Here is a 57,671-nt window from a genome sequence, read left to right as displayed (position 1 = left end):
TGTATGCCTTTTTAGGAGAAAAATTGGCTTGTAACGGTATTCCCGATCATCAATATGCAGACTGGATTCGTACTTATAGCAGCGCAGATTTTCAACCACTAACACAACAATTAGAAAATTTAGTTGACAATTATGCCGCTACCAACTCTGTTGTGCATTCAACTTATCGTTATGCGATGTTTTGTGAACGCGACTTTTTTCAGGCTGCGTGGATGTTCTGTTAAACAAATTCATATCTAGCTAGCAAACTTTTTAACCTTTCCTAACTGTCGAACTCGCGTTGTTTTAAGATATCAAGCTGAGTAAAAATGCTGAGTTAATACCAGTTAAATTAATGATTGCGACCCATGCTTGGGTAAAGACGCGATGAATCGCGTCTCTACAGATGGTCTATTTGTCGCATTCTTTTTTCAAATTGGTATAAATTCTTAACCCTATACTATACACAAAAAGAAGACGCAAATTTATCCTTTGCGTCTTCTTTTAAGATTTTAAAAATTAGAAACTGAATGTGGTTCTCAATGCACCAATAACAACATCATCATTAGTGTCGTTGTGATCTGGAGATGTTAACCAGATGACTCCAGGAGTAATGGTGATATTGTCACTCAGCTTATACTGGTAGAATGCCTCAAGATGATAGGATGTATCAGGATCGCTATCCAAACCTGCGATGTCAGAGCTTGTAACTTTTGGCTCCATACCAGCGATGATACCTGCCAAGTTACCTTTTTTACCGAGGTCAGGGAAGCCCAAGGTGACAGCATAGTTCCAAATATCAACGTCTCCACGGGTTCCTCTCAAGCTTTGGCTGTTAGTGTATCCAGCCCAACCACCCAAGACGATATTATCAGTGATGCCAATGGATGCTTGGACGCCGTAAGAATTACTGGAAAATCCGACTTGATCTTCTGGTAAACCCTGGATAGCTGCTATATCCTGGAAAGTGGCGGCATTGCTACCTGTGAGTAGTGGTTGATTGTAGGAATTGATGTAAGTTAAACCGATAGAAATGCGATCGCTTGGTTTAACTGTCAGCTGTGCCAACGCACCATAAGAACCATTGAACAAACCATTATTGGGTGTAGGGTTATTAGCTGTACCACTCAAATACCCTAGACTTAATGCCAATTTTTCGCTGAACTCGTATGTTACTCCCAACCCCGCACCATTTATTTGGTTATAAATTGGGTTACGCGTACCAAAGGTAGATAAAGCACCAAAAGCGCCATCACCATCAAAGAGATTGACAGTGCTGGTAAGGTCGTCTGCTGCACCTGCATTAGCAATAGCGACAACCTCTGTTTTTTCGCCCAAGGGAAATCTGTAAAACAGTGCATCTATTGCAGCATCAGTAGTACCATCCTCGCCAGTAAAAAATAAGTTTCCCTCTGGCGTACCAATATCAGGGCTGAGAATATTATTAGCTTGGATTCTGGTAAACAGCGTATCTTTCCCTGTGAAGCTGGTTACTAATTCTATGCGTGCCCGTACCCCTAAAGTTGTATTCTCGTCTGTGATTTCTGCACCATTGACTGTATTTCCTGACAATACATCGCTAACAACTGCAACAACTTGTCCTTGCAATTTAGTTGTGGTTGAGAACTGATTCGCCTCCAATTCAGCAGTGCGCGCTTCTACTGCATCCACACGACCTCGGAGTGTCGCCAGTTCTGCGGAAAAATCTTCTTGCAGCTTTTGTAATGTGGCTAAATCTTGTTTACTAACTAAATCGCCAGTGGCTGTAGCAATAAGTTCGTTAACGCGATCGAGACAAGCATTCAAACCAGCAGCAAATTCATATCGCGTTAATGCGCGATTACCGCGATAAGTGCTATTTGGGTATCCTGCAATACAGCCATACCGCTCAACCAAGGATTGCAATGCTTGAAATGCCCAGTCGGTGGGTTGTACATCAGAAAATTGGGACACGGAGGTAACTTGTCCCATTTTCTGATCTTTTGTGTCTGGATTAGCTAAAACTTGCGGTTGATTGATTTCAGACTTACTCGATGTTTCACCTGCAAATGTAGCAGTATTAACAAATAGCATGACACCGCAGACTGCTGGACTAACTAGCAGATATTTCCAGAATTTTTGCATTTTTCTCCTCACACTGATCTCCAATTCACACCCAAACCACGTTTTTTTAACGGGTATTTTATGAAAATATTTGTCAGCAATCTTATCAGAAGTAAGCAACCTTTTTAACAAAAAAAGTCAATAACTCCTAATTATTTAGGGAAAACTAAATTGCAGAGGGCTGTACCGTCTGAAAAAGTTTTGTTGTTACTCATTACACAGAAAACCCAGAATGATATTATGTACTTAAAATGAGAATGAGAATTATTATAGTATAAAATTTAGAATACTTCCCATTGTCAATAGCGACGATCGCAGAGGTAGAGCAAGCATCCGTTTGGAGGAGAAATATCATGATTGGGAATTGCAGAGAAGTTAGAACAGGTAGGCAAAGAAGCGGCATCTTGTCCATAATTGCTCTGCTAATGTTGTCGATGGCTACTGGGTGTAGCCAATCGAATTCAAATCAGGGAACAACTTCCGAACAGTCGCCGCAAGCACAAGAAGCTGCTTCTATCCCACAGGCGCAGTCGGGAAAAACTAAAGTAGTAGCGACATTTTTGCCGATATATTTGTTTACTAAGGCAGTAGCTGGGGATGTGGCAGATGTAGAAATTCTAGTGCCACCTGGTACGGAGGTACATGAATACCAAGCGACACCAGGAAATGTCAAAGCGATCGCTACTGCTAAGGTGTTAGTAAAAAATGGTTTAGGCTTAGAGGAATTTCTGGAAGGTACCGTCAAAAATGCCCAAAATCCCAAATTAACTGAAATTGATGCAAGTATTGGTATTAAACCCTTAAATGAAATTTCACCTGTTGTCAAAACGACGCCAGATGAAAAAGACCACGAACATAGTCAGGGTAATCCGCACGTTTGGTTAGATCCAGTTTTGGCAAAACAACAGGTAACAAATATTCGAGATGGATTAATTGCAGCCGATCCGGCGAACAAAGCTACTTACGAAGCAAATGCTACAGATTATATTAAAGAATTAGAAAGTTTAAACAGTGAATTTCAGCAGACTTTGCAGAAAAATCCCACTTGCACCTTTATTACCTTTCATGATGCATTTCCATATTTAGCTAAACGCTATAACCTCAAGCAAGTTGCTGTGGTGCAAATTCCCGAAGATCAACTTTCACCAACAGATGTCCAAAATGCCGTCAACGCTGTGAAAAAATACAAAGTTAAAGCTTTATTTAGCGAACCAGGAGTAGATAATAAACTGCTGAACAGCCTCTCTAAAGACTTGAAATTAAATTTGCGTACTCTGGATTCTCTAGAAACTGGCGAAACAGATCCGCAGCATTATTTCAAGGCAATGAAAGCTAATTTGCAAACTCTGGAAACATCGTGTAAATAGATTTGTCATTTGTCAGTTGTCCTTTGTCATTTCCAAATGACTAATGACCAATACTTCTCTACAAGAGGTTGCACTTCTCTACGAGACGCTGCGCGAACGACTACGCTCTGTTACCACGCCAACTACTACGCTCAGAACAAGTGACCAATGACCAATGACCAATGACCAATGACCAATAACTAATGACCAATGACTAATGACATTCCTATTTTGAAAGTAGAAGGATTAACTGTTTATCAAGGCAGCTATCTAGCTGTTCGAGATGTTTCCTTTGAATTGTTACCAGGAACAGATACAGCCATTGTTGGCCCCAATGGTGCTGGTAAAAGTACCCTGGTAAAAGCGGTTTTAGATTTGATACCTCGAAGTGCTGGGACGATTGAAATCTTGGGTCGTCCAATTTCCAGATTGGGGCATTTACGCCACACGTTGGGCTATATGCCGCAAAACTTCATTTTTGACCGCAGTTTTCCCATTTCTGTCAGCGAATTAGTCGGACTGGGATGGACTAAGGAAGGGAAAAGAAAGAATTTATTTTTCTCCAAGCTGTGGAAACAAGACCGAGAAAAATCGGCAGCGGTAACGGAAGCTTTACGGCGAACTGATGCTTATCATTTACAGCATCAAGCTATTGGTACTCTTAGTGGCGGTCAACTGAAGCGGGTTTTATTGGCTTATTGTTTGGTAATGCCTCGGAAACTCTTGGTACTAGATGAAGCTTTTGCTGGTGTTGATGTACAAGGTGCAGCAGACTTTTACGCTTTGCTAAATGAATTAAAGCGAGAAGAAGGTTGGACAGTATTACAAGTTTCTCACGATATTGATATGGTAAATCGGCATTGCGATCGCGTGCTTTGCCTGAACCAGAGCATTGTTTGTACTGGTAAGCCAGAAATTGCCCTTTCACCGCAAAACCTGTTAGCAACCTACGGCCCAGGTTTCAGTCGCTACCAGCACCAACATTAATTTCCATAAATATGAATTTCTTCAATGATTGTCAGATAACTTGGCTTGCGATCGCTAGTAGTAATGACTTACTAGAGTTGTTACAACTTGCCTCGATACAACGTGCGATCGTCGGTGCTGCCTTGATGGGAATACTTGGCGGGATGTTGGGTAGTTTTGTCACCTTGCGCCAGTTGTCATTTTTCAGCCACGCGGTTGGTCATGCAGCACTAGTAGGTGTGGCGTTAGGTGTGCTGCTACAAATAAATCCTACTTGGATGCTATTACCTTTTACCTTAGTTTTTGGGGTTATTGTCCTCTACTTCATCGACAAAACCGACTTAGCTAGCGATAGCGTACTTAGCATAGTGTTATCTGGGGCATTAGCGATCGGTTTAATTCTCACGAGCCTAATTAAAGGATATCGTGGCAACTTGATGGCTGTACTGTTCGGGGATATTCTAGCGATCGACACTACAGATTTAATTTTGACACTACTAGTCCTTGTGGGAGGTAGCATATTTTTACTATCAACTCTGCGACAGCAAATTTTATTGACCCTTAACCCGGATGTCGCCCAAGTTCAAGGCGTTCCCGTTCAATTGTACCGCTACGCTTTTGTGGTCTTACTTTCACTCGCCGTTGCTGTGGCGATTAAAGCTGTCGGTGTTTTACTGGTGAACGCCTTTTTGGTCATTCCCGCCTCCACCGCCAAACTGATGAGTCACCACTTTAGCCGCTTTCTAGTCATGTCGACGATCGTTGGTTCCATCAGCAGCATTGCTGGCATCATGGTTTCAGGTATTTTCAACCTTGCTTCTGGGCCAAGTATTGTTCTTGTCCAGTTTCTCTTATTTGTAGCCGTTTTCATCTGGTTTAAGTTGAGTTTGAAAGCTGCATAACTATTTTTCTCCAAAGACTTGCTATATTCTTTTATCTTTGCTACATTGATTAATCGTGGCTCACAAAAGCCCCAGCCGGGATAGCTCAGTTGGTAGAGCAGAGGACTGAAAATCCTCGTGTCACCGGTTCAAGTCCGGTTCCTGGCATACTTTACAGCGAAAAACACCTCTGACATAAGACATAAGCTGGCATAAGTGAAAAGTTCATTAATGCTTATGCTGGCTAGACAGCTTATGTATTAGCGCAAAACCTTTTGAACAATGAGAGAACGAGTATATCCAGACGGAAGGAAGCTTCTAATGGGAAAAAGTGCAGCACTTGACTTAGGTGATGGAAACAATACTGCTTATGACATATTTTATACAGACGTGACTGGTGAGTGTGAACGTGTGGCAAGAGTGAGAGATGAACAAACAGCACATCAATTATTTGACCAATACGCAAAAGAACTAGAGTCATAAATAAAGCTTACGCCCTGCCACAAAAAGTTATTCTTACTGGTTAACCTGTCAGAAAAACTTTGTCTGCTTGCGCGATAATCTGGACTCCCATTTGTCTGATTTAGTAGCTTTTTACTAGCACCTCTCGCTAGTTTGTGAGGGCATTTCCTAAGCTTGTTTTTGATGCGGTCGTAATCAATCATGCTGTTAGACTTCAAGGTTTTAGATTTGAACTGTGTGTAGTCCTCAAACAGTCGCAGCAAGTCAACTGTATTCACTGATAGTCTTACCGCGATAATCTCCCTTGGTTCTTTAGCATCCTGGATAGCAGCTTCCTTTGTTCTACCTTGTAATCCGCTCGGCTTGTACTTTGTCAATGTGGAGTCAAAATATCCAGTTGTGCAATCTTGGTAAATTCGATTAGCAATTTCTTGATTTGCCAAGTAGTTGAAATCTTGTTAGCTTTTATGCTTAAAATTGCACAAGAGGTTTATTTAGCATCTACTGACAGCTAAAGTTAACCCTTTGCAGGACTCACCTAAGCAATGCTGACTGAAATTTTACCTTTCCGTTTTGAGTTAGACACGATCGCGATCGCTGGAGCGAGTTTGTGGTCATTGGCGCTATATCTAGGTTTTTCCAGAGTCAATGAATGGGTAATTGAGCAGCTCAATCGCTGGTTTAACTTTGCCGAGCGATCGCTTTATACCAGCCAGTCGGAATTTGAAAAGACTCGTAAAGCCAGAGAATCCCAAAATGCTTTCTACGCCTCACTGTTTAGCATTGTGCCTTTTTTGGTCGTCGGCGCTTTATGTAACTGGGGTCTGGAAATTAGTTTAGGTGAGAGTTGGGGAATTAGTACAGGTATATTAGCCTGTATGGGTGCTGGCATTTTTGAACTTGGGCGCAGGGATGGAGAATCTTCAGATTAAGCCAGAGTGAAAATGAGGGGGATGTTGCTTTGATTACTCCCTCATCTTTCCCTACTTCCCAATTTCCTCATCAACAATCTGTGCTATCTTCTGGGCTGCACCGCTTTCACCGCGAATATTACGGAGTTTGGCACGCATATCATCCAATTTTTCTGGATTCGTCAAAAAGTCTAAAACCATTTCCCCAACTTCTTGCGGTTGAAGTTTACCCATAATTTCTGGGACTATCTCTTCTTGTGCCCAAATATTTGGCCATGCTAATAAACCTTTGTGTTTCACAAATCTCAGAAATGACCAATTAATCACCTTAGCGCATAGTGTACCTAACCCTGGCAGATTTGCTAACAATCCAGGTAAACCATCCCAAGAACGCATGGCATCAAGTTGCTGCGTTGGTAGTAAAACAATCATTGGCACTCCTAAAGCACCAAGTTCGGCAGTGTTTGCCCCCACGGTAGTCAAGCAGATACAGCACTGGGATAATAAGTGATATGCAGGGTTTTCTTGCCACAGTTCCACAGTTAAGCCCGTTGCTGTTTTGAGCAACGCTTTACCTTTAGCATCCTCTGGGATAATTAATGAAGCACCGCCAAAGCCAAAGATTTCAGCAATAGAGTTCTTTTGGGGATCGGCAAAACTAGCTAAAGTTTGTAAATCCAAAGTTGGCGCTACAGGAATCACAAATCTGATTTGCGGTCTTTTTGCATGAACGTATTCGGCAATAGCTAAACATAATGGTACTCCTTGGGCTAATTTTGCTGCTTTTGAACCAGGGAGTAAACCAATCAATTCAGTTTTAAGTGATGGAGTGATAGGCAAAGGAGAATTTGAATCTAGGCTTTCCTCTGCTGCTTCTAGCATCAAATCGCCGACAACAGTGAATTTGTGAGCATATTTCTGGGGGACACGGGCTGCAACTTCGGGTTTCATGATTCCAAAGCGATCTATCCAGTTATGCCACCTGGCTTCCCATTCGGCGTAAACAACTGTGCGATATCCGAGCTTTTTGCCTATAATCACTGGAAAAATTTGATCGCCGCCCAAAAAAACGACTACACCGCGACTTCTCCAATCCCAATTTTCAAATGTTTTGCCCCAAAGCAAAAATTGCCAAAAATGTTCTGCTCCCTGAACTCTATCTACTTCTGGGAAAGAAAGAGCGATCGCTGCTTCTTTACCACTGGCATTTGAGCAAGGCGATAATATCACAGAAATCCTCACTAAAGAACGGTCATCCCCTAATTCTTGCCGCAACGCCTTTACTACTGGACGTACCCAGGTTGTTACTTCACCTGGGCCATTTGAAAGGATCAGAATATCTACTTGAGTCATTAGTCAAAAGGCAAGTATTACCTAATTCGTTCTTATGCTATAGGTATATACTGTAGCTTGTTAATGAGATTTGATAACCTCTTTCACATTGAATTTGCGTAGAGTTAGCAGTCATTTAATCGCTACCACTGTCAGCTAGATCGCGACTCTTGGCTTTCTCCTGTTACAAAATAATCTAAATTTTTTATTTTAAATACCTGTTTGACTGAATAAAGTTGACTATTTTTAGATACTGAAATATCAGTAATATTATCTAATTTATCAAGAAAAATATAGCGGCAAAGTTGATTATATTTTATAGAAAATATATTTTTTGAACTTACCCGATGGTAAGTCTATACATACTTCACAATACAGGTCTTTAAAGGATGGTTAGCAAAGTTTAGGGTATTGACAATCGCAGCTATGGGTAACAATCATAGCTGCGATTATTAATAATTTTTTGGGCAATCTAAATATAGCCCTTTTTTTTGCTTATCAAACCCATTGTTTAGAGGGTGAACCCTGTGATAAAAGGCAACTCCAGCCCATCTGACACCAAAATGTATTCCTCACGGAATTTACCGATTCGATTTATTCTTGGCGGCACTACTCTTATTGTGAGTATTTCTGCTTATTTTAGCTATCAAGCTGCTCGGAAAATAACGCTACAAGACTTGAGAGGAAAAGCTTTTTTAGAGGTACAGAGAGGGGTTGATGAAATTGAGGAGTGGTTACATGTTCGCAAAGTCGAGGTGCAAACCCTTGCTCATACTTCAACTGTACGCTCCTTAGACTGGTCTTTAGCAAAACCTTATTTAAAGTCAGAAGTTGAGCGGATCGATGAATTTTTCTTTTTCCAAATAGTTACCCCAGATGGTTCGTATTTTAATACTAAGGTTGGTCGATCAAATAAGAATATTAAGGATCGAGACTACTTTCAAAAAGCACTAGCCGGAAAAAGCAACATTTCCGATCCCTTTATCAGCCGTTCCACGGGTATTCCTTTAATTGCGATCGCCACTCCAATCTGGTCTGATTCTCCTACCAATCGTTCACCGATTGGGGTTTTCCACGGCAATGTTAAAGTCGATCGCATTGCTAAGGTGGTCAACTCTTTGCGCTACGGCAAGAACAGCTATGCATTCGCCCTCAATTCCCAAGGAGAAGCGATCGTCCATCCCAACTCAACCTTAATGTCAACGGTAGAAAAGCCAGCACCCAGCCTGCTGAAAATTCCAGATCGTAATTTAAATGCGATCGCGCAGCAGATGGTAAACAAACAACAGGGAATTCAATTGATGGAAATTGACGGCACTAAAAAGTATGTTGCTTATGTGCCGTTGCGAGAAACTAATTGGTCTGTGGCTTTGGTAATTCCGCGCCAAAATATTGAATCTCGGCTACAATTTCTCGATCTGATCGCCCTAATTGTGGGCGGATTGACAGTGACGATGATCGCTGTCTTGTGGCAGGTGCAAGCATTTGAACAAGCTCAACTGAAAAAGTCTAAAGCAGCTGCTGATACTGCAAACCGGGCTAAGAGCGAATTTTTAGCCAACATGAGCCATGAACTGCGAACGCCCTTGAATGGTATTTTGGGTTGCGCTCAAATTTTGCTGCGTTCTCAAGGTTTGTCAGAGCCAGAGCAATATCATGTAAACATCATTGAACAGTGTGGCTCTCATCTACTGACTTTAATTAATGACATTTTGGATCTTTCCAAAATTGAAGCGCGAAAACTGGAACTGCATCCTCAAGATGTTCATTTTCCGTCTTTTTTACAAGGAATTGGGGAAATTTGCCAGATTCGGGCAGAGCAAAAAGGTATTTTATTTGTCTATGAACTCGCCAGCAACTTACCCACAGGGGTTCATGTCGATGTCAAAAGGTTACGTCAGATTCTCTTGAATCTGCTGGGAAATGCCATTAAATTTACCGATGAGGGTAAGGTTAGCTTCAAGGTTGAAGTAATCGAGCGACTTCCTGCTGATGGACAGACAGAGAAATATCGCATTCACTTTAGTGTAAAAGACACAGGAATTGGCATAACTCCAACCCAACTGGGCAACATTTTTTTGCCATTTGAACAAGTAGGTGAAAAAAAGCATCAGATAGAAGGGACAGGGCTGGGTTTAGCTATTACTCGGCAGTTAGTGCAGATGATGGGTAGCGATATCCAGGTTAAAAGTGAGATTGGTCAGGGTAGTAATTTCTGGTTTGAAATTGCGATCGCCCAAGCCAGCGAATGGGTACAGTCTGCTATGGCTGCATCCAAAGGACAAATCATTGGCTTTGAAGGTAGTCCCCGCACCATACTGATGGTGGACGATCGCTGGGAGAATCGCACAGTAATTACAAACTTATTGCAACCATTGGGTTTCAAAGTGGTTGAAGCCATCAATGGTAAAGATGGTTTAGAAAAAGCGATCGCTCTGAAACCAGACTTGGTGATTACAGATTTGCTGATGCCAGAAATGGATGGGTTTGAATTGATTAAACACCTGCGTCATACCCCAGATATTCAAGATGTCAAGATTATCGTCTCTTCTGCTAGTGTCTTTGAAGCCGACCAACATCGAAGTATGCAAGCGGGAGGTGACACTTTTTTAAGCAAACCTATACAGGCAGATGAATTATTGCATCAATTAGAGTGCCATTTAGGTTTGACATGGATTTACCAGCAGTCTGAGGAACAAAAAATCAATTCTTCGCCTATAACACTTGATAGTTCACCAGATAAATTGACTCCTCCCTCTCCCGATATATTGCAAGAACTGATGAATTTAGCCAGTAAAGGTAACTTCAATGACATTCTCAAATGGGCAGATAAACTAGAGGAAACAGACACAAAAATCGCTCCCTTTGCTAACCAATTGCGGCAGTTAGCGAGGCAGTTTGACGAAGATTTAATCCTTAATTTTTTGACCGAAAAATCAAAGGATTGATTTTCTTAAATTTATTTATAGGGATTGTAGTGCGTTAATTTTAAATTTGAGTGTTCTCCTTTAACGTCTTGCAAAAAAGTAAGTGAATCAATATAGGATAGAAATATTATGACAGCAACCATAGGCGATCAAAAAAATTTCCTAAATAGCGATCCTAGCAGAGGAATTATTTTAGTCGTTGATGATAACCCTGCCAACTTACAAGTTTTATCGAGCTTTTTGGATCAGTCTAGCTTTGAAGTTTGGGCAGCTCGTAGTGGTGAAAAAGCCATTCAGAGATTAGAAAATGATGATTTACCTGATTTAATATTGCTTGATATCATGATGCCGGGTATCGATGGGTTTGAAACTTGTAAATACTTAAAAAGTGAAAGCAATCCTCGTGTCCGGGATATTCCGATCATTTTTATGACTGCTCTCTCAGATACTGCTGACAAGGTTAAAGGATTGAGACTGGGAGCCGTAGATTATATTACTAAACCTTTTCAGTATGAAGAGGTTTTGGTGCGAGTAGAGCATCAACTTAAGCTTAAAAATTTGACGAAAACCTTGATGGACAAAAACGCCGAATTACAACAGGTTCAAACCCAACTGATTCAAGCAGAAAAGGTCGCAACATTGGGTCAAATGACAGCAGGAATTGCCCATGAAGTAAATAATCCCATCAATTTTATCGCTGGCAACTTGAATTTTATTGAAGAGTATTTTCAAGAGGTTGTTAATTTACTTGAACTATATCAAAAGTATCTGCCCGATCCCCCAACTGAAGTTCAAAATGCTATTAAAACAAAAGATATTAATTATTTATTAAATGATTTATCTAAAATTATTCAATCTATGCAAGTAGGTACAGATCGCGTTACAGAAATTGTGTCATCGTTGAATAAGTTCTCTCGACACGGAGAAGCAGGTAAAAAACTGGCTAACCTGCATGAAGGTTTAGAAACTACGCTACTCATTCTTGGACATCGACTCAAAGCAAATGCTCATCGTCCAGCAATTAAATTAATCAAAGAATATGGGGAATTGCCACTTTTTGAGTGCTATCCAGGCGAACTAAATCAGGTTTTTATGAATTTGATTGCTAATGCAATAGATGCAATTGAAGAAATCCAAAAAAATCAGGATTTTGATGAAAACTTTAGACATATTGGTATGATTTGGATTAAAACTGAAGCAATTGGAGAGCGAGTTATTCTCAGAATTGCAGACAATGGCTCAGGAATCAGCGAAGCAAACCGGACAAAGATATTTGATGCTTTCTACACTACAAAAGTCATCGGTAAAGGAACAGGACTAGGTTTATCTATTGCTTACCAAATTGTAGTTAATAATCATCGCGGTAAGCTAAGTTGCCATTCAACACAAGGTGAGGGTACAGAGTTTGTGATTGAATTACCTATCCGATAAATTAGAATCCTAAATCCTAATTGCGATCGCATTTTCTGAACTCTATCGACTTCTGAGTAAAAAGAGCGATCGCGGCCTCTTTGACACAGCATTTGAACAAGGCGATCGCTCTTGTTGATTCCATTCCCAACAAAACACCTATAAACCAATACGCTTGGGTTAAGGGCTACTGGCAAAAATTTTGGGTTTTCAAGACGCGATAAATCGCCGTCTCTACAAGTGTTTTGCTCTTATCTGAACTATATTGACCTATAAACGCTATAGGATCAATACTTATAGATTAATATTTAATCATATTTATAATGTGTTATTGTGACTTCTGGCTGTCAAAAGTCAAACGCGACTTTAACTTAACTACAGTTGAAAGTGGACGGTTTTTACCAGAAACACAGTCCATAGAACCTAGTTTTTACCTCAAAGAAGCATTAAGCGAAGGACTACCACTAGCAACAGCAACTGGTTCAGAAAAAGCTCGTTCAGAGTTAATTATTAGTCCAATACTCGTAGAAGTTAGGAAAATTCTTGAACGCAAAGTCAGCTTTTTTTCGGGTGAAGATTTTACCGTTGCATCGGAGCTAGGCTTAAGTGGAGTATGTGATTTTTTAATTAGCCGCTCACCCGAACAAATATTTATTGAAGCCCCTGCGATCGTGATTATTGAAGCGAAAAAAGGTGATTTAAAACCTGGTTTAGGGCAATGTGCAGCAGAAATGATTGCCGCTCAAAAATTTAATGAAATCAATAATATACCGATTAAAACAATTTATGGCAGCGTCAGCAGCGGTACGGCTTGGCGATTTTTGAAATTAGAAGGGCAGACATTGAGTATTGATTTGAATGATTATACTGTTCCGCCAGTGGAAATACTTTTGGGAATGTTGGTTTGGATGGTGCGGGAAGGTTAAATATTTTGATCTTTGTGTCCTAGTGTCTGTGCTTAAAACAGGATCGCTTCAAAGATACGAAAAGCTGTACGCTAACCCTCTCAAACCTCTCTAAAGAAGCTCTATCTCAAAAAGAGCTAGAAAGTAAGTAAGCTCTACATACACTGTAAATAATACTTAATCAACTCGCACAAGCGGATTTGGTTTTGTAAATAAAATTATATATTTAAATAACTATGTAACGATTAAAAGTTGTTACGAAATATTTACATTAATGTGAGCTACTACTTTTAGATAAAGTCAACAATTACGAAGAAATATTTCGTTTTTTATATCGATTTGTGTCATATAGGCGATAAAATGCCTACTGGGCAAGCGTTTTCTGATAAAAAACAGATATTGCCTAAAAGATCGCAAGTTACCTGTGGCTGATGATGCCGCTAGGAACTTTCAGAGAGAACACGCATCAAAGGAGCCGAAGAAGCATGTTCACACACGTCAAGTCCACCATTAGACACATTGCGCCTGATAACTTACGCGGACGTAGTTTAATCAAGGTGGTCTATGTCGTGCTTGAGTCCCAGTACCAGAGTGCTTTGTCGCAAGCAGTTCGCACGATTAACGCGAACAATCCCAACTTGGCGATTGAAATCAGCGGGTACTTGATTGAGGAACTCCGCGACCCAGAGAATTACGAGGAGTTTAAACGAGAAATTGAGAGTGCGAATATCTTCATCGCTTCCCTCATTTTCATCGAAGACTTAGCACAGAAAGTAGTAGCAGCAGTAGAACCACACCGCGATCGCTTGGATGTTTCCGTTGTCTTTCCCTCGATGCCAGAGGTAATGCGCCTGAGTAAAATGGGCAGCTTTTCTTTGGCACAGTTGGGTCAGTCAAAAAGTGCGATCGCCCAATTCATGCGGAAACGCAAAGAAAAATCCGGTGCGGGATTCCAAGATGGAATGCTGAAGCTTTTGCGAACCCTCCCGCAAGTGCTGAAGTTTTTACCGATGGACAAGGCACAGGATGCCCGAAATTTCATGCTCAGTTTTCAGTATTGGCTAGGTGGTTCTCCAGAAAACCTGGAAAACTTCTTGCTGATGCTAGCTGATAAATATGTATTTAAAGGTTTAGATAAACAAGATTTTGCACCTTCTACATACGAACAGCCGGTGGTTTATCCCGATTTAGGGATTTGGCATCCTTTGGCTCCTAGTATGTTTGAAGATGTCAGAGAGTACCTCAATTGGTATACAGCTCGTAAGGATATTTCTAGCGATCTAAAAGATCCCCTAGCTCCTTGTGTCGGGTTAGTATTGCAACGCACCCACCTAGTTACAGGGGATGATGCCCATTATGTAGCAATGGTGCAGGAGTTGGAAGCATTAGGCGCACGGGTACTACCTGTTTTTGCTGGTGGTTTGGATTTCTCCAAGCCTGTGGATGCCTACTTCTACGAACCGACTACTAACATACAGTTAGTAGATGCAGTGATATCGCTGACTGGTTTTGCTTTAGTTGGTGGCCCAGCCAGACAAGACCATCCCAAAGCAATTGAGTCACTCAAACGCTTAAATCGTCCTTATATGGTGGCGTTACCCTTAGTATTCCAAACCACAGAAGAGTGGATGGATAGCGATTTAGGGTTACATCCAATTCAAGTAGCTTTGCAAATTGCAATTCCTGAATTGGATGGAGCAATTGAGCCGATTATCTTATCAGGTAGAGATGGAACTACAGGCAAAGCGATCGCACTGCGCGATCGGGTTGAAGCTGTAGCCGAACGCGCCTTAAAATGGGCAAACCTCCGCCGCAAGCCGAAGCTGGATAAAAAAGTCGCCATCACCGTTTTCAGTTTCCCGCCAGATAAAGGCAACGTCGGAACCGCCGCTTACTTGGATGTATTCGGTTCTATTTATGAGGTAATGAAAGCCCTCAAAAATAACGGCTACGACTTACCAGAATTGCCAGAATCCGCCGAAGCATTGATGCAAGAAGTCATCCATGACGCTCAAGCGCAGTACAACAGCCCAGAACTGAACGTTGCTTACAAAATGTCGGTTCCTGAGTATGAAGCGCTGACTCCCTACTCTCACCGCCTAGAGGAAAACTGGGGCCCACCTCCGGGACATCTTAACAGCGACGGGCAAAACTTGCTGATTTATGGTAAGCAATTCGGTAACGTTTTCATCGGTGTGCAACCCACATTTGGTTACGAAGGCGACCCGATGCGCCTGTTATTCTCCCGTTCAGCTAGTCCTCACCACGGTTTTGCTGCTTACTACACTTATCTAGAGCAAGTTTGGAAAGCTGATGCTGTACTGCACTTTGGTACACACGGTTCCTTGGAATTCATGCCAGGTAAACAGATGGGGATGTCTGGTGATTGTTATCCAGATAACTTGATTGGCTCAATTCCCAACCTGTATTACTACGCAGCGAATAATCCGAGTGAAGCGACAATTGCCAAACGTCGGAGTTATGCCGAAACAATTTCTTACTTGACACCGCCGGCAGAAAATGCTGGGTTGTATAAAGGTTTGAAGGAACTGAGCGAATTAATTGCTTCTTACCAAACCTTAAAAGATAGTGGACGCGGTGTTTCCATTGTCAACAGCATCATGGATAAATGCCGGATCGTGAATCTGGATAAGGATATTCACCTGCCAGAAACCGATGCCAGAGACATGAGTGCCGAAGAGCGGGATAATATTGTTGGCAACGTCTACCGCAAGTTGATGGAAATTGAGTCTCGGTTGTTGCCTTGTGGATTACACGTCATTGGTAAACCGCCAAGTGCAGAAGAAGCGATCGCAACTCTCGTCAACATTGCTAGTCTAGATCGTCAAGAAGAAGGACTTCAAGGCTTACCGGGAATTATCGCCAATAGCATTGGGCGTAGCATTGATGATATTTACCAAAATAATGACAGAGGCATTTTAGAAGATGTCCAGTTATTGCAAGATATCACCTTAGCAACCCGTGCAGCAGTTACCGCCCTTGTCCAAGAGCAAATCGACGCAGAAGGACGAGTTTCTCTAGTTTCCCGCTTGAATTTCTTCAACATGGGCAAAAAGGAACCTTGGGTAGAAGCATTGCATAAAGCAGGTTATCCCAAAGTTGACACCGCCGCCCTAAAACCCCTACTTGAGTATTTGGAATTCTGTCTGCAACAAGTTTGTGCCGACAACGAACTCGGAGCATTACTCAGAGGCTTGGAAGGTGAGTACATCTTACCTGGTCCAGGTGGCGATCCCATCCGCAACCCGGATGTATTGCCCACAGGTAAGAATATCCATGCTTTAGATCCGCAATCCATCCCAACAACAGCAGCAGTACAATCAGCTAAAATCGTCGTAGACAGGCTTTTGGTACGTAACAAGGCTGAAAATGAAGGAAAATGGCCAGAAACTATCGCCTGCGTCCTTTGGGGAACCGATAACATCAAAACTTACGGTGAATCCCTAGCGCAAATTATGTGGATGGTGGGCGTGCGTCCAGTTCCCGATGCCTTGGGACGGGTGAACAAGTTGGAATTGATATCTCTAGAAGAGTTGGGACGACCCAGAATTGATGTGGTAATCAACTGTTCTGGTGTATTCCGCGACTTGTTCATCAACCAAATGAACCTGCTAGACCAAGGCGTGAAGATGGCAGCTGAGGCAGATGAACCCTTAGAAATGAACTTTGTTCGCAAACACGCTTTGCAACAAGCTGAGGAAATGGGAATTAATCTGCGTCAAGCAGCGACGCGCGTTTTCTCCAACGCTTCTGGTTCCTATTCGTCAAATATCAACTTGGCGGTAGAAAACAGCACTTGGGATAGCGAAGCCGAGTTACAGGAAATGTATCTCAACCGGAAATCCTTCTCCTTCAATTCCGATAACCCCGGAATCATGGACGAATCCCGGCAGATTTTTGAAAGTACATTGAAAACTGCTGATGCAACTTTCCAAAATTTGGATTCTTCCGAGATTAGCTTAACGGACGTTTCCCACTACTTTGATTCCGATCCCACTAAGCTGGTGGCAAGTCTGCGGGGTGATGGTAAAAAACCAGCATCTTATATTGCAGATACAACCACAGCTAACGCCCAAGTTCGGACATTATCAGAAACCGTGCGTTTGGATGCGCGTACCAAATTATTAAATCCCAAGTGGTACGAAGGGATGCTGTCTCACGGTTACGAAGGTGTGCGCGAACTCTCCAAGCGGTTGGTGAATACAACAGGTTGGAGTGCGACAGCCGGCGCTGTGGATAACTGGATTTATGAGGATACTAACGAAACCTTCATCAAAGATGAAGAAATGCAGAAACGGTTGCTAAACCTTAATCCCCATTCTTTCCGCAAGATTGTATCAACTTTGTTGGAAGTGAATGGACGCGGTTATTGGGAGACTAGCGAGGATAATTTAGATCGTCTGCGCGAGTTGTACCAAGAAGTTGAAGACCGGATTGAAGGGATTGAATAATCCCTAATCATAAATGTAGGGACGTTTTATGAACGTCTCTACATAAAAAACGGTTTTGATAAATTGTATGGAATCCGGCTAAATGAAAATCAAATATATAATTATAGATAGGTATGTCTGCTAAAGATGTCTTTCATGAAGTTGTCAAAACAGCTTTACAGAAAGATGGTTGGCAAATTACTCACGATCCACTCACAATTAGCGTGGGAGGAGTTAACCTTTCGATTGATTTAGCCGCCCAAAAGCTGATTGCAGCAGAACGTGAAGGACAAAAAATTGCAGTCGAAGTCAAAAGTTTTTTAGAGAGGTCGTCTGCTATTTCAGAATTTCATACAGCATTAGGACAGTTTATTAATTATAGAGGTGCATTACGACGGCGGCAACCAGAGCGTGTTTTGTATTTAGCAGTACCTTTAACAACTTACAAAACATTTTTTCAACTTGATTTTCCTAAAGAGATGATTGCAGAAAATCAAGTGAAAATGCTTATTTATGATGTAGAGCAAGAGGTGATTTTCCAATGGATAAATTAACTCAATATCGCCAGCTTGTACAACAGATATTAAATGATTATAGTGAGCAAAAACCAGCCTACGGAAATATAGAAGTTGAAACAATTTTTGATACAGAACGTGACCATTATCAAATAGTTCATGTAGGTTGGGAAGGTCAAGACTGGGTACATAGTTGTATTATTCATATTGATATTAAAAGTGGGAAAATTTGGCTTCAGTGGAATGGTACAGAAGATGATATTGCAGCTAATTTGGTAGCTGTGGGAGTTCCCAAGGAAGATATTGTGTTAGGTTTTCAGTCTCCTTTTATGAGACAGTTTACAGAATATGCAGTGAGTTAGGAGATGCTTTGAAAATCTCCAAGTACTACTTAATGAATGTTAACCTCAACTCCTGTGTTAATATGATCTTAATTGGCTAGACAATGCTAAATAAGGTTGACTAAATTATTAAGTAAGAAGTATTAATTATGGATAATTGGCAAGATATTACTGATGATAGATTAGTAAGACCAATACATCCTGGTGAAGTAATTGCAGATATTTTAGATGATTTAGATATTAATACCGCAAATTTTGCAGAAAATTTAGGAGTATCTAATCAAACAATTGAGGAAGTTATTAATGGTCAAAGAGCAATTACAGTAGATATAGCAATACGTCTTGGTAAAGCTTTAGGAAATGGGGCAAGACTTTGGCTTAATCTTCAGCAAAAAGTTTTTGGGATGCTTTGCAAAGCCATAAAGAAGAATATGAGCAAGTAAGGATATTGGTTTAGAATAAATTCTGAAGAATCTTAGATCGCCTATACGATTTGTACCAACAGATTAAAGACCGAATTGAAGGAATAGAATAGTCTTTATAGGGCAGGCAAAATGCCTATCTTAACATTTCAATCTAATTGTATAAATATAAATGCTCAAACAAACTATTGAAAAATTATTATACGAATATCCAATAGTAAACCAAGAACAATTCAAAAATCATAATTTTCCAAGATATTTAAAGAATGATGTTCCAAAGTTGTTAGATAATTCTCTAAATCTTCCTGAAATATATAGTATACAAGCTTCAGCAGGAAATGGCTCATGGGCAAATATCCCTTGGATAGCTGTTTTTAATAAGCTGGTCACAGAAAGTGTGAGATTTGGATTTTTCCTTGTCTATTTGTTTCAGGCAGATTGTTCTGGTGTTTATCTATCTTTGAATCAAGGTACAGCATCTTTGAAAAAAAATTATGGACTTGGAGGTGCAAAAGATATATTACGAGAAAGAGCAAAAACTTTTAGGAAAATTATATCGACCGATATAAGTATTAAATATTCTGAAAATATTGATCTTAAACTTGAAGCAATTCCTAAAGAAACTACTGCTCGAAGATTAGGTCAGGCATACCATGCCGGTAATATATTAGCTGTTTATTATCCAAAAACAAGTTTGCCAGACTCAGATAAACTGGTCAATGATTTATTATTTTTTATCAAAATTTATGAAGAATTGATCGAACAGCAACCTTTAGATACTCAGGATAATGAATTACATTCTGAAGAAGTTTGGTTTGAAGATTTAACAAAGTATAAAATCCATAAAAGAGTAGAAAGAAATCAAGCTTTGTGTAATAAAGCTAAAGAAATACATGGATATATATGCAAAGCTTGCGGTTTTGATTTTGAGATGAAATATGGCAATATAGGCAAGAATTATATAGAAGCTCATCATCTAGTACCGATTGCAACTCTAGAAAAAACGAAAGTTCAGCTAGACCCTTCAACTGACTTTACTGTTTTATGTTCCAATTGTCACCGTATAATACACAGAATAAAACCTATACCAACACTAGAAGAGTTTAAAAATATAATCACAACTGATTAGTCAAGGCAAAAATTGAATCAGATTGTCCAAGTCCTGAACTGAAACAGCGTTTAATATCTGCCTGATCGATGATAATACTAAGTATGATTGCCCTCACTCTTCTACAACAAGCGATCGCTTTATTTTTGAGGTTTTCTGTAAGGCGATCGCCTAAAATGCCATCATAGAAATAGCGATCGCTTCTATATTTTTAATGATATCATAATATGATATCATTGTATCTATGGCTATATTCAAGTTAACTGTAAGATGGCTGTAATTGTATTGATTAAATGGATCTCAATAACAAACAACGTCAGATTTTAGAGTTAATTTTTACAAATCCTGTACCATCTAATATTCTTTGGAAAGATATTGAAAGTTTATTTATAGCTCTCGGTGCTGATATTACTCAAGGTACAGGTTCGCGGGTTCGTGTGAAATTAAATGATGTGAAAGCTGTTTTTCACGAACCGCATCCTCAAAATGAGACAGATAAAGGAGCAGTCAAATCTGTTAGAGAATTTTTAATTAAGGCAGGAATTGAAATATGATGACTTATAAAGGATACACAGCTAGTATAGAAGTAGATGTAGAAGCGGGAATACTTTTTGGCCAAGTCCTAGATATTAATGACGTAATTACCTTTAAGGCAAAAACTGTAGACGAAGCGCGTCAAGAATTTCAAATTTCTGTTGATGATTATCTTGCTTTCTGTGAAGAACTAGGAGAGGAGCCTGATAAACCATTCTCTGGTAAACTTCCATTCCGCACAACTCCAGAACACCACCGCAAAATATTTATTGCTGCTAAAAAGGCTGGCAAAAGCATAAATGCTTGGATGGATGAAATCTTAACTGGTGCTGCGGATAGGTAGAGATGTTGAAGTGCTGGAATCTCCTGCTAGTTTATCAGGAGAAGATGTGCTACCGGAATTTATGCTTAATTTTGAAAATATCTGGTGAATTGATTAACATACGAAGTGCGTTAGCGTAGCTCACCGTAGGTATCGCATTGTTTTTGAGATTTTCTGTAAGGCGATCGCCTTGTTTTTGAGGTTTTCTGTAAAGCGATCGCTCACTCTTGGACAACAGGCGATCGCTTTATTTTTGAGGGTTTCTGCAAGGCGATCGCTCACTCTTCCATTGGCGCTGTGGATAACTGGATTTATGAGGATACTAACGAAACCTTCATCAAAGATAAAGAAATGCAGAAACGGTTGCTGAACCTCAACCCCCATTCTTTCCGCAAGATTGTATCAACTTTGTTGGAAGTGAATGGACGCGGTTATTGGGAGACTAGCGAGGAGAATTTAGATCGTCTGCGCGAGTTCTACCAAGAAGTTGAAGATCGGATTGAAGGAATTGATTAGCTGATAAAAGTGTAGAAACACAAAATCAAGATGTAGAGACGTTAGATATACAGCACTTACGGCAGCTATGAGGTACATTCCCAAATCTGAAAGCTTTGATAGGAGAGGGCAAGGAGAAAAACTGTATTGCATAATAGCCGGAAGCGCTGTAACGTCTCTACATTTTTGATGGGTTTTTAGAGTTTTTAATTGCGTTTTTGTAAGCTTTATACCAAGTCTTTAGAGGGATACGCCAGAGCAAATGTAGTTTTTAAGTGATGCTCATTTTAACTTTTCAAAAACATAGTTTGGCGCAACTTCACAAATAAACTGTAAAGGTAAAAAATAGCACTACAGATGCTTAAAGCTCAACATCCAAAACTGACGCTGAGTATTGAGTTATGATATTTTCTTTTGTATCTTACTGGTTTAAAAACTATTTTTTAACTAGGAACACACTAAGACACATAGAAAAGAATACATAATTAAAGTTCATCTGTGGTTTTTTGCCCTAAGTCTCATGAATCGTCAGCTAGCTCTTGAAGAACCGATATTTTCCCATCTACCAGTGTTACCGCAAGAAGTGATTGTAGGTCTAGCGGTATCTCCAGGAGGTCATTATCTTGATACGACTGTAGGCGGTGGTGGTCATAGTCGCCTAATTTTAGAAGCTGCGGCGGATGTGCGGGTTACGGCAATTGACCAAGATGAGGATGCTTTAGCAGCCGCGAGGAAAGAATTAGCAGAGTTTGGCGATCGCATACAATTTATTCATCGCAATTTTGCTGACTACGAGTTTCCCCCCAACACTTTCGATGGTATCTTAGCCGATTTGGGGGTGAGTTCTTACCATTTAGACCAAGCAGAGAGGGGTTTCAGCTTTCGCCAAGCTGCGAATTTGGATATGCGAATGGATCGGGGGCGATCGCTAACTGCTGCTGATGTAATTAATAATTGGGATGAAACGGAATTAGCAGATATTTTCTTTAAGTACGGTGAGGAAAGATTATCGCGGCGCATTGCTCGTCGCATTGTCGAACGGCGACCGTTGCACACGACTACAGAATTGGCTGAAGCGATCGCTTCTTCAGTTCCCCCGAAATACCGTTATGGGAGAATTCACCCGGCTACCCGTGTTTTTCAAGCTCTGCGAATTCTCGTCAACGATGAGTTAAAATCCCTAGAAACCTTTTTGGATAAAGCACCAAATGCCCTTGTCCCTGGTGGCAGAATTGCAATTATCAGTTTCCACAGTTTGGAAGACCGCCCAGTAAAGCATGGTTTAAGAAATTCACCTTTATTAAAAGTCTTGACAAAAAAACCAATTATTGCTCAAGAAGAGGAAATTAGTCAGAATCCGCGATCGCGATCGGCCAAGCTGAGGATAGCCCAAAAGCTGCTGTAACACAATGCAGCGTTAAACCCCTCCATCTCAACAATCTGTTAACCTAGCGTTGTTGAAGAGTTAAAAAATAATAGATGGAAATTAGTAATCTGTTTACGGCAGGTGGCGTGGTCATGTGGCCTCTGCTGGCATTCTCTTTGTTAGGGGTAGCGCTAATTATCGAACGTATCATCTTTTGGATAAAGATAAATAATCGGCAAAACAAGGTGGTGCGAGAGGTGCTACACCTTTATCGTCTTGATAATGTAGTTAGTGCTTTAGATAAATTGCAGAAAAATACCGATTTACCCTTAGCTCGGATTTTTTTAGCAGCTTTAGAATTAGAGGAGCCAACACCAGAGGAATTTCGTTTGGCATTGGAAAGTGAAGCACAAGCCGAAATCCCCTTGCTCAAGCGCTCCCAAAATATTTTTGAGACAATTATTGGTCTTGCACCTCTGTTAGGACTTCTCGGCACTGTATTAGGATTAATTAACTCTTTTGCCTCTCTGAATATTGGAGATGTGGGAGGTAGTAAAACAACAGGTGTAACATCTGGAATTAGTGAAGCTTTAGTATCCACAGCATCAGGGTTGGTAGTGGCAATCTTTACACTATTATTTGCCAACACCTTCCGAGGACTCTACCAGCGGCAGATTGCCTGGATTCAAGAATATGGCGGACAGTTAGAATTACTCTACCGCCGTCGCTACGAAAGAGGAGATAAATCATATCTGCCGAATAAATGAAGCGGAACTGGGTAATTGTAAATTAGTAATCGGTAATTGGAATTAGTTCACTATTTGTTACCGAATTTTGCTCTAACACTTTTGACTCTAATAGTATTCTAAAATGACGAATAGCTTTGTTCGCTACAGTTATTGAGGAAATATTCCATGACTATTTGGGTAAATGAGCAAATCGATCCGTCTGGGATGATTCATGCCTGTATTGCCACTCGTAATGAATCTCAAGCCAAAGATTGCCATGATTCATTTCAGAATAATTTGACCGAAAAGCAAAAGGACTCAGGTTGGGTAGCGCGATTACGGACGGTCGATTCTTGGGATGAAGTGCCGGTGAATTCTTTAAAACTCAATTAATTGGGTGCTATAGAAATTAGCCTACATAGCTGAAATATCTTCTGGCAGACATAATTACTTTTGTTATTTTCTGCTTACTCCAACCTGCGTTGCTTTTTTGCGATTTTGAACGAACATATTTCATCTGCGTAGGCGTAGCCCGCCATAGGCATCGCCTGTCTACTACACGCTGTATCTATGCCAATGCCTAAAGCGATCGCAGCAACTTCCATGAGAACAGGTTAATAAAGGATAAAATTCGGATTAAATTTCTCAAATTATTATTAACTGCTTCCCAAAAAAGTAACATATTATAGAAAAATGATGATTTTTCTTAACTTTTAAGAGGTATCATCTATACCGTAGATTAAATTAAAAAATTTGTATAAGCCGAATCAATTTAGTGAACTATCCCAAAGTTTACACTTCGGAGCAAGCCTGTCCCATTAATTTAGTTGGCGAAACAGGACAAGCGGTTCAAATTTCAATTCATGCTCCCAGTCAATATATCTGTGCCAACTGCGAACGGATATTGCCAGATTGGAAACGGCAGCCATTTTTACGAGTAGTGATTGTATTACAACAATCGCGTTATCAATTAATCGAAAAGACAGCAGAAGTAGAGTCAGAGAAAGAACGCTTACGAGAAAAGTTTATGAGATTTGGCTGTGATTTAGCATTTAATTTGCGCGATCGCGGCTATTTAACAGACCTAATCGACCCTCGTACAGGCTATCCTTTACTGTCTCATCCCGGAGCAATTCCTCACGACGACACAGCAGTTGTCAAAGCTTTGCTAAACTATCCGGTGATTAAAAATCAATGCCGTGTGTTAGTTCATCCCGATTGGGGTGCAGCAGTTTATCCTAGTATTTTGATATCAGAAGCTCCCCCAATTTTGATCGAATGGGTTACAAAAGGCGTAGCATCCATGCATGGATGGAAAGAAATTAATTATTAGTCATTAATCATTGGTCATTGGTCATTGGGTATGTAAAAACGTATATCAGCACTTGTCTCTCCAAATAAATTCTTCCAAGAAACTAGGATAGTCGAAGCGATAGTGCGGCTTGTTACTTCTCTCTCATGAGTAGATGCTACGAAGTAAAACGAGGAATAATGGTTTTTGGTTCCTGTTTGGGTGACATCTCAGACCGATCGACAGGTATTTCAAATTGATGATAATTTTATCCACTACTGTCAGACTAAACTTTTAGCCCGTAGCGAAGAGAATGGTACTTTAGCAGCATCTGCGGGAATTATATAACTATTGGGAAAAATCCTGTTCCCAACTTTCTGCATATAAGTAGATGGATGAGGAAATTTATAACTATGTCCGTTGCGATCGCAAAGCGTGTCTCGTTAGGACTCAGCGAAGTGTTCGCGTAGCGTCTCGTAGGAAGCAATCGCAAGGGTTTCAAGCTTTTTATATCTCGTTAGATAGTTAGATTTATTTGTACTTACCTACCTTAGACACCGAGTTGATTCTGAGCAAAGTGAAATACTGGTTTCATAGCTATGCTCAACCACAATTCCCATAAATACAAAATTTCCCATACCTAATATATGAAAATATTAATTCAACACCGTCATTATGACAATGAAATTAGTGGAGTTTTAACTTATATTTATTCTATTATTCCTGAGTTGGAAGCTAGATTAATTGAAGTTAAAACTATTTCGACCAGACAAGATAATATCGCTAAATGGTTTAGTTATATTGCTTGGGCAGATATAGTACACATGAATTCCAATGACTTATTGTTTACTTTGTTATGTAAAGTATTGCGAAAAAAGATAATTATTAAATACCATTATTCCCTTTATCAATCTACTCATACTAGTTATGAACAGATGAAGTTGACGCAACGTTTAAAAGCTGAATTTAAACACACATTGCCCAAAGCTAATTATCCATTCAAGTGGAAATTACACACTTTTATCAAATGGGCACGCCTAATCACCCGGCTTTCTACTGCCTTCTTAGCCGATTATCATACGGCTTGTAGTAACTTTTTAGGAGAATCTTCTGCTTTTCCTTGGCCAGTTGATACTTTATATAATCCGATTGAAATCAAGTCGAAAAACCAGCTTAAAACTTTAGAAAATTTATCTCAGCCATATAATTTTATTTTTGTCGGGAGATTAGCTACAGACAAAGGCGTAGATATTTTATTAAAAGCAGCGCGGATTTTACAAGATGAAAATAAAGAATTTAAAATTACTATTATTGGCGATGGCGAACAATCTCAGGAATTAAAGCAGCTAACGTCTGATTTAGAAATTGCGAACAAAGTTAATTTTTTAGGTAAAGTTCCTCAAAAAGAAGTACTTCTAAAAGTTCAAGATGCTTTGGCTTTAATTGCTCCATCCCGTTGGCAAGATCCAGCACCTTACGTAGTGCAAGAAGCCTCTAGCGTTCAAACCTGCTCGATTGTCTCAAAAATGGGAGGATTGTCAGAAGTAGGAGGGCCGCACAGCCTATTTTTTGAAAATGAAGATGCAGAAGAATTAGCCAAATGTATGCGATATTGCTTAGATAATCCAGATGAAGCAATTAAGCGAGGTTTTCAGTCCAGCCAATATGTTGCGGAAAAGTTTTCGGCTGCGCGTGCTGTTAATAGACTACTGGAAATTTGTAGCCAACTTAGTCCTAAAGCATTAGGTAACAAAATCTGATACATAATTCCCATTACAGGGTTGCTGCCCTGTAACAGGCTCATTGGAAGCTCTACCAATAGTACATAAGCACTTCCTTATGGCCCAGAAAAGACAGCTTGTTCTACATCATCCCGACTAAGAGAATACTTGAATGAGCGTTGGATATCTTGTCCATTTTCCCCAGATTGAACATATCGCACTACAATTTGCTCAACATCGAGCCATAATTCAGCTTGCCAATTAGGTCGCTGTACGCGCCAGCAATGCCTTTGTGTTTCGTCTTGTTGACAGCCTTGATCTTTTAGCCACTGCTCAATTTGTGGCAGGGGATGATTATATAGGGGAGTATCAGAGGGAAGAAGAGCCATAGGAATTTTAGATTTTGGATTAGGGAATTGTTTAATTTTTAATTATCGGATGTGTAATTAGTTGCGACATATAGGTAATCTGCTGTTGTACAGATGTAGTTGGTTGCAACAAATGGGAATGGATCGCAGCCTCGCCACGAGTTAAACCAATGGCAACTGCTAATAACAAACAACCTACAAATGTTAACACCAGCATAAATAAAGCAAAGATTTCGCCAGATGATAAGGGGCGATCGCTCGCATCGAGGTAAGCTGATTTTGACCAGTCATGAGAACGCGAAACGGGATGATTCAAATCAGGGGGTGGTTGAATCACTCCAAAGCGGGAATAGCCAATTTTCAAATCGTAGCTTAATCGGCGTTCTGGATGGCTAAGGGTGGCGTAAGCTTCATTGATTTGCTGAAATTTGGGAGTGGCGATCGCAGTCGGCAAGTCTGTAGTATCAGGATGATAGACCTTGCTAAGTTGCCGATAAGCGCGACGAATGTCAATTACCGATGCCCAGGGATGCAGTCCTAGCAGGGAGTAATAAGTTGGTTCGCTGCTTTGTGGCATTGCCCCGTTTTGATTCACATCTGTTTGAGTCACTTTGCTCAAAGATATTTTTTATATTTTAAATCCTTTGTGAATTTGAGAAGACACAGCAGGTCTAGCATCCGATCAAATATCTTAATAAAGCATTTAATCTCTAAAATATTCAAACTCTTACCGACTTTAAGCGTATTGCCAAAGATTACGTAGAACGGATCGAGGCAACAAAGTCCCCGCTTGTACTAACGGTGAATGGGAAAGCTGAAGTTGTAGTGCATGAAGCGCAAGCGTTTCAACAGATGATAGATGAACTCCAGCGCCTTGAGAAAGAACTGCAAAAACTCAAGTTAGAAGCATTACGCAGTTAGATTGACATTGGTATTAAGCAACTCGATAGTGGACATTCTAAGTCATCAAAATCAGGTCTTCTCATAAGAGTCCATCGATCGCTTATAGATCGATAGTTCCCAATGCCCAATGCCCAATCTTCGTTTACCTTGTAATTCTCCGCATATAATTTCCCCACAACTGAGCTGCTTGAGCACTGCTGCCAGATGTCGGGGAATTATTGTCGTTTCCCAGCCAAACGCCAGTTACAAGTCGCTGACTGGGGATAAAACCAATAAACCACAAGTCAACGTTTTTATCAGTCGTGCCAGTTTTACCAGCTTCCCCTAGTCCAATGGCAGCACTACGACCAGTGCCTCTTGCGATTACACCGCGCATCAAACTAGTCATTTCATCGGCGACACCATTTGTCAACACTCGTTTGTTGGCACCTGGATCTTGGTCGAAGGAGTAGATTACACGACAGGTTTTGATATCCTTGCGATCGCTGCAATCGCCACTGTCTAAAATTCGGCTAATAGCATGGGGAGGATTCAACACACCGCGATTGCCAATAGCGCCAAAAGCACCAGTCATTTCCAAAACATTGACTACACTTTGACCCAGTACCAAGCCGGGAACCGGATCGAGGTTTGATTTTATCCCCAAACGCTGCGCCATGGCCACAACTTTATCCAGCCCGACTTGTCTGGCAACTCGCAAGGCGATGGGATTTTCTGAAAGCGCCAGTCCGGTGGCAATATCCAAACTCGTGTCAGCACCAGCACGACAGGGTTTATAAGTAAAGCCTTGCCAAGTTAAAGGGGCGCAGGAATAACTGTTGGATGGCGAAATTCCCTGTTGAATGGCGGCAGTGTAAGCAAAGATTTTGAAGGTGGAACCTGGTTGTCTTTTAGCTTGAACAGCACGATTGAACTGACTTTTTTTGTAATCAGTCCCGCCTACCATTGCGAGGATACTGCCTGTACTAGAGTCAAGAGTGACTACTGCTCCTTGAGAAAAATTAAAATTTCTACCAGAGTTGTTCACTGCATTATTCAACGCTGCTTCTGCTTGTCTCTGTATGGCTGGATCGAGCTTGGTTTCAATGATATAGTTTCCCTCTCTTGCAGCTCCCTCCCCTAAAATTGATTCGAGTTCAGAGAAGACATAACTGTAAAAATAAGGTGCGATCGTTTTAGCTTGCTGTTCGCAGACTTTAGGACTAATTTGAACAGTGGAACGTCTAGCTCGGTTTGCATCCTCTGCTTTAATTTTGCCCATCTCCAGCAACCGCTTAATCACACGATTTCGGTATTCGGCCGCTTCTAGCTTATTGGGGCCATCCCCACAAAAATCGAAAGCGTTGGGAGCAGGTAAAATTCCTACCAATGTTGCTGCTTCTGCCAAAGTTAATTCTTTAGCCGACTTCTCAAAGTAATATCGGGCTGCATCCTCAAAGCCAGAGGTATCCCCTCCCAAAAAAACCCGATTTAAGTACATCAGCAAAATATCATCTTTGCTGTAAAAGGTTTCGAGCTTTAGGGCGACAACTGCCTCCCGCAATTTGCGACCAAGGGTATCCTGTCTACCTACATACTCGCGGAATAAACTGCGGGCAACTTGCTGGGTAACAGTGCTGGCTCCTTGTTGCACATCTCCGCTGCGGCTATTAATCAACACAGCTCGTAAAATCCCCAGAGGATCGACCCCAAAGTGCCAGTAATAACGACTATCTTCTGAAGCCACTACCGCAGCAGGCAAATAAGGGCCAAATTCCTCTAATCGCTTCATGTCTACATGAGAGATTGTCCGAGGTTCTCTCAGGGGAGTGGCTCCATCACGGGCGTAAACAACTACTGGGGCGCGTGTCGCTGTCGGTAGAGGCTTGACTGAAAACTTCAGCCATTCGACGCCAATCACTAATGTTAATAGGGCGCTGACACCACCAACTCCATAAGCTGTCCAACTTGCAGCTTTGACATACCATGCTGGTGGATCGACATATTGCAACCGTACAGAAGCGGCGAGTTCTGGGGGCCCCAGAGTCAGAATATCGCCGTGACGCAGTTCTAGAGAACTAACACGACGTTTGCCACGATAAATGCCATTGGTGGAGTTTTCGTCTTTGATCGTGAAAACTGGTGTGCGTTGAGTAGAATTCCGCGATAGTGAGAGGTGAATTTGGCTGACAACCGGGTTACGGATAACGATATCGCTGGATTTGGAACTACGACCGAGAATATAGCGATCGCCCAACAGTGGATATACCTCTGCTTTATCCGCCCCCGCATCCTGCACCCAAAGTTCTGGTACTTTGGCATTAGGCTTGAGCGCCAATTTTGAAAAATCGACCCTAGCTTGAATCGTATGTACTGCTTGAGTCAGTTGACCTAGTAACGTTTGTGGCTTGTGAGGGGGTTGGGGAGAACTCATCGGCTATTCACATCACAGTTTTTAATGAAGAATCGGGCGAATTACAATCAATTTTAGATGTTAATCTTTCATCATTTTACTCATAAGCCAAAGCATAAATTAGCTATACGGGACTTTATTGATTTAATTTATACTTAATCTTAATATTATGGCTAGAATTTATTTGTGATTTTAGTCACTTCTTTATATAAGAAAAATTTCTTCTATATTCTCAAAGGCTTATAACTAGCTAGTATTATTCTTTCAATAACTATAAGTATAATTTTACCTTTTGTCTTTTTAAACACTAATTAGTAACAAAAAACTGATTTAATTGTTACCAATTTTACATATCCACATATTCTGAAACAAACCTAAATATCTTCATTTAGGAGGATTTTCTAAATTTTAGTTATCTGCTTTAATAGGGCGAGTGTTCTGTTGAGGTTAATTTCAGAATGATGGGAAAATCTCTGACCCTGATTGGTACAGCTTTATCTTTGGCACTTACCACTAATATTGCTGTAGCCGAATCCAGTAAATCCCCCATAGCTCAATCTAGTAGCGACTCCACTAGTGCACCAGCGGAAATTAAAATGTCGCCAGAAGGGATGAAAATTCTGTGCGAGCATTTTCCGCTCAACTCCCGCTGTTCCGGCGGCACAGCAGCCACCCCTAGCGCTCCTGGTGGCACTACAGTACCAGCAGAAACAACACCAGCAGAAACAACAACGCCTGATAGCAGCACCACTCCTGATAGCACAACTGCACCAGGAACCACTCCTCCTGAATCTGGCACTCCCGAAACAACTCCAGCACCAGGAAGCATAACCCCACCGGCACCTGGCGCACCTAGTAACTTAACTCCAGCACCAGGAAGCGTTACTCCAACCACTCCTGAAGGCGCACCTAGCAACTTAACTCCAGCACCAGGAAGCTCAACCACTCCTGAAGGCGCACCTAGCAACCTAACTCCAGCACCAGGAAGCGTTACTCCAACCACTCCTGAAAGCGCACCTACTACTCCTGGCAGCACTACCGAACCAGGTAGCTCAACTACACCTGAACAACCTGGCACTCCTGGCACTCCTGGCAGCAGTCTCGAACCAAGTAGTTCTCCCAGTACTCCCGGCTCTAGTTCGCCAAAAACTCCTACCACAGGTAACTAAATTTAAAGCTGGGGCATAATCTAAATAATGGTTTGCCATCAGCGATCGTCGGTGCATCTTTCTTGAACTCTTGCACCAGTTATGCAAACTGGTGTCAGATGACAAATAAAAATTGATAAAACCTTATACGTAAAGTCTTCGCATATAAGACTAAGCAAGGGTTTCACTAAGTCAATAGCCTGGGATTAATCATCCCAGGCTTAATAGTTTAATGGGATCTGCCAGATGAAGTGGGTGTTTTTTGCAAGGAAGCGATTAACAGGCAAACAATACCGATACTAATAAATGAATCTGCCACATTAAATACAGCAAAGTTAATCAGGCGAAAATCAAGAAAATCAACGACGTAGCCTAAAACAAAACGATCGATACCGTTGCCCATAGCTCCACCTAAAATCAAGCCATAGCCTAACTGATCCCACAAATTTAATGTTGGGCCAATTAACGCCAACGCTATCAATACTAGACTCACTCCTAAAGACAGCCAGCGCAACCACTCTACTTTCCCGCTCAACAGACTAAAAGCCGCACCAGTGTTAGTGACATACGTGAAGTGAAATATCCCAGGTAAGAGTGGTAGTGTCTGCCCCAAGCTAAAGCTTTGTACTATCCAGTACTTTGTTATTTGGTCTAAGAAAAAAGCGAGGAAGGCAGCAATCCAGAAAAGACGATTTTTTAAATGCATGGCGAATTAGTCATTGGTCGTTGGTCGTTGGTCATTAGTCATTGGTCATTGGTCATGAGCTTTTGACAAATGACAAAGGACGAAAGGCAATGAGCTAATAAAACATTAAGTGACGCAATATATATGCTATTACAGTAACTGCACAGACCACAGTTAGTTGACCTGGTAGTGCAAACCAAGAATATCTAAGGATTGCTTGCATCAAGGGTAGATTTTCTGTGCCTTTCCACTGAAAAAAATAGCTAATAATCAAATAAGTAATACCGCATAGGTGGAGAGTTAACAAGCCACAGATACAACTAAAGGCAAGAGTTTCTAGTCGAGGTCTCGCTTTAAAAGCAACTAAGCCACAAATCCAAGCTCCAGGAATAAAACCTAGTAGATAGCCAAACTGAGACAGCTTGACATAACCAATACCGCCGCCATCGGCAAATACTGGTAATAAGGTTAACCCCATGACTAAATAGGCAATTTGCGAGAGCGCACCCGCATTTTTGCCTCCTAAACAACCCACTAACAATACTGCGCCAATTTGAAAAGTGACACCTAAAGAAAAAGTCTGAATTCCGTGCTGACTCCAAGTCCAAGGAAAGGTGATGCCATAAACTTCTAAGAAGGTACCACCCATTGTCAGGAGTAAGCCAATCATAGACCATAGTAATTGATTGGAAGCAGCAAACATTTATCAGGCAACCAAGGAAAAGCAAAAGGCAAAACCAACAGCAACTAGTATATTCATTAATATTGAAATGAAATTTGTGCTTATATCTTAAGAACTAGCATATTTTCTTTTGCCTTTTTGGTATTGTAATTTTTCAGTTTTAAGAATTGTCGCTGAGGTGTCTATTATCTGATTTTCTTGGCTGAGGCGTGCTGTGAATTCTGGTATTTAACCTAAAATATGGTAAATTAACATTATATATATAAGTATTTATACTATTTTTGCAGAGCAGTGCTTAAATTTGGCTACAAAGTATTTAATGCTTAATCTTAATTAATATTTATATACTTTTTTATGACTTGACCAACGAAATTACACTAACAATAAATTTTTGTAAATAGGTATAACAAACTTACTTTAGTAATATTTCTATCTTAGACTTAAAGTAAGGTATAAAATTTACCAATAAAAACTAGAAACAAGGGTTTGCCCTTCATCAAAAAAACAAGTATCTTTTTGCTTTGTTAACCTTTCGTTAATCTCTATTGTTGTTCTTTGGGAGTATCTTAGAAACGCTCACCTGAAAAGTTACTAAAAAATTGATAGCGATGCTCTCACGTCTTAGTGCAATAAAAACTCATCGCCTCACAGGTTCAATTTCAGTGTTAGCACTGACAATCAGCCTAGCAGCTTGTGGCGGACAGCAAACACCAGATGGTACAGCCACCAAGGATACGCCTTCTGGTACTGCTACCGATACTACTGCCTCTAGCCCAGCTAAATTAGACCTTGGCGGAACCGTAAAGTTAAGCGGGGCTGGTGCGTCTTTTCCAGCACCACTGTATGATACCTGGTTTACAGATTTAAACAAAAAATATCCAAATCTGCAAGTTGACTATGCATCAGTTGGTAGCGGTTCTGGAGTTGAACAATTTATTAAAGGTACTGTAGACTTTGGTGCCAGCGATGTCGCAATGAAGGATGAAGAAATCCAGAAAGTACCAGCAGATAGAGGTGTTATTTTACTGCCTGTAACTGCTGGTAGCATCGTGTTGGCTTACAACTTGCCTGATGTTCCAGAACTAAAGCTACCACGAGCCGTTTACGCCGATATTCTACTAGGCAAAATCACGTCCTGGGATGATGCCCAAATTGCCAAGGCTAACCCAGGTGCAAAGCTTCCTAAAGAGGCAATAACGGTTGTTTATCGTTCTGATGGTAGCGGAACCACTGGTGTGTTTACAAAACACCTCAGCGCTATCAGCCCTGAGTGGAAGAGTAAAGTTGGTGAAGGCAAAACTGTCAACTGGCCTAAGGGAGTCGGTGCTAAAGGTAACGAGGGTGTTACTGCCCAAATCCAACAAACTCAAGGTTCCATTGGTTATGTCGAGTATGGCTATGCCAAACAAAATAGTCTCAAGTTTGCTGCTTTGGAAAATAAAGGCGGTAAGTTTGTTGTAGCTAGTGAAGAGTCAGCTTCTAAAACTCTCGAATCAGTACCTCTACCCGCAAATCTCCGCTCCTTCATTTCCGATCCCGAAGGGCCTGATTCCTATCCCATCGTCACTTACACCTGGATTTTGGCTTACAAGAAATACCCCAATGCGGCAAAAGCCAAGGCGATTGAAGCTGCAATTGAATACGCTTTAACTGATGGACAGAAGCAGGCTAGTGCATTAGGATATGTTCCTCTACCCTCAAATGTGATTACAAAGGTAGCTGCTGCTGCTGACCAAATCAGTCCAGAGTACAAAATTTCTGTTGCCAGTGGTACTAGCGCTAGCAAGTAAGCAAGCAATAAAACATGCCTATCCAGTAGTAACTTTGGATACGGAGTTACTATTGTATAAGTCAGTTTAAATAGATGATGAGGCGACAATTTTACTAATTTGGTTGCCTCCCATATTCTTCTCTGATTTAATTCTGAAAGTCGGTATTCATGACTACAAATTCTCAAAATCTGTCATCAGCGATGAAAAATCGCTCTGACGCCGAAAAATCCTTAGATTTGGGTTTTATTTGGCTGACTAAAATTTTTGCTTTTGGAGTTGCTGGAACTTTATTATGGATCGGGTCGCAGGTTGCAATTGCCTCATGGCCTGCTATCCAAAAGTTTGGTGCTGGCTTTTTAGTCAACACCACTTGGAATCCGGTTAATGATACCTATGGGGTGCTACCTCAAATTTATGGAACTCTCGTGAGTTCTTTTATTGGTCTGCTGATAGCAGTTCCCATTGGGGTTGGTACTGCTATTGTATTGAGCGAGGATTTTTTACCTGCAAAAGTGAAACTGGTACTGGTTTTTGCGGTAGAACTGCTCGCAGCTATTCCCAGCGTTGTCTATGGCGTGTGGGGTATTTTCGTTTTGGTGCCAATACTAACCAGCTTGGGAAAATGGCTGAATGGTTACTTTGGCTGGCTGCCATTTTTTAGCACTTCTCCTACAGGGCCAGGAATGTTGCCGGCGGGAGTCATATTAGCGATTATGACTTTGCCCATCATCACAGCTTTATCCCGCGATGCCTTGATTTCTGTACCCCCCAGTTTGCGCCAAGCCTCTATAGGACTAGGAGCAACCCGCTGGGAAACGATTTTGCAAGTTCTTATCCCAGCAGCCTTTTCGGGCATAGTTAGTGCTGTGATGTTGGGACTGGGCCGCGCAATGGGAGAAACAATGGCTGTAACGATGTTAATTGGCAACTCCAACAACATTAGTCTCTCTCTTTTTGCACCAGCCAATACGATTTCTTCTCTACTGGCAAATCAATTCTCAGAAGCTAGTGGTTTGCAAGTTTCGGCTTTAATGTATGCGGCTTTAATTCTATTTTTCTTGACACTAGTAGTCAATATTCTGGCAGAGTTGATCGTTCTGAGAGTCAAGCGAATATAGCTTAGTTTTGGGTTAAATTATGACTTCTAATTTTCCAGAGCGCAGTTTAACTCGCTCCGCCATGTCTCAAAGAACACTGTTTAATACAGTGATGACCGTAATCGCTTTTACCTGCGGAGTATTGGCACTTGTTCCTTTGCTAGCAGTACTTTCTTATGTGATTATTAAAGGCTTTAGCAGTCTGAATCTGGCCGTGTTTGTGGAATTGCCACCCAAAGCTCTCCAAAAAGGAGGAGGTTTTGGTAATGCCATTTTAGGCACGCTGCTGATGGTAGGAATTGCTGCCTTGATTAGTATCCCCTTTGGAGTTTTAGGGGCGATTTACATCACAGAATTTAGTTCGGCGAGAGTAGCTAGATGGGTGCGTTTTGCAGCTAACGTCCTTAGTGGAGTCCCCTCAATTATTGCTGGGGTATTTGCCTATGGGATTGTAGTTTTGACAATGGTAAAGTTGAACTTAGGATCGTATTCAGCTCTAGCTGGAGGGTTTGCACTAGCAATTTTGATGTTGCCAATTATTCTGCGAACTACTGATGAAGCGTTACAGTTAGTATCGCAAGATTTGCGACAAGCTTCTGTAGGGTTGGGAGCGACTAACTTTCAAACTGTAAGTCAAGTAGTCTTACCAGCAGCTTTACCAGCTATTGTAACTGGGGCAACGCTAGCGATCGCCAGAGCATCTGGAGAAACCGCACCTCTGCTATTTACTGCTCTATTTTCTAACTTTTGGCCAGATGGTGTATTCCAACCAACAGCTTCTCTGGCTGTTTTGGTTTACAAATATGCCATTTCTCCGTTTAAAAATTGGCAATCTTTAGCTTGGGCAGCATCTTTGATTTTGGTATTGATGGTTCTAATCACAAGTATCATCGCTCGCTGGGCAACTCGCCAAAAAGCTTAGTCAGCAACCATCCATAGTGCAGATCCCCATCGCTTAAACAAACACTAAATTTAATTTATGGCTACCAATACTAGGACAGTGAATGACACTGAAACCGTTTTACGGGCTGAAAATCTCAACATTTACTACGGCAAGTTTTTAGCTTTACAGAATATTTGGCTAGATATACCGAAAAATCAGGTGACTGCTTTTATCGGCCCTTCCGGTTGTGGTAAAAGTACGTTGTTGCGATGCTATAACCGTCTCAATGACCTGATTGAATCATTTCGGGCAGAAGGTAAAATACTTTTTTACGATAAAAATTTGTATGCACCCGATATCGACCCTGTAGAGGTACGTCGGAGAATTGGGATGGTGTTTCAAAGACCAAACCCATTTCCCAAGTCAATTCATGACAATATTACTTTTGGAGCTAAAATCAACGGCTACAAAGGTGATTTAGATGAATTAGTAGAAAGCAGTCTCAAAAAAGCAGCTTTGTGGGATGAAGTCAAGGACAAACTAAAGCAAAGTGGCTCTTCTTTATCTGGTGGACAACAACAGCGATTATGTATTGCTCGCGCGATCGCAGTCCAACCTGAAATTATACTGATGGATGAACCTTGCTCCGCTCTTGACCCCATTTCCACCTTGCGTGTTGAAGAACTGATTCACGAACTTAAAGAGCAATATACTATTGTCATTGTCACCCATAACATGCAGCAAGCAGCCCGTGTTTCTGATAAGACAGCCTTTTTTAATGTTCGGACTTCAGAGAAAGGAACCCGTAGCGGCTACATGGTAGAGTACGATGCAACAGAATTAATTTTCAACAATCCTCAACAGGAAGAAACCAGAGATTACGTTAGCGGCAAATTTGGATAAATATTTGTTTTACATTGTTGATATTAAAGCAATGAGGGATACTCGGAAATTAAAGCTGTGCGATATTCCTCTATGTTTTTTATTTAAAGGACTTTTTTCTCCCCAACAAACTTCATCTCCATGCTGTCCGATGTCTATTACTTAGTGCGCTCAAAAACTGACGGGAATTATCTTATAGCTCGTCCTGATGCTGAAACATCGGGTTATTTATTGCTGTTTCAAGAAAACTTTGACGCCCTTAGCTATCTCAACACCCACGCAGCAGAAGTGGCAAATCGCTTTGCGGTTGAATCTATTGCGCGTACACAGTTGGGAAACTTGCTCAAACGTTGGGGTTTTAGCGGTGTGGGCATTGTAACTGACCCGTTATTGCCCAAAGTTGAATTTTTACAGCACAGTTAAGCTTTATTTCCTCATTTGTTAATTGGATATTATTCATCAATTTTGGGTTTCGTTCTTTAACTAGCGACGGCAGCGATCGCACTAATTTCTTATTTATACTTATGGTCTATTGTTCACAATGCTTCCATCGGGCATGATGGTCTGGAAAAGAATAGCATTATTGACATCAGCATCAGTACTACCTGTCAAGTTAGCATAGCTGAGGTTAGCCCCCTCAAAAATAGCAGCCTCCAGCTTAGTATAAGAGAGATCAGTGTCAATCAACAGAGCGTTCTCCAGAGAGGCGCTATACAGGTCAGCCCTATTGAGGTCAGCACCACTGAGATTAGCCCCACTCAGATCCGCACTCAGATGACTACCACTGAGATTAGCCTGTCTGAAATCAGTATTAATCATTTCAGTAGCCTCGAAGTGAGTACCTGCCAAACAAGCCCCACTGAGGTTGGCATCCATTAGGTTTGCACCATCCAAGTAAGCTCTACTCAGATTAATACCACGCAAGTCCGTTCTACTCAAGTTAGCATTACTCAAATCAACCCCAATAAAATCTCTATCTCCAGCAGCATAACGCCTGAGCAATTCCTCGGCATCCATACCTCAATTCCCGCATTAATTAACATATTCAAAATATTATGGTGTTAAGTAAATAGTTGTGCGATCGCACAAGTAAAATCAGGCAATATGGGTGAACTCAATTCATCACCATTGAACAACGTAGCAACTAACTTTAAACTCGCTTGTTCGCGTCGATATACTTCCACCTGTTGCTTGCGCCAATCTACAATCCAATATTCTCTAACACCTCGTGATGAGTAGAGCTTAAGTTTTAATTCTTTGTCCCGCTTTTCGTTTTCACTACCAGCAGATAACACCTCTACAACCAGTTCTGGCGCACCAGTCAAATGCCCTGCCTCGTCTAAAAGTAAAGGCAATCTCTCGTTGCTAGCCCAGACAACATCGGGAATAACATTATCATTATCACCAAAAATTATTCCTGGAGCAGCCACAACTTCTCCCAGACCAGTAGTTTGTGACCAGTTATCCAAGGAAGTGCTAATTCTGACACAAGTTTTTTGATGCTTCCAGTGGGGCGCTTTAGTCACAAACAATTCTCCGTCAATAATTTCATAGCGATTCCCGTTATCTGGAAACAACTCTAAATCGGCGGTAGTCCAGCGCACTCTCTCAGATATCGGCTGGTTCATAAATTATCTTTGTTAGGGGATTTACCTAATTTTAGCCTGAGTGGAAATTGAACATTTTAGTTGCATTCCCATAATCTATGCGATATTCCTTATAAAGAATAATATAGTTGATATTCTTTATAAGGAATACTATACTTTGAGGTAGGAAGTGAATTGGACTTGGGAACTTTATCAAGATGTCAATGGGGAAATCCCCAAAGATTTGCTTGCTTTTTTCATTAGGATGATTCCTGAACAGGAGCAACCAGAAAATCCACCAAAGCCATTACTGAGTCCTTCCGAAACCAGGCGTTTGCAAGTTAACCTGGGCTACCTGTGTAATAAAGGACTCGCATCACTTACCAGTGGCATCTTTGAGAAACTCGGAGATGACCTGTATGAGTTACGTATGACCAAGAGCGAACATAATCCAAGGTTTATTTTAACGGCTGCGAGTCCTCAGCGGTTTGTAGTGCTGCACGCCTTTATGAAGAAATACGACAACGCTATTAAAGATAGAGACAAAGAGCCTGCAAAAGTAAGATTACGTGAATTGCAGCAGAAGGAAAATTGATGAAAAAGCCTAATTTTCAAGCTTGGTTGCAGCAGAAGGTAAGCGACGAGCCAGAAGTGATTTTGGCGGGAAAGTTAGAGTATCTGCGCCTATATCTTACTGATGCCATGCGGGAAATACGTAATAAAGCAGGGTTGACTCAGGCACAGTTAGCGGAAAAGCTGGGCGTAAAGCAGGCGGCTGTGTCCAAGCTGGAGTCGGCGTTAAAGGAACATGAGTTGGAATCGGTGTTGCACTATTTACATACGTTGGGTGCAGATTTGCTGGTAGCCGTCAAACAAGGAGATGACTTATATCAAGCTAGTGATAACGAAGGTGTGTTGCTGGTAGATGTACCAGATGTAGTTTTCCAAAAAGCATTGGCGGCAAACATGAGCGTCCGAGAATATGTGCGTGTCGCCGTTGAGAAGTTTTCTGGCGAGGATGAGCAATAGTGACTAATTTCCTGCAAAGTGATGACTTGGTAGCGGTGAAGGTAAGAAAGCAGCTAAAAGATAAATCGCTACAAAAAATTGCTGTTGAGTTGGAAAGATGTTTGAGTCTATCTGAAGAAGATAGGATTTTCGCTGTGAAAAATGTTTTGGCTGCTAATGTGGCGTGTGGAGAAAGTAATCGCGGAAGTAGTGATGAAATTGAGGAAATTGAGTTGCTAGATTTAACTGAAGAAGTGCTAGAGAAGTTAACATATATAGATTTTTTATTGCAAATATTGCTAAAAACCTCACAAAGTTCTGCTGATAAGAAAACAGTTTATCCTTTATTGCAAGATAATTTAGACAAACTAGATTTGAATTTTGCTGACTTATTGCGTCATTGGTCTAAAAATTACTTTGCTGGAGAAAGTCTATATAAAGTACAAACAGTAGCAGGAACTATTAGTAATTTTGGTACATTAATTGGACAGTTCCCGCAGGGAAACCTAGCTAACAACTTAGATATTGCAATTGTATGTTTTGAGGTTATTGAATTCATTTTTACTAGGGAAGAATATCCTATAGAGTGGGCAATATCTAAACTTAATTTGGGAAATGCTTATGGTAATCGTATTTACGGCGATCATACAGAGAATCGAGAAAAGGCAATCGGAGCTTATCAGGATGCTTTAAAAATTTATTCTCGTGAAGAATATCCTATAGAGTGGGCAGAAACTCAAACTAATTCGATTCTTCTTTACTCTGCAAAAATCAAAAATATAAAAATGGATGACAATTCCTATGTAAAATTATTAGATAAATTAGTATCAATCTGTAATGCAGTGTTAGAAATTTTTACCCAAGATAGTTTTACGGAAAAATGGGTTATTATTAAAAACAATCTCGCATCTATTTACTGTGATACTCCACATCCTAATCGCTCAGATAATTTGGAATTAGCTATAGATATTTACAATGAAGTATTAGGTGTATTGAATCAAGAATCACTTCCTCAAGAATGGGCAAATACTCAACTTAATATGGGTATTGCATATGATAAAAGGCTTCAGGGAGATCGACAAGAAAATTTTAATTTGGCAGTTCAAGCTTATCAGAATTCTTTAAAAGTTTATACTCGTGAGAATTATCCATTTACATATGCCATACTTCAGAATAACTTAGGTAATGCTTACCGTGATCAAGGATTAGCCACTTCTGCAATAAATTATTATTGGTTAGCCTTAGAAATTCATACACACACAGCTTACCCTAATGAATCGCTTAGAGCTTCTCGCAATCTTGGTAATACAGCTTTTAAATCTGGAGACTGGGACGAAGCTATTAAAGGTTATAGTATTGCTATTAAATCAGTAGAAACTAGCCGTAGTTGGGTAAAATCTGAATCACGTCGTCAAAAGATTCTAGAAGAATCCATCGGCATTTACGAAAGTATGGTGCAAGCTTGCATCAACGCTGGACAAATAGAAAAAGCCTTTGAATACTCCGAGCGATCGCGTTCCAAACGCCTGGTAGACTTAATGGCAAGCTACAACCTCTCTCAAGGCGAAGAAATCCCCCCAAAAGTTCAAGAATTATTGCAGCAGTATGAAGAACTGCAACGGCAAATTGACCAAGAACGCCAAAGCCATAAATCTGAAAATAACCGTAGTGAAACACGCGCTGCTTGGGAAGCTTATAATGAAGCGATCGCATCTTTAGAAACCCAAAAACAACAAGTTTGGGAAAATCTCAGACGCGAAGATCCCGTATTAGCGGGAGAGATCCAAGTTAACCCCCTCAGCTTGTCAGAAATTCAAAAGCTAATTGACCAACCCAATACAGCTATCCTCAGTTTCTACACTACCAACAGCGACACCCATATTTTTGTGGTGCAGCAAAACCAGATTACTCTCCACACCTGCACAGGAGAAGGGTTAGATACGTTGCAACGATGGATTGAGCAGAATTGGTTATTGCCTTATAGAGATGAACCCAAAAAATGGAAAACTCAAATTAACTGTATTCTCCGCGAACTAGCTGAACGCCTACAAATATCTGAACTCATATCTGAAGATCTTCAAGGAATAGAAGAATTAATTTTAGTACCTCACCTGTTATTACATCAGATTCCCTTCGCTGCTTTGCCTACAGGAGAATATCAGGAATATTTAGGAGATAAATTTCTCATTCGTTACACCCCAAGCTGCCAAATTTTAGAATTTTGTCAACAACGTGATACTGTAGGGACATTTAATGATATATCTCTACAATATGGAACTGTGGAAGATGCCGAAGATAACCTTCCCTGTGCCAGATTTGAAGGCGAACAACTCGCCCAAATGTATAACATTCCACCAGAAAATAGATTAATTGGTAGTAGTCAAGCCACCTCTAAGAACTATCGACAATTAGCACAACAAGTTCAAGTACTTCATTCGTGCCACCATGCCCAATCTCGCCTCGATAATCCCTTAGAATCACAGTTAAAATTAGCTGATGGTAGCATCACCTTGGGGCAATTGATGACACCAAGCTGGCGTTTACCTCAACTTGTAGAAGTGTTTCTGTCTTGCTGCGAAACTAATTTGGGTACTCCTTCTCTAACTGATGATATTTTTACTCTCTCCACAGGTTTTTTGTGTGCTGGTGCTAGAAGCGTTGTTAGTACTTTGTGGTCAGTCAATGATTTAGCCACAGCATTATTTTCTATCTTTTATTATCAGCAGCGACAAGAAGGTAAAAACCGTCCTGAAGCTTTACAGAAAGCGCAAATTCAGTTACGAGAATTTACAAAATTAGACCTTAATAAAATATTCCAGGAAGTAGAAGTAAGGGAAAAAGAACTGATAGGAAATAGGAAAAAATATCTTTCAGGTTCTATCGAATATGAAGAATGGAAGCTTGAATATAATATGTATGCTAAATTGAACAGACGAATTAAAGAAATCGAAAACTCTACTCAGCAATTTCCCTTTTCAGATCCTCATTACTGGGCTGCTTTTATTTGTCACGGTTTACTGTGAGAAAATAGTAGTATTGGAACGATTACTCGCCCTGTTCATCAACCTGATTAAAATTTGGTAAGAATTTAGGATTCAAAGTTTGGTCTAAAGTGTAGGGACAGATTTCTGGAAAAACATTTTCACCCAACTCAGTTTCTCGAATCGCTAAAGCCAAACCTAGTTCATAAACACTAAAGAAAACTTCATCAAGATAGGGTTTCAAACTAGGGCTATCTTGCAGAAGCAGCTTAATTTGAACACGTTGCTCTCGAATTGTACCCAACCAGCTATTGCTACGTTTTTCAGGTTGAAATTGCCATTTTAGTAGATGTCCTAGCAATACTCCCAGCCGATTTCGCAATTCTTGCCGTTCTCTTCTGCCCAAAGTTTCAATTTCTTCAATCAGGTTAAGCGTATCTAGTTGTTCCCACTGTTGAGTTTTGAGCAAGCTAACCTGCTTTTGCGTCCAACCATAGAAATCTGTTTCATAGAGGTGAGATGTGTACATTTTTTCCACTTTATTTACACCTATCTACTTACCTACCCCTGCGGTAACGCTTGCACGAAAATCCTAAATCTAAAAATAAATATTGGGTGGAGCGATGCCTACGGCGGCAAGTTACGCCCCACCCAACCTAAAATAATCTAATAAGTAACTACTAATTCGCTACCTCAGCCACCTCAATAACTCGCCCTTCATAGTCCTTGACCAAAAAGTTCAAGGGTTTGTGGTTACGAATCTTCAATTTCAAACCGCGCGTTTCGACTCGCATTAAAATCATTTCCAGGCAGTCATGGTCAAAACAAACGTGGCGTTGCTGATTTTTACTACCTAAACTCGCACCAGTAATGACGTGTAGCTGGGTATTTTTCTTCAATTGATACCACAGCCCATCGTTAGCATTATTCATCATTTTGCTAGACAAGCTCGGCCCAGTAGACATATATAACGGATCGATGCCAGTTGCGCCTATAGTTTGTTCGTAGTTGTAGTAGTAGTGCAATGGCACCTCAGCTGCTGGCAAATCTAGCAGTCCTTCATACAACTGTCGGGCAATCTCCAAATCTGACACCATTACAGTGTGTACTTTTGGGGCACTGGTGAGAAACATCCACATTGCACCAGCGTAAGCTGCTAGCAGCATCACCATAATGCCTTGGGTGGAGAACAGGCTATCTAAGGGCAGGGAAGGCAGAAAGGAGCCTAAAGTAAGGGGACTGAGCAGGAACGAGATCACACTAACTGCTATAACCATGAACAAATAAGGATTCTTTAAGAGAGTTGATTTTATGATTGTCGATTAAGACTAAAATTAAGTCCTTGTTTCTAGTTTATCAATACTCAAGTAGTCTGAGTCTCATCTACAAACTGAGCAACACCAAGATATTATGCGATTAACTAGGGGAGTGCAATTCCCAAAACTATTTTAACAACTATCAACTCCAAGACTTGTGCAAATCCCTCATTTTCCCGAAGCTAATCACCCACTGGTGAAGTCGTTGTTCCATCACAGTGACCATGAACTACTGACTCTGTTTCAGCGCTATCCAGATGCCGGAAAGTACTTTACCGTGATTTTCTGTCGCTACAGTCCCATAGTCTACACCTTAATTCGGCATTCGGCGCGATCGCCTGTGCAGGCAGATTATCTGTTTGCCCTTACCTGGCGACATATCTATTACGAACTCGGTGGACTCAAGTTAACTGACTCTGAATCAGGTGAGGAAGCTTTGACCATGCAGAATTGGTTAATTAATATGACAGCTTTCTGTATAAATGAGATTAAACTACCACCCACAGAAGCAATTCATTATTCTCTGCAAGCAACTTCACCGCCGCTATGGTGCTATGTACAACAGGCGTTAGACCAACTACCACCAGTTTTACGATTAATTGTGTTAATGGCTCAAACTTTCCACTGGAGTGAAACTAGAATCGCTGCTTATCTACAAGCTGAAGGAGAAGCGATCGCTCCTAACGAAGTAGCCAATTTTCTCCAGGAAGGCTATCGTATGCTAGAGGACAAATTGCCCACAGATATCCGCGCCATATACTTTGGAGAAGATTTAGCTCAATCACAACTTAAGTAAAAATGCGTATATTAATTGTCTTCAATTTTAAAACTTAAAACTTCTTCTTAGACCTTCTACTTAAACCCGCAACTTTACGGGTAATTTTTATGAAACAACGGCTTGTATTTCCCTGCCAAAAGGTAGGCTTAATTTGTGTAGATGCGATTTCTTGTCGCCAGGTACTTTTACACAGCTTTTTACTGTTTGCTTTTGTGCTGAGTCCTGTAGCGGGTGCGGTTGATATTTCCGAACAACTCCATCGCCCTTTAAATAATTCCGTTGGGCGACAATCAAGAGATGAAGCAGACAGCTTGCTGCGTATTGGTCAACAAGAATACACTTCAGGATATGCCGACAAAACAATTGCGTCCTGTTTGCGGGCATTAGAACTATATCATTCTATTGGCGACCTGAAAGCACAAGGTCTGACGTACAATTTGCTTGCCAAGGCTTATGTGCAGCTTGGTAGTTCAAAAGAGGCAGAAGATGCTTTCAGAAGAGGATTAGCGATCGCTCGTGATACTAAAGACTTTCAATCTCAGATTTTTGTACTGAATAATATCGGTACATTTCTGCTGCAAAAAGGCGAATTTGCTGCTGCTGGTAAAACAGTTGAAGATGCACTCACAATTGCTCACGGGGTGAAAAATATTGAAGGTGAAGGACTGTCTTTGAGTAATTTGGGCTTGGTAAATGCCAGGTTGGGAGATTATAACAAGGCGATTAAACTGTACGAAAATGCTTTAACTTTCCGCCGTCAGACTGGCGATGCCATCGGTGAAGCAAATACCTTGAATAACTTAGGAGATGCTTATTTAGCATCTGGAAATTATCAAGATACCATTGCTACTTATGGTGAAGCAATGCGGACAGCTAAAACTAACCGCGATCGCACCAATGAATTACGGGCAATTGACGGTTTAGTTACGGCTCACACTGCTGTAGGACGTTACGAACGCGCCTTTGACTTACTAGAGCAGCGTTTAGCACTCGCGAAAGAATTACAAAATTTACGCGAAGAATTAAAATCTTTTGAATCTTATGCCCAGTTATATAAGCAACAAGGTAACTATTTAACTGCCCGCAATTTTTACGAAAGGGCAATTATACTGGCGCGGACATTGCAAGATACCAGGCAAGAAGTGCAATTGCGGGATCAATTAACTAAAATGCTTCAGCGAAAGTAGCAGTCAATTTAAGGTTAAAAGGGCGGTTGGAAACCGCGTCTACACAGGCAAAACCGATAAAAGCTTGATTTTATCTTACCCAAGTGGTGTAGCTCTTATTTGCGTAGCCGCGAATTACCATCGCCCTAGTTCTAAATTAATTAATTCAAGAACACTGAACCGTTTCGTTCAATTCTCATCGCACTTCTGCCCTGTGTTGCATTGGTGGATTCCTTAAATGTAACTTCCAAGCTTCCTGGCTCTGAAGAACCTTGTGGAGTCACTATTAACTGTCCGCCATCTTGTCGTTCAAATGTTACTGTTACTGGTGCTTTTAAAGCTTGCAGCGTTACATCTGACTTACCTTCTAGCGATCGCGGTGCCGTATCGCCAATCACTTGGAAAGTTATCTTAGCCGCAGTATCATTCACCAACCTGATATTAACCATACCATTAGTGAGTGCGATCGTCGCACTGGGGGCTTGCCGTGGTTCTACCAGTGGTTGTTGGTCATTGGAAACCGCAGGTGGTGAAGACTGTTGAGTTCGATCGCCAGGAATTGGGCGTAGTGGTCTAGCGCCTGGTTGTGCTGGTAGGGGAGACACTTGCCCCTCAGCCGGAGGAACTGGTTGTGCTGGCCTAGCACTTGGTTGTGGTGGTACGGGAGACAGTTGCCCTTCAGCCGGCGGAACTGGGCGAGGTGGTGTGACACCTGATTCCGGCGATCCGGGAGCCTGAGAGCGGTTGTAGGGTGGTTCGCTAAAAATACTGGGACTTGGGTTAAGCTTGACAGTAGATTCTTGTGCTAATGCTTGAGGAATTGCTGGCAGACTAATTAGCAATCCCCCACAAAGAGCGCCAAATAACTTGCTAGACTTGCGAAAATTTTGAGACTTCATATTCGTTCTTGACTCCTAGAAAAACTTCAATTTTTTTCTTACTAAAGATTTCTCCAGCCGGAAATTAAATTAGGTTTTATCGGTCGTTCAGTACATCTAAACATTTAACAAACTACTCGATTTCTCGCATCTAGCTAAGGATACGGAAATAATCTAAAAAAATTGAAATATTTCATTCTCAAGATTTTAAATCTTAAGCATTGTCATTAAGCACATTTTTGTAACAGTCAAATTCAATATACCGCTAGAAAATAAATTTATTAGCTAAGAATTAAAGTCCACTTGAATAGACTAAAATATTACATCTATCACAGGAAATAAAAATTTATTAGCAAATTAAGACTCAAGAGTTATTGGTAAAGTGATAGTAAAGGTAGTGCCAATGCCTTGGGTACTTTCAACTTGAATATGACCGTGATGATGTTCGACAATAGCTTGAGCGATCGCTAATCCCAATCCTGAACCTGTAGCGCTGGCTGTCGCTGTATTCCCCGTCCTATGAGTACGTGCCGGATCTACTCGATAAAAGCGGTCAAATAAACGTGGTAGTGCTTCGGCTGGAATTCCAACTCCGGTATCACTCACCTTAACTTGCAACTGGGCACTGGTGTTACGTAGTCCAGAAACACGATTTATTCCTTCTATCCGCGCCAATTCTACTTTCACCCGTCCACCGGCTGGAGTGTAATGCAAAGCGTTAGCAATTAAATTTGTGAATAGCCGCACCAATTGATCCCAATTACCTACAAGAGTGAACCAATTTTCCAGTAATTCGGGGCTAGTTTCAGAGATAGGAGGGTCAATTAAGTCTAGAGAAAGGGTGATTTCTTTTTCGGGGACTAACAATTGTTGTTCTTCAACCACCTCTATTAGCAAAGCGTCCAACGGACAAGGTGAAAAAGTATCTTTGCTAATACCACTATCCTGTCTTGCTAGAAAGAGTAAGTCATTTACTAACTTACCCAAACGCTGCGTTAACCGTTCCACTACCTTTAACTGTTGTCGATATTGCAAAGAACTAGTCGTTTCTGTCTCTGCTAAATCCAAGTCAGCAAGCGCAACTTGCACATTAGTTTGAATCAAAGTGATTGGACTTCTAAGTTCGTGGGAAGCATCAGCAGTGAATTGTTTAAGACGTTGATAAGATTCACCCACCGGTTCCATCGCTTTACCCGAAAGAAACCAACCACTTGCGCCTACAGAAAGAACCATTAACCCAATACCTAAAGCCAAATCAAAAATTAACTGGCGACTAGGTTTAGTAACTTCAAACCAGGGATGACTAACGCGCAGATATCCTAATACTTGTCGCCTCACTTCTACTCGTTCGGTGACTTGTCGCAATAAGAGTGGGGAGTTAGGAATTTTAAATTTTGAATTTTCACTCTCTCTCTTGACTACGCGCACAGTTTCACCAGTGCGATTGGCACGAATGGGAATATTTAGGGGTTCAGATAGCGTTGACCAAAGTAATTTACCAGTTGGACTAAACCATTCTAGGTCAATGTGGTCATCTTCTACAGTGTCGGTACGATCGCCAAAACTGGCTTCTACATTAATGCGAAATTTATCTGTATCAGCATTAATTGGCTCAAATATTAGTGTAGATGCACAACCATTGGTTGTCAGGCAACGCTCCACTATTTCCACTACATGGTTAAGGGTGTCATCAATCCGCTCAATCAGCGTACTGCGGACGTATAAATAAACGCCACTGGCAAACAGTAGTAGTAATACAGCAGTGACGGCAGTGTACCAAATTGCAAGACGGCGGCGAGTAGCTTGAAACATATTTCCACCTACTTCGTGTTAAGAATAATTGAAAAGTGCTTTTTATTATTAACAACTTTGCTCCAAATAATACTAGTTTAATTGTTTGCGATCGCATCAAATTTTAACGCTCAAAAAATAATATAAATATAACTTTGATTCAATTTACTGAGTGGTTAAAGAAAAATTTTAATCTTTGTATACGTGAGTTTAATACGCGTATTATGCAACAAAAGATAAGGACTTTTAAAACCTAGTTTTTAGCCAAAAGTTATACCAACTTGAAAAAAGAATGCAACAAATAGACCATTTGTAGAGACGCGATTCATCGCGTCTTCTTCCCAAAGATGTGTTGCAATCATTAATTGAATTGGTATAACAGTTGAGTATTTTTTATCTGCAAGTCGCTTGAATACGAGACGCTGTACAAACGAATAGTACAGCGTTAGTTAAGAACGAGCATCTAAAGAAGCGTTATTACGAATTAGATGATATTAAACGCCTACCAAAACGGCCTCCCGCAGATTGTCAATCACATCACTCAGATTACCTGTATTCAGCCGGTAACTCAGAGGATGGGCAATCAACCGCGCCGTGCTTTCATACAGACTAGCAATTTCAATCAAACCATTTTCGCGTAAAGTCCGCCCTGTAGAAACCAAATCTACGATCGCTTCTGACATTCCAGTAATTGGGCCTAGCTCTACTGAACCATACAATGGCACTATTTCCACAGGTAAATCCAGACTATGGAAATATTCACGAGCGCAATTGACATATTTTGAAGCAACTCTACCATGCGGTGGTAAATCTAAAGGCGATCGGTAATCACTTGATTCTTTTACCGCCACTGACATCCGACAATGACCAAACTGCAAATCTACCAAGTGGGCAACTTGCGGCTGCTTCTCCCGCAGCACATCGTAACCAACAACTCCTAGTTGTGCTTGACCATATTCCACATAAACAGGTACATCTTGCGCCCGCACCAGTAAAGCTTTTGCAACTCCCTTAGTGTCAGGAATTTGAAGTTGGCGGGTTCCTGAATCTAAAAAAGCACTAAAATCTAATCCGACAGCTTGTAGCAAGCGGATGCTATTTTTAAGTAGTTCCCCTTTTGGCAATGCAACAGTCAGCATTTTTTTTATTGGTATCCTTAGCGTCTTGGCAGTTGAATAATATTGAGAATATCTCTATATGCTTACCACAAGCAGCATGAGAATTTTATTAGTTGATGATGAAGTTGAACTAACTCAACCCTTAAGCCGCTTGTTAACTCGTGAGGGTTATGACGTAGATGCCGTTTATGATGGGACATCTGGCAGCGAACTTGCACAGGCAGGCAGTTATGACCTACTTATTTTAGATTGGATGCTGCCAGGAAAAACGGGGTTAGAGATTTGTCAGGAATTGCGCCGCCAAAGCAAAACCACTCCCGTATTGTTTCTTACAGCTAAAGATACTCTTGATGACCGCGTACAAGGTTTAGATGCTGGTGCGGACGACTATTTGGTTAAACCTTTTGAACTGCGGGAGTTATTAGCAAGAGTCCGTGCTTTATTGCGTCGTTCCGGTACTCAAACCTATGAAACCACCACCGGACGTTTAACCGTGGCTGATTTAGAACTCGATTGTGAAAATCAAGTAGCCTATCGCCAAGGACGAATAATTGAGCTATCGCAAAAAGAAAGCCAGTTGTTGCAATATTTTATGGAACACACCGGACAACTTCTGACTCATGCCCAGATTATGCAAAATTTGTGGCAAGAGTCAGAACAACCCAGTAGTAACGTAATTGCGGCATTAATTCGTTTGCTGCGGCGTAAGATTGAGGTGGGTAAAGAAACTACGCTGATTCACACAGTCTACGGTAAAGGTTATCGTTTCGGTGCTTCCTCAGTGGAGTCGGTTTAGCGGCTGTTTTGACTCACAAAGATTTGGTTCATTGTTTAGGAGAATCATTGATATTTCTCAGTCTTTGCGACTTTAATTCCTGTCGAAGGTAACGACGACATCAGCATTTGCCACAAATAGATAAGCATTGGTAACGAAACAGGTTGTGTTGCTAACGAAACAGGTTGTATTGCTAACAAACGCACAAGCTGTGGTAGAAACAATAACTTCATTCCTAACAACACGTCAATACAGTATTACCAATGTTTTCAACGATTTTCTCTATTATTGGCTTAGGCAACAGTATAGTGGCGATCGCACTTACAACAGCCATCGGCGTCCCAGGTTGCATAAATGCACTACAAACTTACAGCAGCTTTCATTTAATTGAACCACATCGTAAACCTGTTGTAATCAACAAATTTTAGCTTGTAGTATTAAAATTTACCCAAAAAATGATTAATTTGAAGTTGCAGTTTTTCTCTTAATTGTTGCGCCTGTTGATAAGCTGCTGCACGCCCTTTCTTTGAGTGGTTATTCAATTCTGCTGGTTGCAAAGGGCTAATAAAGTAACGCAAACGAGTTCTCATTGCCCAAACTCCCATTGAGGGAAACAGAAGTAAGGCAAACATCAAAGGCGACAAAGGTAAGAATGGTAGTTTGACTAGTCGTTGTAACTTGGTGAAATTAACAGCCCAAGGATGCAGAGATTCACTGCCGATGCAAACTACTGGCAGAATCGGAATATGATAGCGATCGCTCAACTGAATAAAGCTCACATCAAACTTTTCTAGTTGATAGCGTTTTCTCCAACCTTTACCAGGCCCGCGAATACCTTCGGGTGCATATAAGAGAATTTTACCTTGAGCGAGTGCGCCCTCAAAATCATCTAATTCGGCTCGCACACCACCTAAAACCTGCGACCATTGAGGTGGTAGCCACCAAATCACCCAAGGATGCTCAAATAATACTGGATTTGCTATCGGTTGGACTACCCATCCTTTGGCTTCACTTAATAAATAACCCAAGGTTAAAAAGTCCCAAGGAAAACACATCCCGGCATGATTCATTGCCACAATCAATGGCCCTGTAGACGGTAAGTTTTCAACTTGTTGCAACTCTCCCCGAAAATAGTATTTAACGATAGGGGCTAGAAGTTCTTTACCAAAAGCTTGTTGATATTTAGGATCGAATTCACCAACTTCTTTTCGAGGTGAACGAAAACCCAGACGCAACCAGCGACTCAGCAACGCTAGATAAAATCCGCCAGGAATTAAAAATAATCCATATTCTAGCCAATTCCAACCATCTGAATCTGGGTGATAGTGCTGCCAATGGCGGTTGAATAAAATTAGCCACCCTGGAGGATACCAAAGACAAAACCAATCAAACCAGTTAAATATATAGCCTTCACCTGGTGCATTCTCTTGTTGACTGTTTAATAAGTTTTCGGAGTGTTGATTAATCAAAACAGTTAAAGATTAGGATTAGGCAAAAGTTTTATTAATAGTGGATCGTAACTTTCTAATTTTTTGACTGGCATCAGACCAGAGAAGTAAAGCTAACTACATATTTTGGAATTTCTTCTAGATTGACAGTGGATTTCGGTTAAATGCAGTATAAGGTTAGGGGCAAAATATATTGTGTCTCTACAATTATCTGTACCTCACCTTGGTGTAGCCTCTGTCTGCGAGACGCTGCGCGTTCGCGTAAGCGTCCCGCAGGGAACGTAGAGAAGTTGCAAGCTGCTGTAGTTACTAAACTAGCGAGATAAAAAAGCTTTGATCGAGTTCAAAATTAACTTTATATATAACAAATTAATTTAGATATGAATCATAAAAGTGTGACGCACTACCAATTGGTTGGCTGTGTGCGATCGCTAATAATTATTTAGTCAAATTGCCTTAGATAATACTATCTTACTATCCCATACTCAGCAAAACTTAATGTTTATTTTATATCTGCCTTTTAAAGTAAACACTAAGTCGTGAAGACTGATAACTGAATCTTGATGTTTCGCCAAAAGATGAAATTGATAACGACTAATGATTATTTAAATTCTTCCTCAAGCTGGAGACTAATGGCGAGACATCTGTCCTACTCTTCATACTATGGAACTAGGAAAGCCACTCAAAATTTCAGATTTAATCCGCGAACTTCGGCAGCAACTCGATCTCTCTCAAGAAAAGTTTGCAGCTAAGTTAGGAGTTTCCCTACGCACAATCAATCGCTGGGAGAACGGAGCTACAGTGCCTTCACAGATGGCACTCAAGCTGATTAAAGAGATGTTAGAGAAGATGGGCGAAGCAGGCAAAAGATTAGTGAACGAGTATCTCCCCAAATCGGAGCAACGGGAGGACTCTTAAGATGATGGTGAAAGTACCTGAAAAATTTTTGATGATGCGTTCTCGGTTCATAGCTTTTAATGTAATGATTTTGGCAGTCATAACGGCACTGCTGTTGACAAAAGTGTTACTGCCAGTTTTCGATCCGAGCGTATTTACACTATTTTATGCTGTTGTGGCAGTCAGCGCTTGGTATGGCGGTATGAGACTGGGAGTACTAGCGATCGCTTTATCTGTGACAACTGCCCTCTATTTTTTGATCGATCCAGTCTACTCCTTCGATTTCCTCAGCCTGAAAGTTCTGGTACGATTAACCACATTCTCACTAGTATCCTTCTTAATTACTGCGCTCTCTTCAGAGTTGCGAACTGCTAGATGCAAAGCAGAGACAAGTCTCAAGTTGTTGCAAAATAGCGAAATGCGGTTTAGCCGACTGGCAGAATCCAACATCATTGGGGTAATTGTAACTGATATGAACAACGGCTTCATTATCGAAGCCAATGATGCTTTTCTGAAGATGATCGGCTATACGCGAGAAGATTTTTCTGCTAACCAAATCAACTGGCGCCAGATTACCCCACCAGAGTATCTTCTTTTGAGCGAACGTTCAGTGGAAGAAGTGAGAACTAGTGGAATATGTAAGCCTTTTGAAAAAGAATACATTCGTAAAGATGGCGATCGCATTCCCGTTCTGCTCGGTTCTGTGACGCTGGGAAATACTCAAGAAACGGTTATTGCCTTTGTTGTCGATTTGAGCGAACAGCAAGCTGCGCTACGCGAACGCAAACAAGCAGAAGCGGCATTACAGCAAGCCAATCAGCGAAACACACGCACTCTAGAAAACATGAGTGATGCATTTATTACTCTAGACCGGGACTGGCGAATCATCTACCAAAATGCCGAAGCAGAGCGAATTAACGGTAAATCCCGCACAGAGGTGATTGGTAAGTCGCACTGGGAGGAGTGGCCTATATCATTAGGTACGAATCTAGAGCGTCAGTACCGACGGGCGATGGCAGAGCAAATTCCCGTCCATTTCGAGCATCACTACTACTTACCACCCAAATATGACTTGTGGCTGGAGATTCACGCCTACCCTAGTGAAGATGGTCTTGACATTTTCTACCGCGACATCAGCGATCGCAAACAAATAGAACGAGCTTTGCGACAGAAAGAGGAACGTCTGAAGTTAGCGAACGAACGGTTTGAGTTAGCAGCATCTGCGGTCAACTGTCTGATTTATGACTGGAATATAGAACAGGATAGTGTTGAAAGAACCGAGGGGTTAACCCGAATTTTGGGCTATTCTCTCGCAGAAGCTGAAGCAAGTGGTAATTGGTGGTGTGAGCTTGTTCATCCAGAAGATTTGCCAAGCGTACAAGAGGCGATACTTGCTTTGGAAAATAGCGATCGCTATGCTGCCGAATACCGAATTCGCAACAAAAACAATCAGTATATCTATGTTTTGGATCAGGGGATAGTGGTGCAACGGGATGCTGATGGAAACCCGTTACGTTTAGTTGGTAGCACTACAGATATCAGCAAACGCAAACAGGCAGAGAAGGCAGTCCAAGCAAGTGAGGAACGGCTCAGGAGTTTTGTGAAAGCGAATATAGTTGGCATTCTCTTTGGTGATGTGAATGGTAGCATCACTGAAGCCAACGACGAGTTTTTGCGAATTGTCGGCTATACCCAAGAGGATATTCAAGCAGGTAAACTATGCTGGGCTGATATCACGCCACCTGAGTATCAATATTTAGATGAACTGGCTATTGCCGAAGCAATAGCGAAGGGAACCTGTACTCCTTATGAAAAGGAATTTATTCGCAAAGATGGTTCTAGCGTCCCAGTTGTAGTTGGTTATTCTCTTTTAGGAGAATCTCGGCATAAATCAGTCGCATTCATTCTGGATATTAGCGATCTCAAACAAGTTAAAAAAGCGCTGAGTCAGAGCCAAGAGCAATTTCAAGCTTTTATGGATAATATTCCCGCCGCCGCATGGATTACGAATGCAAACGGACGTGTACTTTACCTCAGTCCAACTTATTTCAGCACATTCAATGTGCCAACAAATAAGGCGATCGATAAAAACATTTTTGACCTATACCCAGTCCAAATTGCTCAACCCCTCCTCGATAACATTAGAATAGTTGCCGAGACTAATCAGGTTGTTCAAACGATTGAGTCTGCCCCACGCACAGATGGCACTCTTGGCGAATTTTTAGTCTATAAGTTTCCCATTGCCGATGTGTCTGGCCAACGCTTAGTAGGAGGGGTTGCAATTGACATTACCGAACGCGAACGCGCCCTTCGCGAACGCCAGCTTGCAGAACAAGCCTTACAAGAACGCAGTGAAAGACTTAAACTGCTTTCGGAAACAACCAGCGATTTGCTTTCAACCGAGCGCCCTTTGGATCTAATGAACAGCTTGTTTAGCAAACTCTCGGCGCAAATGGATTTGCATTGTTACTTTCACTATTTAATCGAGACACACGAAAATAAGCAGAAACTCCGGTTAGTAGCTTGGAACGGTATTAGTGATGAAGTATTTCAAGCAATTGAATACCTAGAATTTGATGAAGGGATATGCGGACTAGTGGTGCAAGAACGCCGTCAAATCGTCGTCAATAATGTGCCGCACTCTACCCATCCCCATGCCAACATCCTCCATGCTTTAGGGATTACAGCCTATGCAGGTCAACCGTTAATTGCTCAGGGAAAGCTGCTTGGTGTCCTCTCTTTTGGCAGTCGCACCCGTACCCATTTTACTTCTGGGGAAATAGCTCTATTACAAGCAACTTCCGATCAGGTGGCGGTTGCTCTGGAACGTTCTCAGTTAATGGCTTCGTTACAGCGCCGGAAAGAAGAATTAATCCAAGCTAATCGAATCAAAGATGAGTTTTTGGCGGTGCTTTCCCACGAACTTCGCACTCCACTAAACCCGATTTTGGGATGGTCGAAATTACTACAAACGAAAAAGTATGATGAAGCAACCACTACTCGCGCTCTCGAAACCATTGAGCGTAATGCCAAGCTGCAAACCCAATTAATCGAAGATTTACTGGATGTCTCTCGCATTCTTCAAGGTAAGCTAAGTCTGAATATTGCTCCTGTAAATCTAGAAACTGCGATCGTCGCAGCAATAGAAACTGTACGTCTAGCCGCTGAAGCCAAATCGATCGATTTACGATTTACGATTTTAGACTTTGACGCAGGCACTCAGTCTTTATCTGCGGAACACTACGCGAACGACAAGGCACAGGAAGCATCGAACGATTTTGGATTAGACAATTCTCAAATAAATTTAGACTCTATCGATTTTAATAAGCAACTTAACAATTTAAAATGCCAAACTTCAAATTCTAAATTTTTAGTCAGAGGTGATTCCAGTCGCTTGCAGCAAGTTATCTGGAATCTAGTTTCCAATGCTATTAAGTTTACACCCCAGAGTGGAGAGATAGAAATCAGTTTAGAGTCTGTTGGTTCTCAGGTTCAATTGCGAGTCAGTGATACAGGTAAGGGAATTAGGCCTGACTTTTTACCATTCGTCTTTGACTACTTTCGACAAGCTGATGGTGCAACTACTAGAAAATTTGGTGGACTGGGCTTAGGATTAGCTATTGTTCATCACATTGTCGAGCTACACGGCGGTACAGTTAAGGCAGAAAGTTTGGGTGAAGAACAGGGAGCTACCTTTACAGTCATGCTACCGTTAATCGAGGTCGATCTAAATAGCCCTCAGATAGCCTCTCAAGCTGATGATTTGCCCGATTTCAAGGGGTTGAAAGTTCTGCTTGTGGATGATGAGCGGGATACAAGAGAGTTAATTGCTTTCATTTTGGAGCAATCTGGCGCGGTAGTAATCCAGGCTGCATCTGCGATGGAAGCACTACGAATTATGCCTCAGTTCCAGCCAAATTTGCTGTTAAGCGACATTGGAATGCCAGAAGTAGACGGCTATATGCTGATTCGTCAAATTAGAGCTATGTCACCAGAACTTGGTGGAAAAATTCCCGCGATCGCTCTTACAGCTTATGCTGGTGAGGTCGATTATCAACAGGCAATTGCCGCCGGATTTGGGCAGCATATCACCAAACCAGTGGAGCCAGCTAAATTACTTCGAGCGATCGCTAACCTAATTTATAGTTGTAGCAATTGTTAATTGAGAGACTTAATTAAGTTTACAACTCGTTCCTTAACTTCATCTCGAACGCGGCGAAAAGTTTCAATTGATTGCTCTGCGGGGTCATCAAGCTAGCAAATCTTTAAACACATCTCTATTACGGTTAAAATCTGCCAAATATTTCTCTAATCCCTCTTTTGTCACTTTCGGAAAACAATAATCTCAGCTAAATTCTGAGACTTTGATTTAATCCAGGTTTGAGGCTTTATTTTCTAACAGAGACTAAAATTTATAGACAAAAAGTAGAAATTCAAGCGCCCTAACCGTTTGAGCGATTGGATTCTCCCAAAGTGACAAAAGAGGGAATACATTACCCAACAAGTTTAATAAACTTTAATAAACAAAAAGCCCCAGGCTGTAATCGCTAGGGGCTTTTAGTTATGAATTATCAAACCTGGCATCGAGCTATTTTTGCGTA

General features: G+C 41.1%; 54 protein-coding genes, 1 tRNA gene and 2 pseudogenes (1 of these 57 running past the window's edge). 40 read left to right on the top strand and 17 right to left on the bottom strand.

The window, feature by feature from the left end:
• A protein-coding gene (locus tag V7K84_RS15690; protein WP_334839333.1) for a TenA family protein crosses the window boundary here: on the top strand, positions 1-224 show its end. Its footprint begins 400 nt before the window's first position; 224 of the gene's 624 nt are visible here — the last part of the coding sequence; its start codon lies beyond the left edge, outside the window; its stop codon occupies positions 222-224.
• 274 nt (positions 225-498) lie between these two features.
• Here the strand turns inward: V7K84_RS15690 and V7K84_RS15685 are convergent, their stop codons facing one another.
• Complete coding sequence (locus V7K84_RS15685) at positions 499-2,103, bottom strand: iron uptake porin (protein WP_334839331.1); 1,605 nt, start codon at positions 2,101-2,103, stop codon at positions 499-501.
• A gap of 332 nt (positions 2,104-2,435) precedes the next feature.
• Here V7K84_RS15685 and V7K84_RS15680 point away from each other — a divergent pair, with 332 nt between their 5' ends.
• The 6 genes from V7K84_RS15680 to V7K84_RS15655 all read left to right on the top strand — a co-directional run bounded on the left by V7K84_RS15680 (position 2,436) and on the right by V7K84_RS15655 (position 6,669).
• The gene (locus V7K84_RS15680) at positions 2,436-3,449 is read left to right on the top strand and encodes a metal ABC transporter substrate-binding protein (protein WP_334839329.1); all 1,014 of its coding nucleotides are present in this window, start codon (positions 2,436-2,438) and stop codon (positions 3,447-3,449) included.
• A 189-nt stretch (positions 3,450-3,638) separates the two neighbouring features.
• Positions 3,639-4,415 (top strand): metal ABC transporter ATP-binding protein, encoded by a 777-nt coding sequence (locus V7K84_RS15675; RefSeq protein ID WP_334839327.1) that lies wholly within the window; start codon positions 3,639-3,641, stop codon positions 4,413-4,415.
• 11 nt (positions 4,416-4,426) lie between these two features.
• Entirely contained in the window at positions 4,427-5,296 is an 870-nt protein-coding gene (locus V7K84_RS15670; protein WP_334839325.1) for a metal ABC transporter permease, read from the top strand.
• Positions 5,297-5,370: 74 nt separating this feature from the next.
• Positions 5,371-5,443 (top strand) — tRNA-Phe (locus tag V7K84_RS15665).
• Positions 5,444-5,557: 114 nt separating this feature from the next.
• Complete coding sequence (locus V7K84_RS15660) at positions 5,558-5,758, top strand: hypothetical protein (RefSeq protein WP_334839323.1); 201 nt, start codon at positions 5,558-5,560, stop codon at positions 5,756-5,758.
• Positions 5,759-6,282: 524 nt separating this feature from the next.
• On the top strand, positions 6,283-6,669 hold the full coding sequence (locus V7K84_RS15655; RefSeq protein ID WP_094351141.1) for a hypothetical protein: 387 nt from the start codon (positions 6,283-6,285) through the stop codon (positions 6,667-6,669).
• Positions 6,670-6,720: 51 nt separating this feature from the next.
• On the opposite strand, the gene V7K84_RS15650 is transcribed toward V7K84_RS15655, so the two are convergent.
• The gene (locus tag V7K84_RS15650) at positions 6,721-8,001 is read right to left on the bottom strand and encodes a lipid-A-disaccharide synthase (RefSeq protein WP_334839321.1); all 1,281 of its coding nucleotides are present in this window, start codon (positions 7,999-8,001) and stop codon (positions 6,721-6,723) included.
• Between the two features lie 542 nt (positions 8,002-8,543).
• Between V7K84_RS15650 and V7K84_RS15645 the strand changes: the two genes are divergently transcribed.
• The 10 genes from V7K84_RS15645 to V7K84_RS15600 all read left to right on the top strand — a co-directional run bounded on the left by V7K84_RS15645 (position 8,544) and on the right by V7K84_RS15600 (position 20,936).
• Positions 8,544-10,928 (top strand): ATP-binding protein, encoded by a 2,385-nt coding sequence (locus tag V7K84_RS15645; protein ID WP_442940960.1) that lies wholly within the window; start codon positions 8,544-8,546, stop codon positions 10,926-10,928.
• Between the two features lie 108 nt (positions 10,929-11,036).
• Complete coding sequence (locus tag V7K84_RS15640; RefSeq protein WP_334839317.1) at positions 11,037-12,338, top strand: hybrid sensor histidine kinase/response regulator; 1,302 nt, start codon at positions 11,037-11,039, stop codon at positions 12,336-12,338.
• A gap of 302 nt (positions 12,339-12,640) precedes the next feature.
• Complete coding sequence (locus tag V7K84_RS15635) at positions 12,641-13,243, top strand: hypothetical protein (RefSeq protein WP_334839315.1); 603 nt, start codon at positions 12,641-12,643, stop codon at positions 13,241-13,243.
• Positions 13,244-13,707: 464 nt separating this feature from the next.
• The gene (locus V7K84_RS15630) at positions 13,708-17,694 is read left to right on the top strand and encodes a magnesium chelatase subunit H (protein WP_334839314.1); all 3,987 of its coding nucleotides are present in this window, start codon (positions 13,708-13,710) and stop codon (positions 17,692-17,694) included.
• 113 nt (positions 17,695-17,807) lie between these two features.
• On the top strand, positions 17,808-18,227 hold the full coding sequence (locus V7K84_RS15625; protein ID WP_334791732.1) for a XisH family protein: 420 nt from the start codon (positions 17,808-17,810) through the stop codon (positions 18,225-18,227).
• Complete coding sequence (locus V7K84_RS15620; RefSeq protein ID WP_334839312.1) at positions 18,215-18,550, top strand: XisI protein; 336 nt, start codon at positions 18,215-18,217, stop codon at positions 18,548-18,550. Before V7K84_RS15625 ends, V7K84_RS15620 begins: the two co-directional genes overlap by 13 nt.
• Before the next feature lie 128 nt (positions 18,551-18,678).
• The gene (locus tag V7K84_RS15615) at positions 18,679-18,972 is read left to right on the top strand and encodes a HigA family addiction module antitoxin (RefSeq protein WP_334839310.1); all 294 of its coding nucleotides are present in this window, start codon (positions 18,679-18,681) and stop codon (positions 18,970-18,972) included.
• A gap of 151 nt (positions 18,973-19,123) precedes the next feature.
• Positions 19,124-20,080: an MrcB family domain-containing protein gene (locus V7K84_RS15610; RefSeq protein ID WP_334839307.1), complete on the top strand. Its 957-nt coding sequence runs from the start codon at positions 19,124-19,126 to the stop codon at positions 20,078-20,080.
• Between the two features lie 272 nt (positions 20,081-20,352).
• Positions 20,353-20,613, top strand: coding sequence for a type II toxin-antitoxin system HicA family toxin (locus V7K84_RS15605; RefSeq protein WP_334839305.1), 261 nt, complete (start codon positions 20,353-20,355; stop codon positions 20,611-20,613).
• Positions 20,613-20,936, top strand: coding sequence for a type II toxin-antitoxin system HicB family antitoxin (locus V7K84_RS15600; protein ID WP_334839664.1), 324 nt, complete (start codon positions 20,613-20,615; stop codon positions 20,934-20,936). Before V7K84_RS15605 ends, V7K84_RS15600 begins: the two co-directional genes overlap by 1 nt.
• Positions 20,937-21,056: 120 nt before the next feature.
• Here V7K84_RS15600 and V7K84_RS15595 read toward each other — a convergent pair whose 3' ends face one another.
• Entirely contained in the window at positions 21,057-21,197 is a 141-nt protein-coding gene (locus tag V7K84_RS15595) for a hypothetical protein (protein WP_334839303.1), read from the bottom strand.
• Here V7K84_RS15595 and V7K84_RS15590 point away from each other — a divergent pair.
• From V7K84_RS15590 to V7K84_RS15560, 7 genes and pseudogenes are all read left to right on the top strand, one after another.
• Positions 21,198-21,431, top strand: a pseudogene (locus V7K84_RS15590) (cobaltochelatase subunit CobN); the annotation flags it as partial.
• Between the two features lie 499 nt (positions 21,432-21,930).
• Positions 21,931-22,815 carry a 16S rRNA (cytosine(1402)-N(4))-methyltransferase RsmH gene (gene rsmH / locus V7K84_RS15585; protein WP_334839300.1) on the top strand — a complete coding sequence of 295 codons (885 nt, stop codon included), beginning with the start codon at positions 21,931-21,933 and terminating at the stop codon, positions 22,813-22,815.
• A 74-nt stretch (positions 22,816-22,889) separates the two neighbouring features.
• Positions 22,890-23,543, top strand: a complete 654-nt coding sequence (locus tag V7K84_RS15580) for a MotA/TolQ/ExbB proton channel family protein (RefSeq protein ID WP_094351123.1) — start codon at positions 22,890-22,892, stop codon at positions 23,541-23,543.
• A gap of 147 nt (positions 23,544-23,690) precedes the next feature.
• Positions 23,691-23,897, top strand: a complete 207-nt coding sequence (locus V7K84_RS15575) for a glycogen debranching protein (protein ID WP_334839298.1) — start codon at positions 23,691-23,693, stop codon at positions 23,895-23,897.
• A 382-nt stretch (positions 23,898-24,279) separates the two neighbouring features.
• On the top strand, positions 24,280-24,837 hold the full coding sequence (locus V7K84_RS15570; RefSeq protein WP_334839297.1) for a methylmalonic aciduria and homocystinuria type D protein: 558 nt from the start codon (positions 24,280-24,282) through the stop codon (positions 24,835-24,837).
• A gap of 165 nt (positions 24,838-25,002) precedes the next feature.
• Complete coding sequence (locus tag V7K84_RS15565; protein WP_334839296.1) at positions 25,003-25,143, top strand: hypothetical protein; 141 nt, start codon at positions 25,003-25,005, stop codon at positions 25,141-25,143.
• 299 nt (positions 25,144-25,442) lie between these two features.
• The gene (locus V7K84_RS15560) at positions 25,443-26,555 is read left to right on the top strand and encodes a glycosyltransferase family 4 protein (protein WP_334839294.1); all 1,113 of its coding nucleotides are present in this window, start codon (positions 25,443-25,445) and stop codon (positions 26,553-26,555) included.
• A 77-nt stretch (positions 26,556-26,632) separates the two neighbouring features.
• Here the strand turns inward: V7K84_RS15560 and V7K84_RS15555 are convergent, their stop codons facing one another.
• Positions 26,633-26,905, bottom strand: a complete 273-nt coding sequence (locus V7K84_RS15555; protein ID WP_094351119.1) for a DUF3143 domain-containing protein — start codon at positions 26,903-26,905, stop codon at positions 26,633-26,635.
• Positions 26,906-26,936: 31 nt separating this feature from the next.
• Positions 26,937-27,461, bottom strand: coding sequence for a J domain-containing protein (locus V7K84_RS15550; protein ID WP_334839662.1), 525 nt, complete (start codon positions 27,459-27,461; stop codon positions 26,937-26,939).
• A 140-nt stretch (positions 27,462-27,601) separates the two neighbouring features.
• On the opposite strand from V7K84_RS15550, the gene V7K84_RS15545 reads away from it, so the two are divergent.
• Positions 27,602-27,805, top strand: a complete 204-nt coding sequence (locus tag V7K84_RS15545) for a type II toxin-antitoxin system prevent-host-death family antitoxin (RefSeq protein ID WP_334839660.1) — start codon at positions 27,602-27,604, stop codon at positions 27,803-27,805.
• A 124-nt stretch (positions 27,806-27,929) separates the two neighbouring features.
• On the opposite strand, the gene V7K84_RS15540 is transcribed toward V7K84_RS15545, so the two are convergent.
• Positions 27,930-30,200, bottom strand: coding sequence for a transglycosylase domain-containing protein (locus tag V7K84_RS15540; RefSeq protein ID WP_334839292.1), 2,271 nt, complete (start codon positions 30,198-30,200; stop codon positions 27,930-27,932).
• 437 nt (positions 30,201-30,637) lie between these two features.
• Between V7K84_RS15540 and V7K84_RS15535 the strand changes: the two genes are divergently transcribed.
• On the top strand, positions 30,638-31,348 hold the full coding sequence (locus V7K84_RS15535) for a hypothetical protein (protein ID WP_334839290.1): 711 nt from the start codon (positions 30,638-30,640) through the stop codon (positions 31,346-31,348).
• A gap of 208 nt (positions 31,349-31,556) precedes the next feature.
• Here the strand turns inward: V7K84_RS15535 and lspA are convergent, their stop codons facing one another.
• Together lspA and V7K84_RS15525 are read right to left on the bottom strand one after the other, a co-directional pair.
• Entirely contained in the window at positions 31,557-32,033 is a 477-nt protein-coding gene (gene lspA / locus V7K84_RS15530) for a signal peptidase II (protein WP_334839289.1), read from the bottom strand.
• 94 nt (positions 32,034-32,127) lie between these two features.
• Entirely contained in the window at positions 32,128-32,715 is a 588-nt protein-coding gene (locus V7K84_RS15525) for a biotin transporter BioY (RefSeq protein ID WP_334839287.1), read from the bottom strand.
• A 587-nt stretch (positions 32,716-33,302) separates the two neighbouring features.
• On the opposite strand from V7K84_RS15525, the gene pstS reads away from it, so the two are divergent.
• The 5 genes from pstS (at position 33,303) to V7K84_RS15500 (ending at position 37,751) form a co-directional block, all read left to right on the top strand.
• Entirely contained in the window at positions 33,303-34,484 is a 1,182-nt protein-coding gene (gene pstS, locus V7K84_RS15520; protein WP_334839286.1) for a phosphate ABC transporter substrate-binding protein PstS, read from the top strand.
• Positions 34,485-34,633: 149 nt separating this feature from the next.
• Positions 34,634-35,584, top strand: coding sequence for a phosphate ABC transporter permease subunit PstC (pstC, locus tag V7K84_RS15515; RefSeq protein ID WP_334839284.1), 951 nt, complete (start codon positions 34,634-34,636; stop codon positions 35,582-35,584).
• A gap of 19 nt (positions 35,585-35,603) precedes the next feature.
• Complete coding sequence (gene pstA, locus V7K84_RS15510; protein WP_334839282.1) at positions 35,604-36,485, top strand: phosphate ABC transporter permease PstA; 882 nt, start codon at positions 35,604-35,606, stop codon at positions 36,483-36,485.
• Between the two features lie 57 nt (positions 36,486-36,542).
• Positions 36,543-37,349 carry a phosphate ABC transporter ATP-binding protein PstB gene (gene pstB / locus V7K84_RS15505; protein WP_334839280.1) on the top strand — a complete coding sequence of 269 codons (807 nt, stop codon included), beginning with the start codon at positions 36,543-36,545 and terminating at the stop codon, positions 37,347-37,349.
• Positions 37,350-37,469: 120 nt separating this feature from the next.
• Positions 37,470-37,751 (top strand): hypothetical protein, encoded by a 282-nt coding sequence (locus V7K84_RS15500; protein WP_094351110.1) that lies wholly within the window; start codon positions 37,470-37,472, stop codon positions 37,749-37,751.
• Between the two features lie 99 nt (positions 37,752-37,850).
• On the opposite strand, the gene V7K84_RS15495 is transcribed toward V7K84_RS15500, so the two are convergent.
• A complete protein-coding gene (locus V7K84_RS15495; protein WP_334839279.1) occupies positions 37,851-38,345 on the bottom strand; it encodes a pentapeptide repeat-containing protein in 495 nt (164 codons plus the stop codon).
• A gap of 44 nt (positions 38,346-38,389) precedes the next feature.
• On the bottom strand, positions 38,390-38,956 hold the full coding sequence (locus tag V7K84_RS15490) for a Uma2 family endonuclease (protein ID WP_334839277.1): 567 nt from the start codon (positions 38,954-38,956) through the stop codon (positions 38,390-38,392).
• Positions 38,957-39,104: 148 nt separating this feature from the next.
• Here V7K84_RS15490 and V7K84_RS15485 point away from each other — a divergent pair, with 148 nt between their 5' ends.
• From V7K84_RS15485 to V7K84_RS15475, 3 genes are read left to right on the top strand one after another with little or no spacing between them, the layout of a single operon-like run.
• A complete protein-coding gene (locus V7K84_RS15485) occupies positions 39,105-39,509 on the top strand; it encodes a type II toxin-antitoxin system RelE/ParE family toxin (protein ID WP_334839275.1) in 405 nt (134 codons plus the stop codon).
• On the top strand, positions 39,509-39,943 hold the full coding sequence (locus V7K84_RS15480) for a helix-turn-helix domain-containing protein (RefSeq protein WP_334839273.1): 435 nt from the start codon (positions 39,509-39,511) through the stop codon (positions 39,941-39,943). Before V7K84_RS15485 ends, V7K84_RS15480 begins: the two co-directional genes overlap by 1 nt.
• Positions 39,943-42,945, top strand: a complete 3,003-nt coding sequence (locus V7K84_RS15475) for a CHAT domain-containing protein (protein WP_334839271.1) — start codon at positions 39,943-39,945, stop codon at positions 42,943-42,945. The genes V7K84_RS15480 and V7K84_RS15475 overlap by 1 nt, the downstream gene beginning before the upstream one ends.
• 22 nt (positions 42,946-42,967) lie before the next feature.
• Here the strand turns inward: V7K84_RS15475 and V7K84_RS15470 are convergent, their stop codons facing one another.
• Both V7K84_RS15470 and V7K84_RS15465 read right to left on the bottom strand, forming a co-directional pair.
• Positions 42,968-43,432 carry a DUF29 domain-containing protein gene (locus V7K84_RS15470; RefSeq protein ID WP_334839269.1) on the bottom strand — a complete coding sequence of 155 codons (465 nt, stop codon included), beginning with the start codon at positions 43,430-43,432 and terminating at the stop codon, positions 42,968-42,970.
• Between the two features lie 151 nt (positions 43,433-43,583).
• Entirely contained in the window at positions 43,584-44,180 is a 597-nt protein-coding gene (locus V7K84_RS15465; RefSeq protein WP_334839267.1) for a glyoxalase-like domain protein, read from the bottom strand.
• A 196-nt stretch (positions 44,181-44,376) separates the two neighbouring features.
• On the opposite strand from V7K84_RS15465, the gene V7K84_RS15460 reads away from it, so the two are divergent.
• Together V7K84_RS15460 and V7K84_RS15455 are read left to right on the top strand one after the other, a co-directional pair.
• Positions 44,377-45,015 carry an RNA polymerase subunit sigma-70 gene (locus V7K84_RS15460; RefSeq protein ID WP_099101733.1) on the top strand — a complete coding sequence of 213 codons (639 nt, stop codon included), beginning with the start codon at positions 44,377-44,379 and terminating at the stop codon, positions 45,013-45,015.
• Between the two features lie 89 nt (positions 45,016-45,104).
• Positions 45,105-46,184, top strand: a complete 1,080-nt coding sequence (locus V7K84_RS15455) for a tetratricopeptide repeat protein (protein WP_334839264.1) — start codon at positions 45,105-45,107, stop codon at positions 46,182-46,184.
• 140 nt (positions 46,185-46,324) lie between these two features.
• Here V7K84_RS15455 and V7K84_RS15450 read toward each other — a convergent pair whose 3' ends face one another.
• From V7K84_RS15450 to hisG, 3 genes are all read right to left on the bottom strand, one after another.
• Positions 46,325-47,062 carry a hypothetical protein gene (locus tag V7K84_RS15450; protein WP_334839263.1) on the bottom strand — a complete coding sequence of 246 codons (738 nt, stop codon included), beginning with the start codon at positions 47,060-47,062 and terminating at the stop codon, positions 46,325-46,327.
• A gap of 336 nt (positions 47,063-47,398) precedes the next feature.
• Entirely contained in the window at positions 47,399-48,853 is a 1,455-nt protein-coding gene (locus tag V7K84_RS15445; protein ID WP_334839261.1) for a sensor histidine kinase, read from the bottom strand.
• A 473-nt stretch (positions 48,854-49,326) separates the two neighbouring features.
• Positions 49,327-49,971, bottom strand: coding sequence for an ATP phosphoribosyltransferase (gene hisG, locus V7K84_RS15440; protein ID WP_334839259.1), 645 nt, complete (start codon positions 49,969-49,971; stop codon positions 49,327-49,329).
• Positions 49,972-50,047: 76 nt separating this feature from the next.
• Here hisG and rppA point away from each other — a divergent pair, with 76 nt between their 5' ends.
• Both rppA and V7K84_RS15430 read left to right on the top strand, forming a co-directional pair.
• Positions 50,048-50,746 carry a two-component system response regulator RppA gene (gene rppA / locus V7K84_RS15435; RefSeq protein ID WP_334839659.1) on the top strand — a complete coding sequence of 233 codons (699 nt, stop codon included), beginning with the start codon at positions 50,048-50,050 and terminating at the stop codon, positions 50,744-50,746.
• A 242-nt stretch (positions 50,747-50,988) separates the two neighbouring features.
• Positions 50,989-51,153, top strand: a complete 165-nt coding sequence (locus V7K84_RS15430) for a hypothetical protein (protein WP_334839257.1) — start codon at positions 50,989-50,991, stop codon at positions 51,151-51,153.
• Between the two features lie 9 nt (positions 51,154-51,162).
• On the opposite strand, the gene V7K84_RS15425 is transcribed toward V7K84_RS15430, so the two are convergent.
• Complete coding sequence (locus tag V7K84_RS15425; RefSeq protein ID WP_334839255.1) at positions 51,163-52,194, bottom strand: 1-acyl-sn-glycerol-3-phosphate acyltransferase; 1,032 nt, start codon at positions 52,192-52,194, stop codon at positions 51,163-51,165.
• Positions 52,195-52,836: 642 nt separating this feature from the next.
• Between V7K84_RS15425 and V7K84_RS15420 the strand changes: the two genes are divergently transcribed.
• Both V7K84_RS15420 and V7K84_RS15415 read left to right on the top strand, forming a co-directional pair.
• Complete coding sequence (locus tag V7K84_RS15420; RefSeq protein ID WP_094351099.1) at positions 52,837-53,091, top strand: helix-turn-helix domain-containing protein; 255 nt, start codon at positions 52,837-52,839, stop codon at positions 53,089-53,091.
• 1 nt (position 53,092) lies between these two features.
• The gene (locus V7K84_RS15415) at positions 53,093-57,232 is read left to right on the top strand and encodes a PAS domain S-box protein (protein ID WP_334839254.1); all 4,140 of its coding nucleotides are present in this window, start codon (positions 53,093-53,095) and stop codon (positions 57,230-57,232) included.
• Here V7K84_RS15415 and V7K84_RS15410 read toward each other — a convergent pair.
• Positions 57,229-57,324, bottom strand: a pseudogene (locus tag V7K84_RS15410) (ArsC family transcriptional regulator); the annotation flags it as partial. The gene V7K84_RS15415 and the pseudogene V7K84_RS15410 sit on opposite strands and share 4 nt — an antisense overlap.
• Positions 57,325-57,671: the final 347 nt, after the last annotated feature.

It is taken from the genome of Nostoc sp., assembly GCF_036917315.1.
In the GTDB taxonomy this organism is placed as follows: Bacteria; Cyanobacteriota; Cyanobacteriia; order Cyanobacteriales; family Nostocaceae; genus Nostoc.
Note: the sequence above shows the minus strand (reverse complement) of the source record. Positions and strands in the feature narration are given on the sequence as shown.

Coding starts and splice junctions, on each gene's coding strand:
- V7K84_RS15675 (WP_334839327.1), top strand. CDS start 3,639: ATGACTAATGACATTCCTATTTTGAAAGTAGAAGGATTAACTGTTTAT.
- V7K84_RS15625 (WP_334791732.1), top strand. CDS start 17,808: ATGTCTGCTAAAGATGTCTTTCATGAAGTTGTCAAAACAGCTTTACAG.
- V7K84_RS15660 (WP_334839323.1), top strand. CDS start 5,558: ATGAGAGAACGAGTATATCCAGACGGAAGGAAGCTTCTAATGGGAAAA.
- V7K84_RS15685 (WP_334839331.1), bottom strand. CDS start 2,103: ATGCAAAAATTCTGGAAATATCTGCTAGTTAGTCCAGCAGTCTGCGGT.
- V7K84_RS15550 (WP_334839662.1), bottom strand. CDS start 27,461: ATGCCACAAAGCAGCGAACCAACTTATTACTCCCTGCTAGGACTGCAT.
- V7K84_RS15455 (WP_334839264.1), top strand. CDS start 45,105: ATGAAACAACGGCTTGTATTTCCCTGCCAAAAGGTAGGCTTAATTTGT.
- V7K84_RS15600 (WP_334839664.1), top strand. CDS start 20,613: ATGACTTATAAAGGATACACAGCTAGTATAGAAGTAGATGTAGAAGCG.
- rppA (WP_334839659.1), top strand. CDS start 50,048: ATGAGAATTTTATTAGTTGATGATGAAGTTGAACTAACTCAACCCTTA.
- pstS (WP_334839286.1), top strand. CDS start 33,303: ATGCTCTCACGTCTTAGTGCAATAAAAACTCATCGCCTCACAGGTTCA.
- V7K84_RS15670 (WP_334839325.1), top strand. CDS start 4,427: ATGAATTTCTTCAATGATTGTCAGATAACTTGGCTTGCGATCGCTAGT.
- V7K84_RS15640 (WP_334839317.1), top strand. CDS start 11,037: ATGACAGCAACCATAGGCGATCAAAAAAATTTCCTAAATAGCGATCCT.
- V7K84_RS15655 (WP_094351141.1), top strand. CDS start 6,283: ATGCTGACTGAAATTTTACCTTTCCGTTTTGAGTTAGACACGATCGCG.
- V7K84_RS15430 (WP_334839257.1), top strand. CDS start 50,989: ATGTTTTCAACGATTTTCTCTATTATTGGCTTAGGCAACAGTATAGTG.
- V7K84_RS15500 (WP_094351110.1), top strand. CDS start 37,470: ATGCTGTCCGATGTCTATTACTTAGTGCGCTCAAAAACTGACGGGAAT.
- V7K84_RS15605 (WP_334839305.1), top strand. CDS start 20,353: ATGGATCTCAATAACAAACAACGTCAGATTTTAGAGTTAATTTTTACA.
- V7K84_RS15620 (WP_334839312.1), top strand. CDS start 18,215: ATGGATAAATTAACTCAATATCGCCAGCTTGTACAACAGATATTAAAT.
- V7K84_RS15525 (WP_334839287.1), bottom strand. CDS start 32,715: ATGTTTGCTGCTTCCAATCAATTACTATGGTCTATGATTGGCTTACTC.
- V7K84_RS15540 (WP_334839292.1), bottom strand. CDS start 30,200: ATGAGTTCTCCCCAACCCCCTCACAAGCCACAAACGTTACTAGGTCAA.
- V7K84_RS15495 (WP_334839279.1), bottom strand. CDS start 38,345: ATGGATGCCGAGGAATTGCTCAGGCGTTATGCTGCTGGAGATAGAGAT.
- V7K84_RS15415 (WP_334839254.1), top strand. CDS start 53,093: ATGATGGTGAAAGTACCTGAAAAATTTTTGATGATGCGTTCTCGGTTC.
- V7K84_RS15635 (WP_334839315.1), top strand. CDS start 12,641: ATGTGTTATTGTGACTTCTGGCTGTCAAAAGTCAAACGCGACTTTAAC.
- lspA (WP_334839289.1), bottom strand. CDS start 32,033: ATGCATTTAAAAAATCGTCTTTTCTGGATTGCTGCCTTCCTCGCTTTT.
- V7K84_RS15575 (WP_334839298.1), top strand. CDS start 23,691: ATGACTATTTGGGTAAATGAGCAAATCGATCCGTCTGGGATGATTCAT.
- pstB (WP_334839280.1), top strand. CDS start 36,543: ATGGCTACCAATACTAGGACAGTGAATGACACTGAAACCGTTTTACGG.
- V7K84_RS15450 (WP_334839263.1), bottom strand. CDS start 47,062: ATGAAGTCTCAAAATTTTCGCAAGTCTAGCAAGTTATTTGGCGCTCTT.
- V7K84_RS15610 (WP_334839307.1), top strand. CDS start 19,124: ATGCTCAAACAAACTATTGAAAAATTATTATACGAATATCCAATAGTA.
- V7K84_RS15560 (WP_334839294.1), top strand. CDS start 25,443: ATGAAAATATTAATTCAACACCGTCATTATGACAATGAAATTAGTGGA.
- V7K84_RS15480 (WP_334839273.1), top strand. CDS start 39,509: ATGAAAAAGCCTAATTTTCAAGCTTGGTTGCAGCAGAAGGTAAGCGAC.
- V7K84_RS15615 (WP_334839310.1), top strand. CDS start 18,679: ATGGATAATTGGCAAGATATTACTGATGATAGATTAGTAAGACCAATA.
- V7K84_RS15470 (WP_334839269.1), bottom strand. CDS start 43,432: ATGTACACATCTCACCTCTATGAAACAGATTTCTATGGTTGGACGCAA.
- V7K84_RS15535 (WP_334839290.1), top strand. CDS start 30,638: ATGATGGGAAAATCTCTGACCCTGATTGGTACAGCTTTATCTTTGGCA.
- V7K84_RS15420 (WP_094351099.1), top strand. CDS start 52,837: ATGGAACTAGGAAAGCCACTCAAAATTTCAGATTTAATCCGCGAACTT.
- hisG (WP_334839259.1), bottom strand. CDS start 49,971: ATGCTGACTGTTGCATTGCCAAAAGGGGAACTACTTAAAAATAGCATC.
- V7K84_RS15555 (WP_094351119.1), bottom strand. CDS start 26,905: ATGGCTCTTCTTCCCTCTGATACTCCCCTATATAATCATCCCCTGCCA.
- V7K84_RS15650 (WP_334839321.1), bottom strand. CDS start 8,001: ATGACTCAAGTAGATATTCTGATCCTTTCAAATGGCCCAGGTGAAGTA.
- V7K84_RS15465 (WP_334839267.1), bottom strand. CDS start 44,180: ATGGTTATAGCAGTTAGTGTGATCTCGTTCCTGCTCAGTCCCCTTACT.
- V7K84_RS15630 (WP_334839314.1), top strand. CDS start 13,708: ATGTTCACACACGTCAAGTCCACCATTAGACACATTGCGCCTGATAAC.
- pstC (WP_334839284.1), top strand. CDS start 34,634: ATGACTACAAATTCTCAAAATCTGTCATCAGCGATGAAAAATCGCTCT.
- V7K84_RS15490 (WP_334839277.1), bottom strand. CDS start 38,956: ATGAACCAGCCGATATCTGAGAGAGTGCGCTGGACTACCGCCGATTTA.
- pstA (WP_334839282.1), top strand. CDS start 35,604: ATGACTTCTAATTTTCCAGAGCGCAGTTTAACTCGCTCCGCCATGTCT.
- V7K84_RS15580 (WP_094351123.1), top strand. CDS start 22,890: ATGGAAATTAGTAATCTGTTTACGGCAGGTGGCGTGGTCATGTGGCCT.
- rsmH (WP_334839300.1), top strand. CDS start 21,931: ATGAATCGTCAGCTAGCTCTTGAAGAACCGATATTTTCCCATCTACCA.
- V7K84_RS15645 (WP_442940960.1), top strand. CDS start 8,544: ATGTATTCCTCACGGAATTTACCGATTCGATTTATTCTTGGCGGCACT.
- V7K84_RS15445 (WP_334839261.1), bottom strand. CDS start 48,853: ATGTTTCAAGCTACTCGCCGCCGTCTTGCAATTTGGTACACTGCCGTC.
- V7K84_RS15680 (WP_334839329.1), top strand. CDS start 2,436: ATGATTGGGAATTGCAGAGAAGTTAGAACAGGTAGGCAAAGAAGCGGC.